Genomic DNA, 55,178 nt, shown 5'->3' with positions numbered 1-55,178 from the left:
TCACCCGCGGTTTTGGCGCCGACGTCGACCAGAGTGGTGCTCAGGGCGGCACCGTTGCTCACGTCGTTTGCGCCTTCGATGATCCCGTTCACACCGGTGACGAAGTTTCCGGCCAAACCCAGACGTTTGCCGAACCTCTCGACGGTCTCCAACGCAGTACCCATGGGGACGCCGCCCGGAATTGCGGCGCTCGGCGATCCGCCCGGGACGAACTTCCCAACGTTGGCGGGTACGTTCGCTCGTTCACCGGCCGCGGCCAGGCCGTCGCCGACGTTGCCCCATTTGCCGTTGATCTGGGTGGGTGGGGTGGGCGGCGGTAGTGACCCGGGGACCATCACGGGCGTGCCCGGTGGCACCCACGGCGGGGTGGCTCCGGCGCCGCCGTCGCCGGCCTTGCCGTCCGGCGTTCCGGGAGCTTGGCCGTTGGCGCCGCCAGTGCCACCGGCGCCGCCATCGGCTCCCGTCGGGGTACCGCCTGCCGGCGGTGTCTGCCCGGCACCGCCGTTGGGTGTGCCGTTGGTGGGGCTGGCGGCCCCCGGAGTGCCGTTGCCGGCAGTGGGCTCGCCCTCGGCGTCGAACTTGCGTACCACGACGTCTGGGTCGTAGCCGTCCTTGACCCGCAGGTTGGTCAGGGCCTGCTTCAGTGTCTTGGAGTAGTCGTTGCGGATAAACGTCTCGTTGTGCAGGGCCGTCTCGGTGTCGGCCTTGGCGGCCCGACGAACCTCCTCGATGTCGGCGTCGCGATCCAGGCCCTGGCTCTCCAGGTCGAGGTAGTGCCCGATCAGATAGTCGGCGGTCCCCAAGTTCTCATTGAGTGACTTGATGTTGCCCCGCGAGGTTCCGCGGGCCTGAGCCAGGGCGGCAGCGATGGTCTCCAGGTCGGCGGCGATCTGACCGAGCTGTTCATTGGTGGCGTGCAGGCTGTCTTTGACGCGCTGGACTTCGGCGCCGTTGTTGATGGGTTGCTCGCCGTTTTCACGGTTGAACTGCGTGAAGTGCTCTTGGGCGGTGCGGAAGGACTCTTCGGCGGCGGTGGCCGAGCCGGCGGCGGAGTGGAACGCCTGGGCCAGGAAGTTGATCTGGGTGGGGCTGCCGGCCTGCAGACTGTCATCGATCGCCCACGGATCACCGCCGGCCTGCGCGATGAGATCGTCGACGTGCAGGTGCTGCAGGGTGGGACGACTCACTGCCGGGGGCCGGCGACGTCTCGCAACAGTTTGGCGTTGTGGTCGTCCATCTGGGTGAAGCCCGCGGCCGCCGTGCGCACGTTCTCGGCGATGCCGGTGAGGTTCTGGTGGTGGCCCTGCAGGGCGTCGCGATGACTGTCCTTGGCGCTGCCCAGCGCGGCGTGAAAACCGTCTGCGTCGTCGAAGTCGCCGAACATCTTGGACGTCACGCCGGCCACGTCGAGGCGCTGAGCACCGTCATTGGCGTGCCCGCCGGCGTCGTCGGACACGTTTGCTCCGGTGCGCAACACATGGGGGTTGACGTGCATCGCCGGTCACCTTCCGTCCGCTTGTGTCGAGGTCAAAGCCTACCGACGGGCGCGCAACCGTCAATTCACCCGCGGCAGATTGGGCGCAGACGCAAGGGAAAACCCTGTTTCGTCACCGGGTCGGCGAATCCTAGATTCGGCCCAGAGCGGAAGGTCGGGAGGGGAAGGAGCGGCCGCCGTGGGCCCGAGAAGTCTTGTCGCTGCTGCGGCCCTGGTCGGCGCCGCGGTCGAGGTGGTCAGCCCGAGCGGGCCGGGACCGCTGTCGGGTGCCTACACCATGACCATCACCGATGGCGCCGGAATCGTCCGCGCCGGATCGGCCTACCCGTGGTTCTTGGCGCCGTGCGGCACGGGCTGTCTCAACGTTCGCGACACCGCCATCGGCTGGGACAAGGATGCCCACCTCGAGGGCAACAGATGGGTATGGACCGTCAACGATGGGAAATTGACCCATTCCTTCGATCAGAAGACCCTGGCCGGGAAGCTGGCCGGCTCGTCAGCCACCATCTGGTGGGTGTTGACCAAGAACGCCTGAAGGCGGCGGGGTCACACCAGCGGGCGACCCGTGCGGATACGACGGTCGAGGTCCCACAGGATCAAGTTGAACGGGAAGCCGCGCAAGAACTGCGGCAGCACGTTGTTGACTGCGCGGAGCACGCCCATCAGCCGGTCGAACCGACGTTGCTTGTCGGGGCCCCACGGCAGCTGCATCTCGTCGCGGAAGCGCTGCGGAAGGAAGCCGGTGGTGATCAGCGTCGCGATCCGCTCGTTCGTCCGCTGCAACGGGCCGGGCAGGGTCAGGCCCCGCAGCCGGCTCGCCGCGATCGGCTCCAGGTATTCGCGGACGGCGTCATCGATGTGGACCTTGTCCAGCTGGTCCTGCCAGTACCGGTCGAAAGCGGCCCGGTCGGCCGGCCACATGTCCTCGGGCACCTGCAGCATGGTGGCCATCGCCTTGCCCTCATTGTGGTAGTGCCGGTCGGCGTGCTCGTCGTCCATCTCCCCGAGGAAGATGCGGTGGATGTCGACGTTGCCCTTGTACAGGCAGGCTCCCACCCAGAGCTGCAGGTCACGGTCGAATGCGTTGTACTTCACCGGGCTGTCGGCCGTGGAACGAACCTGACGGTGGGCACTGTTGACCGCCTCGCGGAACGCGGCCTTCTGCTCGTCGCTGCCCTGGGTGGAGACCACCAGGTAGGTGAACGTGGTACGAGCCCGTTTGATCGGATGCCGGTCAACCCGGCCGCTTTCGACCTTGCTCTCCATCACGCCGTAGCCCACTCCGGGCCGCGCCAGTTGCATGATCACGTTGGCTGGTCCGGCCAACAAGGCGACGCCCATCATCATGTTGTCGTCGCAGGTGACCTGCGGCAGCCAGGAACGCTTGCGCGGCGCGGGGTGCGCGCTCAGCGAGTCGTTCACCGAACGCTCCACCAGGGGAACGGGCTCGCTGATTGTCATGACTGCACCTCGCTGATTGTGAGAACGTCGGTTTCCCGATATTGCCCAGCTGTGGGCCCGGTGTCAAGATGGTGAACGTGGTCTCCGCCGTGCCCGAGCGTCCTTACCGGGGTGTGCAAGCAGCCGATCGGCTGGCTGAGCGCCGGGAACGCCTGTTGACGGCCGGGCTCGACGTGCTGGGTGCCCGCGATTTGATCGAGCTGACGGTGCGAGGGATCTGCCACCGGGCCGGCGTGGCGTCGCGGTATTTCTACGAGAGCTTCGCCGACAAGGACGAGTTCGTGGTCGCGGTTTTCGACCGGGTGGTCGGCGACCTGGCGGCCAGCACCCAAGCCGCCGTTGCCGCGGTGCCCTCTGCCGAGCAGACCCGAGCCGGGATGGCCCACCTGGTGTCTGCCATCGCCGGGGACCTCCGCGTCGGCCGGATGCTGTTCAGCACCCAGCTGACCAACGCGCTGCTGGTGCGTAAGCGAGCCGAATCCAGTGCGCTGTTCGCGATGTTGTCCGGCCGCCACATGCAGAACGTCTTGCGGGTGCCGGGCAACGACCGGATCAAGGCGGTCGCGCATTTCGTGGTCGGCGGGGTGGCCCAGACCATCAGCGCCTGGCTGGCTGGTGACGTACACCTGGCGCCGGATCAGTTGGTGGACCAGTTGACCGCGCTGTTGGGCCAACTCGACGACCCGGCCCTGTTCCGCGGCTAGGTCGATGGCGATGGCCCGCTGCGCCCGGCTTCGCCGCGCTTGCGACCACCGCTAGGCCGCCTCACCCCGCGAGGCTCTGTGTGATCGCATCGAAGGCACGCAGGGTGTCGGCCAGCATCCGCGAGTCCGCCGCGTAGGACTGGGTGGACACCTTGGCGCCGACCACCTCCGCGGCGCGGTCGACGTAGATCATCTGACCGCACATGCCTTGGCACAGCACCACATTGCTGCCCGGGTACGGCAGCCAGACCTGATTGCGGTACATCCCGCCGGGCATTCCGGTTTCGTCGGGGCTGGCGGCGAACGCCTGGCGTGAATCGGGACCGCCGTCGAGTGTGTCGGCGATCCACGCCGGCGGGACTACCTGCCGGCCGGTCAACGAGACGCCGTCGCGTAAGAACAGTGACCCGAACCGGATCAGGTCGGTGAGGCAGGCGCTGATGCCCCCGTCGAAAAATCCAGTGCCGACCGGGTCCACGCCTATGGTGGCGTCACATTGGGCACCGATGCGGCGCCACAGCAGTTCCGACATCAGCTCGGGCATCCGCTGACCGCCGGCGACCTCGCAGATCCAGCCCAGTACATCGGTTTCGCACGACCGGTATCGGAACGGGCCGCCGTGCGCCGATATCTGCCGCAACGTCAGCAGGAAGTCGCGCAGCGTGGCCGGACCGTCCTCGCTGGCCCTGGGCGCCCACCCGACTGCCTCGTCGAGGGCGTGTATCTCCGCGGTCGGATGCAGGTAGTTGTCCGAGAAGGCGATACCCGACCTCATGTCCAGCAGGTGGCGCACCGTTGCGCCGGCGTAGCCGCAGTCCGCCAGGGCGGGCACGTACGTGGTGACCGGGGCGTCGAGGGCGATCGCCCCGGCCCCGTGCAGCGCGCCGACCACGGCGGCCACCATCGACTTGCTCACCGAGAACAGCAAGTGCCGGATGTGTGCTTCCAGAGCGCCGACGTACTCCTCGGCCACCAGCGTGCCGCGGTGCGCGACGGCCCACCCATCGGTCGCGGTGACGGCCATGATCGCGCCGACAGTGGTCGGGGCCCCGTCGGAGGCGGTCACCGGGACCGTGGCCAGCTCAGCGCGGGACGCGGGCAACGCCGCGACGGGCCCGGTCCCGCGCGCAATCACCGCGGTCGGCACGAAGTCTTCGACGTGCTGAAACGACCACTGCGAATAGGGCTCGGACAGCCAGTTGTCCAGGGAGATCCCGGCCGGGCGGCGACCGGGCGCGACGTCGCTCACGCTCGCGCGACGAGCCGGGAGACGATCGGTGTGGCCGGTGTCAGGGGTGTTGAGACGAATTTCGCTCTCATGCCGTTGACCCAGCGCTGGCAGCGTTCGGTTAGTCGGTAATCGGTGGTCTGCAGGTGTCCGCGGGTGACGAGTACGCCGAGTTGGGCGCCTTCGGAACGCAAGTCGCCGGGCGCGGCGACGCGCATGTAGAACGCTTCGGACCCGTCGAGCAAGGTGGCCCAGTCGTTGGCGGACCGCGCAAAGGACACCCGACCGTCGTCGTCGATGCGCCACACCCCGGTGCGTGGCGTCGCGGTGAAGAGCTCGACTTCCGGCGAGGTCTCGTTGATGATCACCTGGCCCCAGACCTCGTCCTCGCCATAGCCACGCTCCCAGCGCGCGTTGATCTCGTCGATGTCGAGCGCATACTCCACGTCCATGTACTCGAGCAGATGGAAGAGGAACAGGGGCATGTCTGCGTAAGCCTCGGTGGTCAGGTTCGTCATCGGGCTGGCGCCGGACAGTCGCGGGTTGACCTCGCCGAGGTAGAGCTCGTCGGAATCCAGGTCGTGCAGCAGGTCCACTTCGAAATAGCCGCGGTAGCCCTCCCGGCTCAGGATGTCGCCCAGCTTTCGCACCATTTCTCGGGCGGCGTGCGTCTGGTCCGGCGGGAGCACTTCGCGCCAGATGTCGTTGCCGCACCAGGCGCCGGGATTGGGGGTCAGCTCCGAATAACCGACCAGACTGGTCATCGCGGGGCCGATCACGGTTCCGTGGCGAGTCACCGCACCTTCGATGCACACCTCGACATTGCGGATCCGCTTCATGACTTTGAATTCCTGCTCCGCGGTCAGCGCACCGGCGTGCTGGTCCCAGTCGGCCTGACCGCGCACAAAGAACGTTCCGCTACCCGCGTTGCCGTAGGGGATGGAGATGACGAGGTCATCTCCCAATCCGGCATCCCGCGCGAGCGTCAGCAGTTCTTCGTAGGAGCCGGCTCGACCCATCACGTGCGGCACACTCGGCACGCCCGCCGCGTCGGCCAGGCGCGTCATGACGGTCTTGGAGCCCAGGCGATTGCGCACCGCCACCGCGGGGTGCATGACTTCCAGACCGGCCTGCCGCGCGAGCGTTTGCGTTTCCTCCTCCATCATCACGAAGCAGGCTTTGCCACCGGGGCCCCGGCCCGCGATGAACTCAAGTGTCTCGGGATCGGACAAGAGGTGGTTGCACACGTCTCCCATGGAGTCGAAGTCGATGCGGTCGCGCCGCCGCGGCACGAACACCCGTGAATGGGTGCCTTCGAAGGAGTCGAAGTAGGTCAGGTAGAAGAAGTTTCGAACCCAGCGGTCGATACCCAACAGGTTGAACGGGGTCGGCGAGATGAAGTACAGCGGCGCGGTATTGGTGTGGAAGAACGCGCGCACGTCGGAGATGCCGTTCAGACAGCGGCGGGGCGCTTCCATGCCCAAAAGTGTGCGCCTGCGCTAGCGAACCTGTCGAGGCCGACGTGCAGGGGTGTCAGCTGCGATGTTTGCGGCTCTTGCGCCGGATGCCGACGCCGCCCCACAGCGAGAAACCGCGCACCTTGACCGTCGGTGCACCGGGGGTGCCGGTGCCCTCGACACGCTGGTCGAAGCCGCCCATCACGCCGTAACCGTGGATGTCGACGTTGACCTCGGGCGGCAGCAGGATGGTCTGCCCGCCCATGATGGAGTAGGCGTTGATCTCCACGTCCGGTGAGGTGAAGTCGGCGTAGCGCAGATCGATGACGCCGCCGCCCCACAGGGAGAACGTGGTCAGCCGCTTGGGCACGTTCCATCGGCCGCGTCGCTCGAAAGAACTCATGATGGCCAGCAGCAACGTGGAGGGCGCGGGTTTGCAGTCACCACCGCGGTGCGGGCACACCGAGGAGCCTGGCAGGTCGGCACGCAGACCGTCGAGCTCGTCGTAGGTCTGTGCCGCGTAGGCCTTGGCGAGCCGGGCTTCGTACTCGCTCATCGGCAGTTGACCCTGCGCGACGGCGTCGCCGAGCACCTGCGCCAACTGGATCCGGTCGGTGTCAGCGGCGCGCGACGTGGTGGCGTTGCTGTCGTCGTGACTACGCCGGGTTGAGTTCCTCATCGGATACGTAGCCTACGACTAACCGCGTTCGCCGCAAGCGGGGTTACCCAAAGTAGTTACTCTGCCCAGCTCGGGGGACGTTTCTGCAGGAAGGCCAGCATCCCTTCGCGGGCCTCGTCGGAGACGAACATCCGCGCCGACGCCACGCTGAGCGGCTCGGCGTCCCGATCGAACCCGGCCAGCACCGCCGCGGTGGTCAGGGCCTTGGAGGCCGCCAACCCCTGCGGTGACCCGAGCCGCAGATTGGCGACCAGGTCCGCGACGGCCGCGCCGACGTCCTCGGCTGCCAGGGTGATCAGCCCGATCGCCGCGGCTTCGGCTGCGCCGAACTTCTCGCCGGTCAGGTAGTAGCGGGCCGCGGCCCTCGGCGACAGCTTGGGCAGCAGCGTCAGCGAGATGATCGACGGAGCCACCCCGATGCGGGCCTCGGTCAGGGCGAAGGTGCTGGCCGGCCCGGCGACCGCGAGGTCGCAGGCGCCGACCAGCCCCATGCCGCCGGCCCGTACGTGGCCGTTGACCGCCGCGATCACCGGCCGCGGTGACTCGACGATCGCGCGCAGCAGGGCCGCCATTTCGCGGGCCCGGTCCGCGGCGAGCTCGCCGGGATCACCCCCGGACGCTTCGCTGAGGTCCGCGCCGGCACAGAACGTGCCGCCGGTGTGCCCGAGCACCACCACCCGCACGTTCGGGTCGGCCGCCGCGTCGCGCAGCCCGGCGTGCAGCTGAGCGACCAGCTTCGACGACAGCGCGTTGCGGTTGTGCGGTGAGTCCAGGGTCAGCCGGGCCGAACCGTCGCCGGTGTCTTCCGGCCCGGTGTAGGAGACCAGCGTGTCCATCAGTACGGCCTCAGTAGCTTCGAGGCAGGCCCAGCGAGGTCTGCGCGACGAAGTTGAGGATCATCTCCCGGCTCACCGGTGCGATCCGCGCCAGCCGGGACGAGGTGACCGCCGCGGCGATGCCGTACTCCTTGGTCAGGCCGTTGCCGCCGAGCGACTGCACCGCCTGGTCGACCGCCCGCGTCGACGCCTCGCCGGCGGCGTACTTGGCCATGTTGGCCGCCTCGGCAGCACCGAAGTCGTCGCCGGCGTCATAGAGCGTCGCCGCCTTCTGCATCATCAGCTTGGCCAGCTGGATCTCGATGTGGTTGGCCGCCAGCGGATGCGACAGACCCTGGTGCGCGCCGATCGGGGTCTTCCACACCTGGCGGGTGGTGACGTAGTCGACGGCCTTGCCGATCGCGAAGCGGCCCATGCCGACCGCGCTGGCCGCGCCCATGATGCGCTCGGGGTTCAGGCCCGCGAACAGCTGCGCGATGGCGGCGTCCTCGGAGCCCACCAGCGCGTCCGCCGGCAGCCGCACGTCGTCGAGGAACACCTGGAACTGGCGCTCGGGGCTGACCAGCTCCATCTCGATCGGCGTCCAGCTCAGTCCGGGGGTGTCGGTGGGCACCACGAACAGCGCGGGCCGCAGGTTGCCGGTCTTGGCGTCTTCGCTGCGGCCGACCACCAGCACGGCCTGCGCCTGGTCGACGCCGGAGATGAAGGTCTTCTGGCCCTTGAGGATCCAGTCGGAGCCGTCGCGGCGCGCGGTGGTGGTGATCTTGTGCGAGTTCGATCCGGCATCGGGCTCGGTGATGGCGAACGCCATGGTCAGCGAGCCGTCGGCGATACCGGGGATCCACCGCTTCTTCTGCTCGTCGGTGCCGAACTTGGAGATGATGGTGCCGTTGATGGCCGGTGAGACGACCATCATCAGCAGCGCGCAGCCGTTCGCCGACATCTCCTCCATGACCAGCGACAGCTCGTACATGCCGGCGCCGCCGCCGCCGTACTCCTCGGGCAGGTTGACGCCGATGAAGCCGAGTTTGCCTGCCTCGTTCCACAATTCGTCGGTGTGCTCGCCGGCGCGGGCCTTCTCCAGGTAGTAGTCCTGGCCATAGTTGCGGGCCATCGCTGCGACCGACTCGCGCAGTGCGCGTCGTTCGTCGCTTTCGATGAAGCTGGTGTCGCTCTTGGAATCGGTCACAGTGGATCTCCTTCTGCTTCGGATGCTGTTTCGGATTGTTCGACACGGGCCAGCACGGCGCCGACCTCTACCTGGTCGCCCGGCTTGACGTCGAGTTCAGTGAGCACGCCGTCGGACGGCGCGCTGATGGTGTGTTCCATCTTCATGGCTTCCAGCCAGATCAGTGGCTGGCCGGCGCTCACCTGGTCACCGACCGCCGCGCCCAGCCGGATCACGTTGCCGGGCATGGGCGCCAGTAGCGATCCCTGCGCGACCGCCGACTCGGGATCTCCGAATCGAGGCAACGCCACCAGGTGGACACCGCCGGCGGGGGAGTCGATGTAGACATCCGAGCCGTAGCGGGCGACGGTGAACGTGCGGGCGACGCCGGCCGGATCGGCCAGCACCACTTCATCTGGAGCCGACGAAACCAGGGTGACTTCGGCGCCGTTGACGATCAACCCCGTTCGGGTGAAACGGTATTCGATCCGGTGTTCGGTGCCTGCGTCGTCGAGGTAGCCCTTGGACTGGAAACCCGAGGCCAAGTTGCGCCAACCGCCGGGGATGGAGCCGAACACCTCCGCGGTGGCCCGATTGTGTGCGGCGTCGGCCAGGGCGGCCGCGATCGCGCTGGCCTGCACTGTGGCGGCGTCGGCCAGCGGCGCCGACAGTTCCGCCAGACCGTGGGTGTCGAAGAACGCCGTGTCGGTGGCCCCGTCCAGGAAGGCCGGATGGCGCAGCACGTTGACCAGTAGGTCGCGGTTGGTGCGCAGGCCGTGCAGCCGGGTTCGCGCCAGCGCGCCGGCCAACACGGTCGCGGCCTGCCGGCGGGTCGGTGCGTAGCTGATCACCTTGGCCAGCATCGGGTCGTAGTGAATGGAGACCGTCGATCCGCCGACGATGCCGGAGTCCAGTCGGACGCCGGTGCGCCGGGACAGCGTCTCGAACTGTGCCGTCACGCCCGGGATGTCGAGGGCGTGCACGAGCCCGGCCTGCGGCTGCCAGCCGTGGGCGGGGTCTTCGGCGTAGAGGCGAACCTCGATCGAATGTCCCTGCGCGGCCGGCGGCTCGGCGTCCAGCCGGGCACCGTCCGCCACCGCGATCTGCAGTTCGACCAGGTCGACACCGGTGGTCTCCTCGGTGACCGGGTGCTCGACCTGCAGCCGGGTGTTCATCTCCAGGAAGTAGAACTCGCCGCGGGAGTCGGCCAAGAACTCCACGGTGCCCGCGCCGGTATAGCCGATCGCGCTGGCCGCCAGCCGGGCGGCCTCGAACAGCTTGGCTCGCATTCCGGGGGTGCGTTCCACCAACGGCGACGGCGCCTCTTCGATGACCTTCTGGTGGCGGCGCTGAATCGAGCATTCCCGCTCACCGACCGCCCACACCGTGCCGTGCTGATCGGCCATCACCTGCACTTCGATGTGGTGCCCGGTCGGCAGGTAGCGCTCGCAGAACACCGTCGGGTCGCCGAATGCCGAAGCGGCTTCGCGCTGGGCGGCCTCGACTTCGCCTGCCAGGGCCGACAATTCGTTGACCACCCGCATGCCGCGGCCACCGCCGCCCGCGGAGGCCTTCACCAGCACCGGCAGTTGAGCGGCGGTGACGGTCGCCGGGTCGAGTTCTTCGAGAACCGGCACGCCCGCCGCGGCCATCATCTTCTTGGACTCGATCTTGGAGCCCATCGAGGTCACCGCGGCCACCGGCGGCCCGATCCAGGTCAGACCGGCGGCCTGCACGGCGGCGGCGAAGTCGGCGTTCTCGGAAAGGAATCCGTAGCCGGGGTGGATGGCGTCGGCGTCGGCGGCCCGCGCCGCGGCGATGATCGCCTCGGCGGACAGGTAGCTGGTGGTCTCCGGCAGGCGGACCTTCGCGTCGGCTTCGGCGACGTGCGGCATGCCCGCGTCGGGGTCGGTGTAGACCGCGACCGTGCCCAGGCCCAGCCGACGGCAGGTGGCGAAGACCCGTCGGGCGATCTCGCCGCGGTTGGCCACCAGAACAGTGCTGATCATTGACTCTGCCTTCTGCTCTTCGTGCAAGCGCTCATCGCGCTCACATCCGGAAGACGCCGAAGTTCGACGTCCCCTCGACCGGGCCACTGGCAATGGCGGACAAACACATGCCCAATACCGTGCGGGTGTCGCGCGGGTCGATCACCCCGTCGTCGTAGAGCATCCCCGACAGGACGAGCGGCAGCGACTCGGCTTCGATCTGCCCTTCGACCATGGCGCGCATGGCGGCATCGGCCGCCTCGTCGACCTGCTGCCCGCGGGCCTCGGTGGCCGCCCGGTTCACGATCGACAGCACGCCTGCGAGCTGTGCTCCGCCCATCACCGAGGATTTGGCCGACGGCCAGGCGAACAGAAAGCGGGGATCGTAGGCGCGCCCACACATGCCGTAGTGCCCGGCGCCATAGGAGGCGCCGAGCAGCAGCGAGATGTGCGGCACCGTCGAATTGGACACGGCGTTGATCATCATCGAGCCGTGCTTGATCATCCCGCCCTCTTCGTAGTCCTTGCCCACCATGTAGCCGGTGGTGTTGTGCAGGAACAACAGTGGGGTGTTGGAGCGGTTGGCCAACTGGATGAACTGGGTGGCCTTCTGGGATTCTTCGCTGAACAGCACTCCCCGCGCATTGGCCAGGATGCCGATCGGATATCCGTGTAGCCGTGCCCAACCCGTCACCAAGGATGACCCGTAGAGCGGCTTGAACTCATCGAAGTCGGAGCCGTCGACGATCCGGGCGATCACCTCGCGCGGGTCGAACGGGACGCGCAGGTCCGCGGGCACGATGCCGATCAGCTCTTCGGAGTCGAACAGCGGCTCGGTCACCGTCTTGGGCCTCGGGCCCTGCTTGACCCAGTTCAGCCGTGCCACGATCCGTCGACCGATCCGCACCGCGTCAAGCTCATCGTTGGCGAGGTAATCGCCCAACCCCGAAGTGCGCGAGTGCATCTCGGCGCCGCCGAGTGACTCGTCGTCGGACTCCTCGCCGGTGGCCATCTTCACCAGCGGTGGCCCGGCCAAAAATACCTTGGAACGTTCTTTGATCATCACCACGTGATCGGACATGCCGGGCACATAGGCCCCGCCCGCGGTGGAGTTGCCGAAAACCAGCGCGATGGTCGGGATGCCGGCGGCCGACAGCCGAGTCAGATCGCGGAACATCTGGCCGCCGGGGATGAAGACTTCCTTCTGGGTGGGCAGGTCCGCTCCGCCGGATTCCACCAGGGAGATCACCGGAAGCCGGTTCTCCAGGGCGATCTTGTTGGCCCGCAGGATCTTGCGCAGCGTCCAGGGGTTGGACGTGCCGCCCTTAACCGTCGGGTCGTTGGCGACGATCATGCACTCCACGCCTTCGACCGCGCCGATCCCGGTGACCAGGCTGGCCCCGACCTGGAAAGCGCTGCCCCAGGCGGCCAGCGGGCACAGCTCCAGGAACGGTGAGTCGGCGTCGATCAGCGTCTCGATGCGCTCCCGGGCGGTGAGCTTGCCGCGGGAATGGTGGCGCTCGACGTACTTGGGTCCGCCGCCGGCGAGTGCTTTGGCGTGCTCGGCATCGATCTCGGCGAGCTTTTCGGTCAGCGCCGACGCCGCCTCGGTGTAGGCGGGGGAGTGGGGGTCCAGGGTGGACTTCAGGGCCGTCACGACTGGTATCCAAGCGTCTTGGCGGCCAGGGAGGTCAGGATTTCGGTGGTTCCACCGCCGATGCCGATGATGCGCATGTCCCGATACTGACGCTCCACCTCGGACTCGGCCATATAACCCATGCCGCCGAACAGCTGCACCGCTTGGTTGGCCACCCATTCACCGGCCTCCACCGCGGTGTTCTTGGCGAAACACACCTCCGGGATGAGGAAGGCTTCACCGGCCAGCTGCCGCTCGACGACGTGGCGGGTGTAGACCCGGGCCACATCGATGCGGCGGGCCATCTCGGCCAGGGTGTTTTGCACCGCCTGCCGCGAGATCAGTGGCCGGCCGAACGTCTCCCGGTCCCGGCACCAGGTCAGGGTCAGGTCCAGGCAACGCTGCGCGCTGGAATACGCCTGCGCTGCCAGCCCGACTCGCTCGGAGACGAAGGCCGACGCGATCTGGGCGAAGCCGGTGTTCTCGACACCGACCAGGTTGGCTACCGGCACCCGCGCGTCGGCGTAGGACAGCTCGGCGGTGTCCGAGGAGCGCCAGCCCATCTTCTCCAGCTTGCGACTCACCTCGAACCCCGGCGTGCCCTTCTCGACCACCAGCAGCGACACCCCGGCCGCTCCCGGCCCGCCGGTGCGCACCGCGGTGACGACATAGTCGCCGCGCACCGCGGAGGTGATGAAGGTCTTCGAGCCGTTGACCACGTAGTGGTCGCCGTCGAGGCGCGCTGTGGTGCGCAGGTGTCCGACATCGGAGCCGCCGCCGGGCTCGGTGATGGCCAGCGAACCGATCTTCTCGCCGGCCAGCGTGGGGCGAACGAACTCGTCGATCAGCCGAGCGTTGCCCGAGGCGATCATGTGCGGTACCGCGATGCCGCAGGTGAACAGGGAGGCGAACACCCCGCCCGGCGCCCCGGCCTGGTGCATCTCCTCGCAGACGATCACCGCGTCGGCGCCGTCGCCGCCACTGCCGCCGACCTCCTCGGGGAAGCCCGCACCCAACAAGCCGACCTCGGCGGCCTTGCGGTGCAGTTCGCGCGGCAGCTCGCCGGAGCGTTCCCACTCATCGACGTGCGGCAGGATCTCGCGCTCGACGAAGCCGCGCACGGTCTTGCGCAGCTCTTGGCGCTCGGCGGTGGTCCAGATACTCACAGTTCCCCTTCTGACAGCAGCTGCTCGGGTATCTCGAGGTGACGACTTCGCAGCCATTCGCCCAGCCCCTTGGCCTGCGGGTCGAACCGGGCCTGGTAGGCGACGCCCTGCCCGAGGATGCCCTCGATAACGAAGTTCACCGCGCGCAATTTCGGCAGCAGGTGACGGGTGACCGGCAACTCGGCGGTTTCGGGCAGCAGTTCGCGCAGCTTGTCCACGGTCAAGGTGTGGGCCAGCCAGCGCCACTGTTCGTCGGTGCGCACCCAGACTCCGACGTTGGCCGAGCCGCCCTTGTCGCCGCTGCGGGCGCCGGCGATCGTCCCCAGTGGCGCGCGGCGGCTTGGGCCGGCCGGCAGTGCCTCGGGCAGCTCCGGGTCGGCGGCCGCAGCGAGTTCCAGGGTCTGCGTGGCGGAGGGAATGTCCACCCGGGTGCCGTCGGCGTGCACGGCGACGTGCGGCACCTGGGCGGCATCGACATAGCCGGGGGTGAAGACCCCGTAGACCTGGCCGTCGCCGGGTGGGGCGGTGACACAGAACCCGGGGTAGCTGGCCAGTGCGAGTTCGATGCCGGCCGCGGAGAACTTGCGGCCGACGTTCGCCGGGTCCGGGTCGCGCACCACACAGTGCAGTAGGGCGCTGGCGGTTTCCTCGGTGTCGGCGTCGGGGTGGTCGGTGCGCGACAACGTCCAGTCCAGCTCGGCCGGCCGCACGGTCAGGGCCGCCTCGAGCTGCGTGCGCAGCAGCGCGGCTTTGGCCTCGATGTCCAGGCCGGTCAGCACGAAGGTGGTGGAGTTGCGGAACCCACCGATGCTGTTCAGCGACACCTTGTAGGTGGGTGGCGGCGCCTCACCGGTCACGCCCGAGATCCGCACCCGGTCCGGCCCGTCGGCGGCCAGCTCGATGCTGTCCATCCGCGCCGTGACGTCGGGGTTCGCGTAGCGCGCGCCGGTCACCTCGTAGAGCAGTTGCGCGGTCACGGTGTCCACGCTGACCAGCCCGCCCGTGCCGGCATGCTTGGTGATCACCGACGACCCGTCGGCGTGGATCTCGGCGAGCGGGAACCCGGGGTGCAGCAACTTCTCGGTGGGAATCTCGGTAAAGAAGGAGTAATTGCCGCCGCTGGCCTGGATTCCGCACTCGATGACGTGGCCGGCGACCACGGCCCCGGCGAGTTGGTCGTAGTCCGAGCGGCTCCAGCCGAAATGAGCGGCGGCGGGCCCGACGATCACCGATGCATCGGTGACGCGGCCGGTGATCACCACGTCGGCGCCGCCGGCCAGGCACTCGGCGATGCCCCAGGCGCCCAGGTAGGCGTTCGCCGTCAGCGGAGTGCCCAATCCCAGCTCGGCCACACGGGGGAGCAGGTCATCGCCTTCGACGTGGGCGACGCGGGCCGGAACGCCCAGGCGCTGCGCCAGCTCGCGCACCGCCTCGGCCAGGCCCGCCGGATTCAGCCCGCCGGCGTTGGCCACGATGCGAACGCCCTGGTCCAGGGCCAGTCCGAGGCATTGTTCGAGCTGGGTCAGGAAGGTCTTGGCGTAACCGCGTTCCGGGTGCTTCATCCGGTCGCGACCCAGGATCAGCATGGTCAGTTCGGCCAGGTAGTCGCCGGTGAGGTAGTCCAGCTCGCCGCCGGTGAGCATCTCGTGCATGGCGGCGTGGCGGTCGCCGTAGAACCCCGAGCAGTTGCCGATCCGAACGGCTGCTGTCATCCCCAAATCCCATCCCTCAACCAACCGGTAGGTTAGCCGGTACCGCCGGTGCCGCGTCAAGGCGTCGGTCCCAGCCTCGTCTCTCCTTCGTCGAGCCTCGCTGAACCGCCGTATTCGCTATTTTGGAGCCGACGCTGGTCACCGGCTATCCTTTCGGATAGTCCCGCCGCTGGTATCGAAGCGGCACTATGCCAACAACAGGAGAGGCTCGACCATGGCCGTGCCGAAACGCAGGATGTCGCGTGCGAACACTCGTAGTCGCCGCGCGCAGTGGAAGGCTGAGGCAACCGGCCTGGTCAACGTGACGGTCGCCGGCCGCGCGCACAAGGTGCCGCGTCGCCTCCTCAAAGCTGCACGCCTGGGCCTTATCGACCTCGACCGTCGCTAATTAGGCTCCGACACGACCTGCTCCTGACCCTCCAGATCGCCTTTCGGATGATTGGATAGCACCCATGGCTACCCGGGTACTGGTTGTTGATGACGATCGCGCTGTGCGCGAGTCGTTGCGCAGGTCTTTGTCGTTCAATGGTTACTCGGTCTCGCTGGCCACCGACGGCGTCGAGGCGCTCGAGGCAATCACCAGCGACCGTCCGGACGCGATGATCCTGGACGTCATGATGCCGCGGCTGGACGGACTGGAAGTCTGTCGTCAGCTGCGCAGCACCGGTGACGACCTGCCGATCTTGGTCTTGACGGCACGGGACTCGGTGTCCGAGCGGGTCGCCGGCCTGGATGCCGGCGCCGACGACTACCTGCCCAAGCCGTTCGCACTGGAGGAACTGCTGGCGCGGATGCGGGCGCTGCTGCGCCGCACCACCGCCGAGGACCTGTCCGAATCGGTGGCGATGTCGTTCGAAGACCTGACGTTGGACCCGGTGACCCGCGAGGTCACCCGGGGTGATCGCCAGATCAGCCTGACCCGCACCGAGTTCGCCCTGTTGGAGATGCTGATCGCCAACCCGCGTCGGGTGCTGACCCGCAGCCGGATCCTCGAGGAGGTGTGGGGCTTCGACTTCCCCACCTCGGGCAACGCGCTGGAGGTCTACATCGGGTACCTGCGTCGCAAGACTGAAGCCGAAGGTGAGCCGCGGCTGATCTACACCGTTCGCGGGGTGGGTTACGTGCTGCGCGAGACTCCTCCCTGATGCAATCGTTCCGCCGCCGACAGGGTGAAGAGGCGAAGAAGACATCCCTGTCACTGCGCTGGCGGGTGATGCTACTGGCGATGTCGATGGTGGCATTGGTGGTGGTGTTGATGGCGGTGGCCGTCTACGCCGTGATCTCGGCGGCGCTCTACAACGACATCGATAATCAGCTGCAGAGTCGTGCCGAGATGCTGATCGCCAGCGGCTCACTGGCCGCCGATCCGCGCAAAGCGATCGAGGGCACCGCCTACTCCGACGTCAACGCCATGCTGGTCAACCCGGGCCGGTCGATCTACACCGCCAACCAGCCCGGTCAGCGGTTGCCGGTCGGCCAGCAGGAGAAGGCCGTCATCCGCGGCGAGTTGTTCCTGTCGCGCCGCACCGCGTCCGGCCAGCGGGTCCTGGCCGTGCACCTGCCCAATGGCAGCACGCTGTTGATCTCCAAGAGCCTGGCGCCCACCCGGGCGGTGACGATGAAGCTGCGATGGGTGCTGCTGGTCGTCGGCGGGGTGGGTGTCGTGGTGGCCGCGGTGGCCGGCGGCATGGTCACCAGAACCGGGCTGAGACCGGTGGGCCGCCTGACCGAGGCGGCCGAACGGGTGGCGCGCACCGATGACCTGAGACCGATCCCGGTCTACGGCAGCGACGAGTTGGCCCGACTCACCGAGGCGTTCAACGCCATGTTGCGGGCCTTGGCCGAGTCGCGGGAGCGGCAGGCACGACTGGTCGCCGACGCCGGGCATGAGCTGAAGACCCCGTTGACGTCGCTGCGTACCAACGTCGAGCTGTTGATGGCGTCCGCGGCGCCGGGTGCCCCGCAGCTGCCGGAGGAGGAGATGGCCGAATTGCGTGCTGACGCAATCGGTCAGATCGAGGAATTGTCCACGCTGGTGGGCGATTTGGTGGACCTGACCCGCGACGATCAACGCGAGGTTGCCTACGAGCAGGTCGACATCACCGAGGTCGTCGACCGCAGTATGGAGCGGGTCCGGCGGCGCCGCAACGACATCGAGTTCGACATCCAGGTGGTGCCGTGGCACGTGTACGGCGATGCCGCGGGGCTGTCCCGCGCGGTGCTCAACCTGCTCGACAATGCCGCCAAGTGGAGTCCCGCGGGCGGCGTGGTGGGGCTGCGGATGCGGCAGCTCGACCCCACGCACGTGGAGATGATCGTGTCCGACGAGGGGCCCGGAATCCCGGAGAGCCAACGGGAATTGGTTTTCGAGCGTTTCTACCGATCGGACTCGGCGCGCGCGATGCCCGGATCCGGGCTGGGACTGGCGATCGTCAAACAGGTGGTGCTCAAACACGGTGGAAAGATCACCATCGGAGAGACCATGCCCGGGGGGACGCCGCCTGGGACTTCGTTCCGAATGGTGTTGCCCGGCGGTGCCACGTCGGCCGAGCAAATACCGGCCGGAGCAGTCACAGGCGCTTCTCAGTCCACGTAGGCATGGTGGTGAGGCAACGTCGCCGCAGTCGTGTCCCTAGGAGTAGGCAGCAAACATGACGAATTACCCCGGGTACCCCCCGCCGCCTCAGCAACCGGAACGGGCCAACCCGACCGGTGGGCCGGCGGCGGACCAACGCGGACAGTCCGGTTACCCGGGCCGGGCCGCGCAGGGTTCGTACCCGCCGCCCTACGACTGGCGTTACGCCCCTCAGCAGGGCCAGCAGCAGCACCAGCAGTCCGCGTACCGCTCCGCCTATGACGCCTCCTACGGCCGCCCCGGGATTCCGGTCGGTCCGGGCGGTCCCGGGGGGACACCGCCGAAGCGTTCTCGCACCGGAGGTTTGGTGCTCGGGGCGGTGGCGATCGCAGCGATGTCCGGTGTGATGGGCGGCGTGGTGGGCTCGGCGCTGCACTCCGATCACAAGCCGGTCGCCACCGGAAACCACTCGCCGAGCATCCAGGCGCCAGGTGTGCCGGCCGCGGTAAATCTGCCGGACGGCTCAGTGGAGAAGGTTGCGGCGAAAGTGGTGCCCAGCGTCGTCATGCTGGAGACCGATCTGGGCCGCCAGTCCGAGGAGGGCTCGGGCATCATCCTGTCGGCCGACGGCCTGATCCTGACCAACAACCATGTGGTGGCCGCCGCTGCCGCCAAGCCCGACCCGAGCACCAAGGTTGACCCGGGCAGCAAGCCCGATGGGGCTCCCAAGGGGGCCCCGAGGACCACGGTGACCTTCGCCGATGGCCGCACTGCGCCGTTCACTGTGGTGGGGACGGACCCGGCCAGCGATATCGCCGTGGTGCGCGTCCAGGGCGTTTCGGATCTGACCCCGATCACGATCGGCTCCTCTGCAGACCTGCGGGTGGGTCAGAACGTGGTGGCGGTCGGCTCGCCGCTCGGCCTGGAGGGCACGGTGACGACAGGGATCGTCAGCGCCCTCAACCGGCCCGTCTCGACCAGCGGGGAGGCGGGTAACCAGAACACGGTGCTCGATGCGATCCAGACCGACGCCGCCATCAACCCCGGAAACTCGGGCGGTGCGTTGGTCAACATGAACGGCGACCTGGTCGGGATCAACTCCGCGATCGCCACCATGGGCGGCGATTCCGCCGAAGCCCAGAGCGGCTCGATCGGCCTCGGCTTCGCGATACCGGTGGATCAGGCCAAACGGATCGCCGACGAACTGATCAACTCGCCGGATCACACGGCGTCGCACGCCTCCCTGGGGGTGCGCGTCACCAGCGAGCGCAGCCTGCACGGCGCCAAGGTGGTCGAGGTGGTGCCCGGTGAGGCGGCCGCGAAGGCCGGCTTACCCGAGGGCGCGACGGTGACGGCGTTCGACAAGCGTCCCATCGGCAGTGCCGACGCGCTGGTCGCCGCGGTGCGCTCCAAGGCGCCCGGCGACCAGGTAACGCTGACCTACTTGGATGCCGCTGGAGCGTCCAAGACCGCGCAGGTCACGCTGGGTAAAGCGCAGCAGTGACGGGTTGGTGACTCCGGTGTCGGAATCCGGATATACGGTTGCACCCATGGAGCAGTCCCGAGAACTCGCCGGCCGCGCACTCGTCGTCGTTGTTGACGACCGCACCGCCCACGGCGATGAGGACCACAGCGGCCCGTTGGTCGCTGAATTGTTGGCCGAGGGTGGATTCATGGTCGACGGCATAGTCGCCGTCGCCGCCGACGAGGTGGAGATCCGCAACGCGCTGAATACGGCGGTGATCGGCGGGGTCGACCTGGTCGTTTCGGTGGGCGGTACCGGGGTCACCCCGCGCGACGTCACACCCGAGGCCACCCTCGAGATCCTGGACCGCGAGATCCTCGGCATCGCCGAGGCACTGCGGGCGTCCGGATTGTCCGCCGGGATCGCCGACGGGGGGTTGTCGCGTGGTCTGGCCGGAGTCTCGGGCAGCACCCTGGTGGTCAACCTGGCCGGGTCCCGGGCGGCGGTCCGCGACGGGATGGCGACACTGAACCCGCTGGCCGCGGCGATTATCGGCCAACTGTCCAGCCTGGAGATCTAGGCGGCCATGCCCGGACTCGAAGAGCATCAGTCGTCCTCGGACGAACGCGACCCGGACGACGCCCGGGAAGCCGAGGAACGCGAGCGCTGGTTACGGGACAACATCCCGCCGCATCACGGTTGAGGTTCGACTTCTCGAAATCCCCCGTACGGACTCCGCAGCGGCTACTACGGTTCGCCGTAGGCGGCGTGGCGCCGCTTCGCAGTGCATCCGTACGGAAGGGGAATTGCGGTGCTCAAGGGGTTCAAGAATTTCCTGATGCGCGATGACGTCATCACCGTGGCCATCGGTCTGGTCGTGGCGCTGGCGTTTTCCAACCTGGTCGAAGCTTTCACCAAATCGGTGATCAACCCGCTGGTCTCGGCCACCCAGCCGAACACCGGCGGTCTCGGCCTGGGCTACCAGTTGGGGGAAGCCGGTAACGAGGCGACGTTCGTCGACCTGGGTGCATTCATCTCGGCGATCATCTACTTCATCGTGTTCATGGCGACTATCTACTTCTTCATCGTGTTGCCTTACAAGCACATTCAGAAGCGGCGCGGGAAGTCGGTGTTCGGCGACGACCCGCCGACCAAGGCCTGCCCGGAGTGCACGTCCGAGATCGCCGCTGAAGCGACCAAGTGCAAATTCTGCGCCAGCTCGCAGCCAGCCGCCTGAGGCCCGTTCAGCGCAGGGTGAGCGTGACGGCCTGACCCAGTGTGGCGCCGGCCACCGCCACCGCGGCGGTGGCCGGCAACGCCACCAGTACCACCCGATCGTCGTGATTGTGCTTGTCGGACACCAGCACCACGATCCCGCCACTGGCCAGCACCCGGGCGGTACCCGGCGGACCGGCGGCATCGTCGGGAGCGGCCGTCACGACGTCGACGACATCGCCGGGGCGCACCAGATCGATCAGGGCGGCGTCGGCCGGGTGCACTCCAACGATGCGCGCGTCGGTTCCGGCAGCGGCCTCGGTGAGCCGGCGACCCAACAGACGCACATCGGTGAGTATCTCGCCGCGGCGGGCCGGACCCGCCAGCGTGGACTGCACCACCGCCGCCGTATCTGTGGCGGCGCCGTCGGGAACTGTTTGGGCCGAACGGCTTTCGAGGGAAACATCGTTGATGGTCAGGGCGGTGCCGGGCGCGATATCGTGGCTTGCCACCACCACATCGAGCCGGTCGCCCTGCGGGTTGGAGCGGATCGTCGCGACGCCGGCCAGCACGACCAGTGCGGCTGCGGTCACTCGACGGGCGCGCACGGTGCGGGTCCAGTCCGGGCGCAGGGCCAGTGATATTCGGCTGATCAGTGTGGGATTGAGCGACTCGCCCATGGCCGCACGCTAACCGGTAGGTTCACCGGGCGTCGTCGGCTCAAGCGCCGGACTGTGGATAACGGACTAGCTGGCGGTTGTCGCCGGTGCCGACGAGGTGGTGCTGGCCTTGGCGCTGTCGCTGGACTTGGCGCCGCTGTCGGCCGATTTGGTGCCGCTGTCGCTCGAACCGCTGCCGGAGTCACCAGAGCTCGTAGAGCTGGCGGAGCTACTGCCGTTGCTGGAACCGTTGGACGTTGACTTCCCGGACTTGCCCGCTTCGCGGCTGTCGTTGCGGTAGAAGCCACTGCCCTTGAAGACCACGCCGACCTTGCCGAAGATCTTGCGCAGCCGGCCGTTGCATTCCTCGCAGTTGGTCAGTGCGTCGTCGGTGAAGGCCTGGACCACATCGAAGCGGTTGCTGCACTCGGTGCAGGCATAGCTGTAGGTGGGCACGTGAACCTCCGTGAATCGAACAATCGGCTTAGCACTCTACCGTGCTAAGTGCTAGAACCACTATGTGGCCTTCCTCATTCCTGGCCACTGTGGCTCAGCCCAGCGCCACCAGGCCGAGCCCGGGTGTCAGGGCATGGGTCATCGGCACGTCGTGGGCCTCGGCAGGCAGCTTGTCGAGAAGCTCGGCGTCGCGGACCACTGCGACCAGCGGAATCTGCGGCCTGCGCCACTGCAGCGAGCGGTCGTAAAAGCCCGCGCCGCGCCCCAGTCGGGCCCCCCGGCGGTCGACGGCCACTGCCGGCACCACGATCAGGTCCGCCTCGGCCAGCGCGTCGGCGGCCAGCCACGGTTGCGGTGGTTCGAGCAGGCCGAACCGGGCGGTGGCCAGGGACTCCGGCCGGTACTCCCCCCATAACAGCGCCAGCGGGGTGCCGTCGTCGGAGGTGCGCACCACCGGCAACAGCACCCGCACGCCGCGACGGGTCAGGCGAGCGAGCATCTCGGTCGAACCCGGCTCGCTGCCGATCGGGACATAGGCGCAGACCGTGGTGGCCTGGCCCGCCAGTTGTTGCAGGTGCTCGGCCAACGCCGCGGCCTCGGCGGCGTGCACATCGGGGGGTACCGCGCGTCGGTCGGCGAGCAGCCGCGCCCGCAACGCGGACTTGGCGGCCACCACCGCGTCGTCGGTCACGGCAACCAGACTGTCAGCAACGGCTCGCCTACCGCCAGCCGAAGAGATCAAGTGGATTGCGGTTATCGTGTGAGCAATGCCCACGCCGAAGGTCCCGATTCCGCGCACCGCCATTGTGCCCGCGGCAGGTTTGGGCACCCGCTTTCTGCCCGCGACCAAGACAGTGCCCAAAGAGCTGTTGCCGGTCGTCGACACCCCCGGAATCGAGCTGGTAGCTGCCGAGGCGGCCGAGGCCGGCGCCGAGCGGTTGGTGATCATCACCTCCGAGGGCAAGGACGGCGTGGTCGCGCACTTCGTCGAGGACCTGGTGCTGGAAGGCACGCTGGAGGCCCGCGGTAAGAAGGCGATGCTGGCCAAGGTGCGCCGGGCCCCGCAATTGATCAAGGTCGAGTCGGTGGTGCAGGCCGAGCCGTTGGGCCTGGGGCATGCCATCAGCTGCGTCGAGCCCACGTTGTCCCCCGACGAAGATGCCGTCGCGGTGTTGCTTCCCGACGACCTGGTGCTGCCCACCGGTGTGCTGGAGACCATGTCGAAGGTGCGTGCCCGCCGGGGCGGCACCGTGTTGTGCGCGATCGAGGTCAGTCCCGACGAGGTCAGCGCCTACGGCGTCTTCGATGTCGAGTCGCTGCCCGACAGCGACAACCCGGACGTGATGCGGGTCAAGGGGATGGTCGAGAAGCCCAAGGCGCAGGACGCACCGTCGACGTATGCGGCGGCGGGCCGCTATGTGCTGGACCGGGCCGTGTTCGACGCGTTGCGGCGCATCGATCGCGGGGCCGGCGGCGAGGTGCAGCTCACCGACGCCATCGCGCTGATGATCGCCGAGGGCCACCCCGTGCACGTCGTCGTGCACCGGGGGTCGCGACACGACCTGGGAAATCCGGGCGGCTACCTCAAAGCTGCGGTTGACTTTGCCTTGGACCGCGACGACTACGGTCCGGATCTGCGCCGGTGGTTGGTGGCGCGGCTGGGCTTGGCGGAGAACTGAGCTGACGTCTGCGGAGAATCGGACCGATGCAGCAACGGAGAAAGGCGCACCGTGCGTTCGGTTGAGGAGCAGCAGGCCCGGGTTTCGGCTGCCGCGGTGGCGCCCCGCCCGGTCCGGGTAGCGATCGCCGAGGCGCAGGGCTTGATGTGCGCCGAAGAGGTGGTCGCCGAGCGGCCGATGCCCGCATTCGACCAGGCCGCCATCGACGGCTACGCGGTGCGCAGCGTCGATGTGCTGGGTGCCGACGCGATCGGCGACAGCTCCGATGGGGCCGGGCGCGATGATGCCTCCAACACCGTGGTCACCCTGCCGGTGTTGGGTGTCATCGAAGCCGGTGCGCGCACCCCGACCCGGCTGCAACCCAAGCTGGCCACCCGGATCCAGACCGGGGCGCCGATGCCCACCCTGGCCGATGCGGTCCTTCCGCTGCGTTGGACGGACGGCGGGAACTCCCGGGTCCGGGTGCTGCGCGGCGTGCGCCCGGGCGACTATGTGCGCCGGGTCGGTGACGACGTGCAGCCCGGTGACGTCGCGGTGCGTGCCGGCACGGTGGTCGGCGCGGCCCAGGTGGGGCTGCTGGCCGCCGTGGGCCGCGACCGTGTGCTGGTCCACCCGCGCCCCCGACTGTCGGTGATGGCGGTGGGTGGCGAACTGGTCGACGTCAATCGCACCCCCGGCAACGGGCAGGTCTACGACGTCGACTCCTACGCGCTGGCCGCGGCCGGTCGTGACGCGGGCGCGGAGGTGAACCGGGTCGGCATCGTCAGCAACGACCCCAAGAAACTGCGCGAGACGGTCGAGGGACAACTCAATCGCGCCGAGGTGGTGGTGATCGCCGGTGGAGTCGGGGGCGCCGCGGCCGATGAGGTGCGCGCGGTGCTGGCCGACCTCGGCGACATGGAAGTCGCCCGGATCGCGATGCACCCCGGGTCGGTGCAGGGTTTCGGCCAGCTCGGCCCGGAAGGGGTGCCGACGTTCCTGTTGCCCACCAATCCGGTGAGTGCACTGGTGGTGTTCGAGGTGATGATCCGCCCGCTGATCCGGCTGTCGCTGGGCAAGCGCGAGCCGATGCGCCGGATGGTGCAGGCCCGCACCCTCGGTCCGATCGCTTCGATGCCCGGGCGCAAGGGATTCTTGCGCGGCCAGCTGATGCGTGACGAGGACACCGGCGAATACCTGGTGCAGGTGCTCGGGGTTTCCGGCGGCACGTCGTCGCACCTGCTGGCCACGTTGGCCGAGGCGAACTGTCTGGTGGTGGTTCCCGAGGAGGTCGAACAGGTCGCCGCCGGCGAGTTGGTGGACGTCGCCTTCCTGGCTCAGCGGGGTTGAACCCGAGTCCATGTTGGTCAATCTGTGGCCGTTCAAGGCCGTTGAGCACCCCGGTTGGCCGAGTGTGCTCGGGCCCCTGCGGGTGCCGGCGGGGGTGATCCGGCTGCGGCCGGTGCGTATGCGTGACGGCGTGGCATGGAGCCGGATCCGGCTGGCCGACCGCGCCTACCTGGAGCAGTGGGAACCCAGCGTGGAGGTGGACTGGGTGACCCGGCACGGCAGCGCGTCCTGGCCGCCGTTGTGTTCGAGCCTGCGCACCGAGGCCCGCTACGGGCGGATGCTGCCGTACGTGATCGAACTCGACGGCCGATTCTGCGGCCAGCTGACGGTGGGCAACATCGCGCACGGGGCGCTGCGCTCGGCCTGGATCGGCTATTGGGTGTCCAGTGCGGTGGCCGGCGGGGGAGTGGCGACCGGGGCGGTGGCGCTCGGGCTGGACCACTGCTTCGGGCCGGTACGGCTACACCGAGTGGAAGCCACCGTCCGGCCGGAGAACGCGGCCAGCCGAGCGGTGTTGGCGAAGGCCGGCTTCCGCCAGGAAGGGCTGTTGCAGCGCTACCTGGACGTCGACGGGGCGTGGCGCGACCACCTGCTGGTCGCGATGACGGCCGAGGAGGTCGCCGGCTCGGTGACCGCGGCGCTGATCCGGTCCGGCCGCGCCGCCCGGGTCTGACGCAATTTCGGGCGGGCTGTTACCCGTGTGGTAGTTGTGACTAACGAGGTCAGCGAGTAAATTACAACTGTGTAATTGGTTCGGCGCGTCGTCCGAGGTCGTGTGGGTCCCACACCTAGCCTTGGCTCGGAAAGGAGCAGGCCAACCATGCCCAGCATCCCGCAATCATTGCTCTGGATCTCACTGGTCGTTCTCTGGCTGTTCGTACTGGTGCCGATGCTGGTCAGCAAGCGCGACGCGGTGCGTCGTACCAGTGACGTCGCCCTGGCGACCAGGGTATTGACCAGTGGTTCCAGCGCCCGGCTGCTCAAGCGCGGCGGGCCGGCCACCGGCCACCGCAGCGACCCCGACTGGCAGCACAGCGCCGACGACATCGACGAGGACGCCGACATCGATGATGTCGACGAGGTCGAGGGCGAGCCGGCCCAGGACGGCTCGCGGGTGTTCGTCGCCGCGGCGGCCGTGTTCGTCGCCACCGCGGAAAAGCAGGTCGGTGAGCAGACCGAGCTCGACTACTTGGACGTCGACGTCGTCGCCGATGACTCCGACGTGCTCCCGCTGTCGGAAGCGGGGCTTGCCGCCGAGGTCGAAGCCGAGGCGCGCGCCCAGGCCGAAGCCCAGGCCGCCGCCGAGGCGGAAGCTCGCGCCGCGGAGGAGGCCGCCATGGCGGCCGAGGCCTTGGCGGCCAAGGTGGAAGCCGAGGCCGACGAGGACGCCTACGAGGAGCCGGCCGCCGAAGCCGAATCCGACGGTTACGAGTACGAGTACGTCGAGGACAGCTCCGGGCTCGAGCCCGAAGCGGAGTCCTCCGCGCGCGGGGCCGGACTGTCGGCCCGTGGTCGCCGGCCCCGTATCGACACCGCGGCGGCCGTCAGCGCGCGCAAGTACGAGTTCCGCAAGCGCGTGTTGATGTCGCTGGCGGTCGTCCTGGTGCTCTCGGCGCTCACCGCCTTCACCGTGGCACCCAGTGCGTGGTGGATCTGTGGTGGCGCGGCCGGCGCGACGGTGCTCTATCTGGCCTACCTGCGGCGCCAGACCCGGATCGAGCAGCAGGTGCGGGCCCGCCGGGCACGGCGTTCCGAGCGGCCGCGTATGCAGCGCGAGAGTGTCCACACCGACGCGTTCGAGGTGGTGCCGTCACGGCTGCGCCGTCCGGGCGTGGCGGTGCTGGAGATCGACGACGAGGACCCGGTGTTCGAGCACCTGGAGTACACGTCGAGTTCCGGCCGGTACAACTGGCGCGGCGACCTGGCGCGCGCCTCCGGTCAATAGGTCTCGGTTTCAGGGCACCCGCTAGGGGCTGGTAATCTCCTATCGGTCAGGGGCTATAGCGCAGTTGGTAGCGCGTCTCGTTCGCATCGAGAAGGTCAGGGGTTCGATTCCCCTTAGCTCCACAGAGGTTGGGTAGCTGGTCAGATCGGTCGATCGGCTTTGCGCACATGTTGATCCGCCAGCGTCGCCGCTATTTCGAACAGCCGTAGCCGGCTCTGCGGGCGAAGCTCGTACTGCGTGTCGATGATGCCGCCTTTGGCAAGGTGCGGATCGTGCGGCATGTATTCGGCGCGGATCTCGGCCTCGGTGAACAGATCGGTGAGGTAGCGCCGCGCATTCGGAGTGGCGTGGTTCCGGCTGTTGTTGAGGATGACCATCGAACGCGCCAGCAGGTCGTGGTAGTCCATTGAGCGCAGCAGATCGATGGAACGCGCGACCGGCAGTGCGGTATCGCCGGTAAGTCCGGACACAAAGACCAGGGCGTCGCAGGAGTTGAATACCGCCTTCATCACCGGATGGTCCAGATTGTCCGACGTGTCAATCAGGACGATCTGGTGTGTGCGGCGCAGGCGGGCCAGCGCCTCGTTCAGCATCGAAGGCACGAGCGGACGAGGCTGGTCGGAAGTCCGATTGCCCGACAGCACGTCCAAACCGATGCTGTTGTGGCCCAGATGTTCTCGGATATCGGTGTAGCCCCGAACATCGATCTTGGCGATGATCTCGGTGTAGCCGTCGGGTGAGGCGGTGTCGATCCGGTCGGCCAACGTCCCGAAGCCCGGTGCGGCGTCGATCGCTACGACGTTGTCTGATCGCGATTCCCGGAATATGCCGCCGATGCATGTGGTCATCGTGGTTTTGCCGACGCCGCCTTTACCGGAGACCACGCCGATGACCAAGTGTTTGTGCATGCGCTGACGGATCTGATCGCGGAGTGCACGGTAATGCTGTTCAAGCGGTGATTCCCCGGCATTGATACCGCGGAATGAGGCGGCATAAACGAGTTTGCGCCAGCCGGAGGCCGGTGCGGCTTTCCGTGGCGCCTGCAGATCCGGCATATGCAGGATCTCGGCGATCGGGTAATGCCGATGGGGACGTCGACCTGCTTCGCTGCGGATCCGGTGGGCACCTGCCTGATTCGGACGCCGATGCGAACCCCGTTCCGTGCCGGCAGTGCTCCACTCGTGCGGCATCGGTGACGGTCGGTGCAGGTCGGTCACGAGGCATTAGTAGCACGGGCGGTCAATTGCCAATAGACAATTTATGACAGCAAGACACAACTGTTTGCCGGTCGTTACGATCCGGTGCCGCGACGGTCCGGGAAGTCCCGGGATCGGCTGATCCATCGGCGAACAGGCGCCGCGCCCCAGGCGGTGGCCTCCACCTGGACAGTTGCTTCCACAGCGTATGACCATGATCGGCGATATCTGGGGCTAACTGGGCAAATATCCTCAATCGTTGACGGATCGGGGGTCATGGTCATACGCTTTTGGCAATTATGTCTCCTCAAGGCCGACGCCGGCCTAGCGGAAGGGCGTGAATGTCGATGGCTGTGAACCGCGCCGCCCCCAGCGTCTTTGACGCGGGACTTCCCGTCGTCGATTACGACCTGACGGCCACTCCGCGCGACATCCTCGAAGACCTCCGGCTGGCGCGATCACGCGCGCCCATCGCCATCGGACCGCTGGGCCCGGAAATCCTGTCTTACGAATTGACTCGCGACATATTGCGCGACAACAGATTCCGTCTGCCGCCCGGCATCACTCTGGCCGCGCAGGGCATCACGTCGGGCCCGCTGTTCGACAAGCTGGCGAGCAGCCTCCTGGGCCTGGACGGCCCACCCCATACTCGGTTGCGCAAACTGGTTTCCAAGGCGTTCACCCCCCGCGCCACATCGCGCCTCCACGACACGATCCACGAGGTGGTCAACGGACTGATTGATCGGGTGATGGACGCCGGGCGGTGTGACGTCGTGGCCGACATCGCCCGTCCCTACCCGACGCCGATCATGTGCGCGCTGCTCGGTGCGCCGCGCGCGGACTGGCAGTTGTTCGCGGACTGGACTGAGGAGGTGTTCAAGGCCTTCAACTTCCAGCCGGATGCCACCTTTGATGAAGCTGCGATCATGCGCGCCTGGAGCGAACTCGACGCCTACGTCGACGACATGGTCGCCGCCCGCCGAGGCAACCTGACCGATGACCTGCTCTCCGAGCTCATACGCGCCGAAAGCGAAGGCGAGCGTCTGAGTCTCGACGAACTCCGCATGCTGGTTGCCGGCTTCCTGATGGCGGGGACGGACACGACACGGAACCAACTGGCGGCGTCGGTCCAGGTGCTCTGCGAGCATCCGGATCAATGGGCGAGGCTGCGCGACCATCCAGAACTTGCGATGCAGGCGGTCGAGGAGAGCATGCGTCACTCACCGGCGGCCTGCATCGTGCCGCGAACCGCCGTCGACGATGTCGAGTTCGGTGGCTACCTGTTCCCGGCAGGAACTTTTGTGCTGGCGAATACTTTTGCCGCCAACCGAGATCCAGCGATCTATGACGATGCCGACCGCTTCGACATTGCGCGCAGGGACGTCCCCGCAATTCTGACGTTCGGTGGCGGCGCGCATTACTGCCTGGGGGCGAACCTCGCACGCCGGGAACTGGCCGAAGCGCTGACGGTGCTCACCCGCCGGCTCACCGCCGCCCATCGCGTGGGTGCGGCCCCATGGAAACCGGTGCTCGGAATGACGGGTCCGACAACTCTTTCGATCGAGTTCACCAGCGAACGGCTGGTGACCGTCGATGCGTAGTCGAGGCTGGGCGGGTTCGACGCCCACATCGGACGAGGAAGCCATCTCGCGCATCCTGAGTGCGGTGGACGAGGAGATCGCCGAGCGCGGAGCGGCGGTGCGCCTAGCCGACGTCGCCCGCAGGCTCGGGGTGACGCGCCAGACGGTGTACCGCTATTTTCCCAATGCCGACGCGCTGCTCATCGCCAGTGCAATGCGTTCGGTCAACGGATTCATCGACCAGATTGCAGACCACGTCAGCGGCCTCAACGACCCGGTCGCCGCGGTGGTTGAAAGCGTCTCCTTCGGAGTTGAGACCCTCTCCGGTGATCCGCAGCTGGAAAGCCTCTTGACCCGGCGAGATGAAGGCGAAGCCATCGTCTCGCTGACCTCCGACACGGCAATCACGTTCTGCCTATCTGTTTTTCACCGTTTCGATGTGGACTGGAAGCTTCACGGCTTCGATGCTGCTGCTCTACGTGAACTCGCCGAGATGACCCTACGCACGGTGCAGTCCCTGTTGACCGATCATGGACAAGTGCCGCGCACCGGACTCGCGTTACGCGGCTTCATCGCTCGATGGTTGGGGCCGGCCATTCTCTATCCACGATTGACGGCACTGCCGGCTCAGGGGTAGGGCGTGGGGAGGCTTCAGGGCTAGTCCAGCCATTCGGCGACACCGCCGTGGCGCGCGCAGGAGCCTGGACGATGGCTCGAAAAGGAATAAGTGCCGTCGCGACAGAGTGCGTTGGCTCCGGCCGGTGAATCCCCTGGCCGAGTGATGCAGTCGCCATCGACGTTTCGATAGCAGGTCGGGGCTGGGGCTGGGCGGGGTGCTCGTGGCGGAGGTGGGCTCGGCCGGTGAGCTGGCGGAGCTGAATGTGAAGGCGTGGCATTGCGGCTCGTCGGCACGGGTGGCGGCGCGCTGGTAGCTCCGTCGGCTTTGCAGTCGTTGAGGAGGAACGCCAAGGTCTCGTGCTCGTCGGCGGTGATCCATAGTCCGTATCTGGTTTTCACATCAACGATGCGTGCCGCGTAGGTGCAGCGGTAGGACTTGTTGTCTGGTAGCCAGGTGGCGGCGTCACCGGAACCCTTTTCCTGATTCACCGCCGCTGTGGTGGCTTGCAGGTTGATGGGATCGTTAGCGAAGTTCCGGCGGGTCAACTCGTCCCAGCCTTGGGCGCCCTTCTGCCAGGCATCCAAAAGCGGCACGATGTGGTCGATCTGGATGGGGCTCAACTCTTCGGGCTCGTGTTGGTACAGGACGGCTTCGCCGGTATAGGGGTCGTTCAGGACGCCCGAGAGGACGACGCAGGAATTGCCCGGTTGGTAGCCTGCGCCGCTAAGGTCGCGCCGCAGGATGTCGTCTCGGGTATCGCAACCGTTGTGGCCGCCCTCCACGGTGACATCGTCAGACCAGGGGGAGCCGAAGAGCGCGCGGTCGTAGTCGGTTTTTGGGGCACGGCCCTTGACAGGCAGGCTGCTGAGCTTCTTCTGCGGGGATTGCGATGAGCTGGGAAAGCTCGATGTGAGCGTGGACTTCTTGGACGATGTATCCCGGTTTGTTACGAGGGCAATGGCAACGAGGACGACCACGCAGACGATCGCACAGATCGAGATGATCAGAAGAATTCTTCGGCGGCTTGGGGGCGGCGCGGCGCCATTTGAGCTTGCAACCCCCGTAACTCGGGGGTTGCCGGACTCGTCGATGTCGATGCCCACCGAGCGGACGCTAGTTCACTTTCCGGTTTCTTCAGGTGTATCTGCGCAAAGTCGCTTGTCTCAGCCCTCAGCCCTGGGGGCCGGTAGGAGTGATGTGGTTGCTCAATACCGGTCCGGAGCCGCCCGGGAGCGCGGAGTTCTCGGGCGGAGGGGGCAGCGGCGCCGGGTCGGGCATGTGCCCGGGTTCGTCGGGGAGAACATTGTCGGCGCGGACCTGGTAGGTGTCTTGGCTTGATATCCGGGTGCTGACCCAGCCGCCGGGGTAGTACGTGCAGTTGCTGTAGTACCTGCGATTCGAACAGCGACTGGTCGCGTTCTCGTAGTGGGCGGGAATGCCGATGATCCGGTTGCGTGTCCAGTAGCCGTCTGGCCGGATCGGCGAATCGCAGATCACCCGCGTTTCTCTGCCCAGAAAGCCCCAGGGACGCGAATCGCAGTTGGCGGGGAGGTCGGCGCGGGCGACCGGGGGACTGTAGAAGCCGGCGAAGGCAACCGCGCCGAAGGTGACGATGCCGATGATCGAACCGGTGATCAGATGGGTGGACATGGGGGCGTAATCCTTAGATTTCGGCTTACAACAACACACGCTCTGACGGACCAGGCAAACATCAGTTCACCTTTTGTTAACCGTACCGTCACTTTCCGTACACGTCATTTCGAAGGCGGTCTGGCGGCGGAGGTAGCGATAGCGAGGTAGTGGTAAGACCGTGTTCATGTCAGTTCGCGCCGCCGCACAATCGGTTGGCGACGTGTCTAGCGCCCGGGACGCCTGGCGGCTGTTGGAGCCCCTGCACGCGGTCGTCTACTTCGCACCGGAACCCCTGGCCGCACTCGACGCCGCCGGCTATCGCGGATTCTGGATGGGCTACTTCGCGGGCCGTGCCGCGCCACTGGGTGCGGTCGGCGCCGAAGTCGTGCATGCGGCGTTCTACAACTTCTCTTTCGAACGGGTCGCCAAGGCGCTGCCGGCCGCGTGGCGCTTCGCCCCGCCCGAAGCTGCCCTCCAGGCACGCCAAGTGGGTGCCGTCGCCGCCTTGCGGCGCCAGCTCGCGGATCTGGCGGAGGGTCCCGAGGTGGCCCGCGCCGCCGAGCTCGCCTCGCGAGCGGCGGCGGAGGTGCCTCTCGCCGGCCGGGTGCTGGGTGCTGCGAATCATGCACTTCCGCTGCCCGAACAGCCCTTGGCGCGGTTGTGGCACGCGGCCACGGTGCTGCGTGAGCACCGGGGCGACGGCCATGTCGCGGCTCTTCTGGCTGCCGGCGTCGAGGGCCGCGAATCCCATGTGTTCCACGCCCTGGCCTCGGGAACCCCGCGCCATACCTACACCGTCGCCCGCGACTTCACCGATGACGAATGGAACCGGCTGGCGAACGCACTGCGCGACAAGGGCCTTGCCGGAACCGACGGGCTCACCGCGGAAGGCGTCCGGCTCAAGGCGCAGATCGAAGAACAAACCGATCGGCTCGCCGCTGCGGGCTATGACGCGCTGACCGATACCGAACGGCACGACTTGATCCGTGCGCTGCACCCGCTGACCCGGGCCGTGGTGGCGGCCGGTGAGATCCCTCTTGATTCGCCGATGGGCCTTGATCTTCGCCCTCTCCTCGAACGGCAGTGAGCGGTAGGATTTCCCACGTGGCTCAGTCTGGCCGGCCGGACATGTCCGCCTACGAGCGCAAGCAATGGGACGCGCTGCTGGACGCGGCCACCGGCGCGGAATCGCCCCGGTGGTTTGAAGGCCTGAGTCAGGGCATCGCGGATCGCGCCAAAGACGTGGTTTCCCAAGTCCGCTCCGGGGTTGAACAGGTCCCGGGCGCCACGGCGGCCATGGGCAAGGTGGACCAGCTCACCACCAAGGCCCTGGAAACTCTGCACACCGTGCTGGTCGAGCGTGGACTCAATTCGGTCAAGCCGGCCAACGTCTTCGCGATGTTCGCCGACGAAGGCATCAGCGTGCAGTCCTATGCGCAGGTCAAGAACCTCGACCTGAAGCATTGCGATAGCTCGGTCCCGCGCCGCAAGGAGCGCTACGTCGTCTTGGCGGTGGCCGAAGGTGCGGCGTCGTCGCTGGCGGTGACGGGTTCGGCGGTGTCGAGCGCGGTGACCGGCGGCACCACATTGCCGGTCGCTGCGTCGGCCGTTGTGGCCGACGTGACCGCGGTGCTGGTGGGTATGGGCCGGATCGTGGCATTGGTTGCGGCGCATTACGGTTACGACGTTCGCGAGCCAGACGAGCAGGCGTTCGCCTCGGGGGTCATCGCTTATTCCACCGCCGGCAACTCCGCGGAGAAGGCCGCAGCCTTGGCCTCGCTGTCGCGATTGACCCAGCAGATGATGCGTCAGGAGTCGTGGCACCAACTGCAGCCGCAGCAGGCCGACAACGTGATCAGTCAGGTCTGGATGGCGCTGGGATTCCGGCTGGCCAAACGCAAGCTGGCGCAGGCGGTTCCGATCCTGGGCGCGGTGGTCAATGGTGGGCTCAACGCCCGTATCGCGCAGCAGACATTCGAACGCTCACAACAGGCCTATCGGCTGCGGTTCCTCACCGAGAAGTACGACCTGGACGCCGGCCTGTGGGCGCCGGCGGTGATTGCCGGCGGCGATGTCGACATCCCGCTGGTCGACGAGATACTCGACCGGTCAGCTGGTCGACTCCAACCCGGCGATGAAGATCTGCAGCAGCCGTAGGACGGTCGACTCGAAGTCGGTGACCATTGGCCGGGTGGCATCCGGGTCCATCCAGGCCCACGCGGTGCCGGTGAAGGCGTGCACCGCCGCGGTCAGGGTTCCGAGCTGGTCGTCGGAGAGCGGCAGCCAGGGTTGTAGCGCCGAACCGAGACGCCGTTGCGCGTCGCTGGCCTGGGCGAGCAGGACCCGCATCTCGTCGGGGCCGAGCTTGACGATCAGTGCCGGTGACGCCGCGATGAGGTCGCACAGGACGGGGCGAGCGGCGAGCGTGTGAGCCAGGGCTGTGGCCGGCGCGGTGTGCGGCAGTTCGACGGTCAGCGCGTCGATCCAGGCCAGGTGCTCCTCATGCATCACCCGCAGCAGCAGCGCCTCCCGTGACCCGGCGTAGCGCAGGATGCCCGACTTCGCCAGCCCGGCCGCCGCGGCCACGTCGCCCAGCGTCAGTGCGGTGGCCCGGGTCTGCGTCAGCAGCGCGCGGGTGGCGGCGGTGAGCTGCGTCAACCGGTCCTGGCGCTGCGCCTCGTTGCGGGCGCGCGCGAAGGGCAGGGGAGGGGGTGCTGGCACCACCTCATAATAGAACAAGGTTCTGTTATCGTGTCGGCCATGGTTCACCGCTACGAATGCGTCATCTCCAGCCGCACCAGGGCCACGCCGCAGACCCTGTTCGCCCTCGTCTCCGACGGCGCCGGGTGGTCCAAGTGGGCTGCGCCGTTGATCCCGTACTCGACATGGGAGTCGCTGAGCCCGGCCGGCGATAGTGGCGTCGGGGCGATCCGCGCTGTCGGGAGGCGGAAACGGCCGACCCGCGAGATGGTCACCATCCACGAGCCACCCGGCCGCCACGGCTACACCATGCTCACCGATGGCCCGATCCGCGACTATCAGGCCGAGGTGACCTTCGTCGAGGACTCCGAGGGCACCCAGGTGACGTGGCGCGGGCGGTACGAGACGCGTTGGCGCGTCGTGGGTATGGCCTACTGGCTGGTCCTGCGGGTGGTGCTCGGGACGCTGACGCGCAAACTCATCGCGGCCGCCGAGCGCAAGGCCGGCTAGGCCGACGAATCAGTGCAGGGTGTCAGGGCACAGTTCGTGCTGCGCGATGTCGATCACCGGGCGCAGGTTGACGGTCAGATCGTCGACCATCGACGGACCGCCGAACGACGGTCGGCGCACGTAATCGTTGACGACCTGGTCGGGGGTGGAGCCGCCGCGCAGTTGGCTGCAGAACCGGTGTCCCGCCGACAGGCGCGCGTTGGGGGGACCGGACTTGAAGACGCCGTTGGCGTCGAGTGCCGCGAGATAGCTGGCGTCGTCGGCGTAGGCCGGAGCGCTGCAGAGCAGGGCGATGGCGGCGCTCCCGACGAACACGGCGGCACCCAGAATCCGATTCATATCGGCGATGCTAAGCGATAAGGGGTCAAAAGCACGTTGACTCTGCGTCCATGGCGGAGAAGTGCGAGTGCACCCCGCCATGGACGCAGAGTCAACAGAGGCTAGATCAGGCCCAGCGCGGTCATCGCGTCGGCGACCTGGATGAAGCCGGCGATGTTGGCGCCCAGCACGTAGTTGCCGGGGGCGCCGTACTCGTCGGCGGTGACCAGGCAGCGATGGTGGATGCTCTGCATGATCGCCGCCAGCCGCTGCTCGGTGTACTCGAAGCTCCACGAGTCCCGCGACGCGTTCTGCTGCATCTCCAGCGCGCTGGTGGCCACACCACCGGCGTTGGCCGCCTTGCCCGGGGCCACCGTCACACCGGCCTCGCCGAACAGCTTGACCGCCTCCGGGGTGCACGGCATGTTGGCACCCTCGGCGACGATCTTGCAGCCGTTGCGGGCCAGCGTGGCGGCGTGGTTGCCGTCCAGCTCGTTCTGGGTGGCCGAGGGGATCGCGATCTGGCAGGCCACGTCCCAGATGGAGCCGTCGCTGACGAACTGGGTCGCCCCGCCGCGGGCCTTGGCGTAGGCCTCGATCCGCTCGCGCTTGACCTCTTTGATCTCCTTGAGCAGCTCCAGGTCGATGCCCTTCTCGTCGACGATGTAGCCGCTGGAGTCCGAAGCGGCCACCACGGTGCCGCCCAGCTGGTGGATCTTCTCGATGGCGTAGATCGCCACGTTGCCCGAACCGGAGACCACGGCCCGCTTGCCCTCGAAGGAGTCCTTGGAGGTCTTGAGGATCTCGTCGGCGAAGAACACCGCCCCGTAACCGGTCGCCTCGGTGCGGACCTGCGACCCGCCCCAGCTCAGGCCCTTGCCGGTCAGCACACCCGACTCGTAGCGGTTGGTGATGCGCTTGTACTGGCCGAACAGGTAACCGATCTCACGACCGCCCACGCCGATGTCACCGGCCGGGACGTCGGTGTACTCGCCCAGGTGGCGGTAGAGCTCGGTCATGAAGGACTGGCAGAACCGCATGATCTCGTTGTCGGAGCGGCCCTTGGGGTCGAAGTCCGACCCGCCCTTACCGCCGCCGATGGGCAGACCGGTCAGGGAGTTCTTGAAGATCTGCTCGAAGCCCAGGAACTTGATGATCCCCAGGTACACCGACGGGTGGAAGCGCAGGCCGCCCTTGAAGGGGCCCAGGGCCGAGTTGAACTCCACCCGGAAACCCCGGTTGATCTGCACGTCGCCGTTGTCGTCGAGCCACGGCACCCGGAAGATGATCTGGCGCTCGGGCTCGCACATCCGTCGGATGACGGCGCGATCCACGTACTCGGGGTGCTTGGTCACCACCGGGCCGAGGCTGCTGAGCACCTCGAAAACGGCCTGATGGAACTCGGCCTCACCGGGGTTGCGCCGGAGCACCTCGTCGTAGATGTCGTGCAGCTTCGGATTCAGTTCGGTCATATTGGATGATCTCTTCCTCGCGTGTCGCAGTCAGCGGCCACAGGCTAGCGGCCGGAATCGCTAACGCCGAATCCTGGCCGTTACATCATTGTTAAATCATTAACATTCGCGGGGCACCGGTTAACCTTGGTTGGCGAACAAGGGGCGGAGCACTTCCATGGTGATGTCGCGGCGGGACCCGGATTCCGCAGCACCCGATGGAGCTCTACCCGCCGCCGACCTCGCCGAGATGGAGATCTTCGCCGGGTGCTCCGCGGCTGATCTGGCGCCGCTGGCCGCCGGGTTGCGGCCCCTGCAGGCCCCCGCCGGTGCCGAACTGATGCGGCAAGGCGAGCAGGCGCTGTCGTTCCTCCTGATCTCGTCGGGATCAGCCCAGGTCAAGCATATCGGCGACGACGGCACCGTGGTAGTCAACGAAGTGACGTCCGGCATGGTGGTCGGTGAGATCGCGCTGCTGCGCAAGGGTCTGCGAACGGCGACCGTCACCACCTCGACGCCGCTGACCGGCTGGATCGGTGACGAGCAGGCCTTCCACGCGATGGTGCATGTGCCCGAGGTCATGGGTCGGCTGGTGCGTATCGCGCGCCAGCGGCTGGCGGCCTATCTTTCCGCCGTCCCGATCCGGGCCCGCGACGGCACCGAGCTGCTGTTGCGGCCGGTGTTGCCCGGCGACAGCGCGCGAACCGTCTCGGGCCATGTCGAATTCTCCGGCGAGACGCTCTACCGGCGGTTCCAGACCACCCGGACCCCGAGTCCGGCCCTGATGCACTACCTGTTCGAGGTCGACTACGTCGACCACTTCGTGTGGGTCATCACTGAGCCCGACGGCTCGTTCGTCGCCGACGGGCGATTCGTCCGCGATCCCGACAACCCGACCTTCGCCGAGGTCGCGTTCATCGTCGGCGACAGCTACCAGGGCCGCGGCATCGGCACCTACCTGATGGGGGCGGTGGCGGTGATCGCGCGGCTCGAGGGCATCGAGAAGTTCACCGCGCGGGTGCTCTCGGAGAATGCGCCCATGCGCGCCATCCTTGATCATCTGGGCGCCTTCTGGGAGCGCGACGACCCGGGCGTTGTCACCACCGTCCTCGATGTTCCCGGCGAGGACCAGCTGCCGTTCGACCGTGCGACCGCCGATCAGATTAAAGAGGTTGGCCGCCAAGCGATCCAAGCCGTGGGGTAACCGCTGCCAACGGCCCAGGTCGCGTTGGGTAAATTGGCTGCGATGTTGACCCTTCGCGCGGTGCTGGCTATCGGCTGTGTCTGCCTGCTCGCCGCCTGCAGCTCCAGCCCCGCCGAGGTTTCCGCCGACATCAGCAAGGTGGTTGATCTCAAGTCTTCGTTCGGCCCGGATTTCGAGGCCAAGGCCATCTCGCGCACCGGGATCGATCCCAAGCTGCTGGCGGGCACCGCGCTGCCCCCGGGCCTGACCTTCGACCCGGCTGACTGCTCGAAGTTCGCCATCAGTCAGCAACTGCCGCAGGGCGTGCAGGGCAACATGGCCGCCGTCGCCGCCGAAGGCCAGGGCAACCGGTTCATCACCATCGCCTTGGAGACCTCCGAGCCGGTTCCGGTCAGCGAACCGGGACGTACCTGCCGACGGATCGGCTTCTCAGGTGGCCAGATGCGCGGATTGATCGAGACGGTGGAGGCGCCGCACATCGACGGGGTGAAGACGCTGGGCGTGCACCGGGTGATCGAGGCCGTCGCCGCCGGCAAGTCCCGCGTCGGTGAGCTCTACAACTACTCGGCCTACTTCGGCCCCTACCAGGTGCTTGTCACCGCCAACCCCCTGGTGCAGCCGGGCAAGCCCGTCGCACCGGTCGACACCGCCCGGGCCCGTGAGCTGTTGGTGGCCGCGGTGGACGCGATACGCAACTAGCGGATCCGTCCGTTGAGCTATCGCACGCCGCGCGGGCGGAACTGAATGCTGATCCGCGGGCCGGTGGGCATGGCCGTCTTGGGGATCGAGTGCTCCCACGTCCGCTGACACGAGCCCCCCATCACCACCAGGTCGCCGTGGTGTTGCGCCAATCGCAGGCCGGGGCCGCCGCCGCGCGGCCGAAGGGCCAGGGTGCGGGTGGCGCCGACGCTGACGATCGCGACCATGGTGTCCTGACTGGCGCCGCGGCCGATGGTGTCGCCGTGCCAGGCCACGCTGTCGCCTCCGTGGCGGTATAGGCAGAGCCCCACCGTGGTGAACGGCTCGCCGAGTTCCCCGGCGTAGATGTCATTGAGCCGGCGACGCAGCTTGGCGATCGCCGGGTGCGGCGCATCACTGGTCGCCAGGTCGTGGAAGCTCACCAGCCTGGGGACGTCGAGCACCCGGTCATACATTCGGCGGCGTTCGGACCGCCAGGGGATGGCCGATTGCAGCTCGCTGACCAGTTCGCTGCTTTCCTCGGACAGCCAGCCCGGACGAACGTCGAGCCAGGCACCGTCACCGAGCTGTCGGCGTTCGCTGAGGTCGAACAGCGACTCCTGTACCGGTATCGCCACGAACGCAGCGTATCGCACATCAGTTCGATTCGTCGAGATGCCCTAAGACCAGCTGGGCAGCCAGATCTCCATGTTCCAGGTGACGGGGGAGATCGGCACCCCGGTCAGAATCGGATACAGCCAGGCGAAGTTGGTCAGCACCAGCGCCAGGTAGCCGGACACCGCCAGCAGCCCGAGCGCCCAGCGCTCCTCGGTACGGGTTCTCCCGTCGTTGACGATGTCGACGCAGATCAGGGCCAGCAGCATCGCCAGGAACGGGGCCATCGGCACCGCGTAGAAGAAGTACATCTGCCGCCCGATGTCGGCGAACCAGGGCAGCCAGCCCGCGCAGTAGCCCACCAGCGCCGCGGCGTAGCGCCAGTCGTGGCGCACCAGGGAGCGCCACAGCGCGTAGCCCAGCACCGGCACGGCCAGCCACCACATCGCCGGGGTGCCGACCAGCATCACCGCTTTGACGCAGGACTGCGCTCCGCAGCCGGGCACGTCGTGCTGGTCGATCGCATAGAGCACCGGGCGCAGCGACATCGGCCACGTCCACGGCTTGGACTCCCAGGGGTGGTGATTGCCCGCGGCGTTCGTCAGTCCGGCGTGGAAGTGATACGCCTGGTAGGTGTAGTGCCACAGCGAGCGCAGCGCATCGGGAATCGGAAACCGACTCTCGAACCCGATTGACTGGCCGACTTCGTGGCGGTCCACGCCGGTCTCCGAGGCGAACCACGGCGCATAGGACGCCAGGTACACCGCGAACGGGATGAGCACCATGGCGTAGGCGGTGGGGCCGACGTCGCGGCGCAGCGTGCCCAGCCACGGCCGCCGCACCCGGTACTGCCGTCGCGCGGCCACGTCGAACGCGAGCGACATCGCGCCGAAGAACACCACGAAGTACAGGCCGGACCATTTGGTGGCGCAGGCCAACCCGAGCAACACCCCGGCGCCGAAACGCCACCAGCGCACTCCCAGCCGAGGGCCCCAGGGTGTCGCGCCGCACCGACCGTCGGTCAGCACGGTGTGCATCCGCATGCGCACCTGGTCGCGGTCGACGATCAGCGCCCCGAACGCGGCCACCACGAAGAACGTCAGGAAACCGTCCAGCAGCGCGGTGCGCGCCGCGACGAAACTGACCCCGTCGCCCACCAGCAGCAGTCCGGCGATCCCGCCGGCCAGCGTCGAGCGGGTCATGCGCCGCACGATCCGCACCAACAGCGCTATCGCCAGCACCCCGAGCAGCGCGCTTGTGAACCGCCAGCCCAGCCCGTTGTAGCCGAACAGCGCCTCGCCGATCGCGATCAGCTGTTTGCCCACCGGCGGATGCACCACCAGGCCGTAGCCGGGATTGTCCTCGACGCCATGGTTGTGCAGCATCTGCCAGGCCTGCGGCGCGTAGTGCTTCTCGTCGAAGATCGGGGTGCCGGCGTCGGTCGGTGTGTACAGGTTCGAGAACCGCGTCACCGCGGCCAGCAGCGTCACCGCCGCGGTCACCGCCCAGCCCCGGGCCCGGTCGGTCGGCCCGAAATCGGCGACCGGCACCAGCAGCCCCGGGCTGATCACCGGAGCGGTGCGCTCCGGCGCGGCCGCGAGCCTGGTAGCGGTCGGAGCGCTCATTCCGACGATCGTAGGCTGTGCGCCATGCCCGATGGTCGATTGCTGCTGGGTGCCACCCCGCTGGGCCAGCCCGCCGACGCCTCCCCGCGGCTGGTCGAAGCGCTGAGCACCGCCGACGTCGTGGCCGCCGAGGACACCCGGCGGGTGCGCACGCTGGCCAAGGCCCTCGACGTGCAGATCGGCGGCCGGGTGGTCAGTCTGTTCGACGCCAACGAGGCGTCGCGGGTGCCCACGCTGCTTGCCGATCTCGAGGCCGGGGCCACCGTGCTGGTGGTCAGCGACGCCGGGATGCCGCTGATCAGCGACCCGGGTTACCGCCTGGTGTCCGCATGCGCCGAGGCCGGGCTGCCGGTGACCTGCCTGCCCGGCCCGTCGGCGGTGACGACCGCGCTGGCGGTGTCCGGGTTGGCCTCGGAGCGGTTCTGCTTCGAGGGTTTCGCGCCCCGCAAGCAGGCGGCCCGCCGGGCGTGGCTGGCCGCGCTGGCCGACGAACGGCGCACCTGTGTGTTCTTCGAGTCGCCGCGGCGGTTGGCCGACTGCCTGCGTGACGCCGTCGACGAGCTCGGCGGCGAAAGGCGCGCGGTGGTGTGCCGGGAACTGACCAAGACCCACGAAGAGGTGCTGCGCGGGACGCTGGCCGAGCTGGCCGACTGGGCGGTCGACGGCGTGCTGGGGGAGATCACCGTGGTGTTGGCCGGGGCGACCCCGCGCGCGGACCTGGCGACATTGGTGGACGAGGTCAACAGGCTGGCGGCTGAGGGGATGCGGGTCAAGGACGCCTGCGCGCAGGTGATCGCCGACGTGTCGGCCGCGGTGTCGCGACGCGAGCTTTACGACGCGGTGCTGCGTTCCCGGGACTGACCGTCGGCGACGATCGGGGCGGCCTTGTGCAGGCACTCCTGCCACTCGGCGTCGACGTCGGAGTCCGCGGTGATTCCGCCGCCGACCCCCAGCACCGCACCGCCGGCGGCGTCGAACTCCACGGTGCGGATCGCGACGTTGAGTTCGCAACCGGCCACCGGTGACGCCAGCCCCACCGTGCCGCAGTAGGTGCCGCGCCGCGACGATTCCCACTCCGAAAGCAGCTGGCGGGCACGGTGTTTGGGAGTGCCGGTTACCGACGCGGGCGGGAATGTCGCGTCCAGCAACTCGGCCATCGCCAGCTGCTCGGGCACCCGGGCCGAGACGGTCGACACCAGATGCCACACACCCGGGGCGGGCCGCACCGCCAACAGTTCGGGCACGGTGACGGTGCCGGTGATCGCTACGCGGCCCAGGTCGTTGCGGACCAGATCGACGATCATGATGTTCTCCGCGACATCCTTGGTCGACGCGCGCAGCGCCGACGGGCGGGCGTACAGCGGCAGGGTGCCCTTGATCGGGCTGGAGTCCACGACCTGACCGCGGCGGCGCAGGAACAGCTCCGGTGACAGCGAGGCCACCGCGCCCCAGTCACCCGCGACATAGGCGGCACGCGCCGGCGAGGTGCGCGCCACGGCGTCGGCGAAGAAGTCCAGCGGGGCACCCGTGACGGTTCCGGTGAAGCGGGTGCACACGCAGGCCTGATACACCTCGCCGGAGCGGATGGCCTCCAGGCAGGCCAGCACGCCGGCGCGGTGCGCCTGCCGGTCCGGGGTCTCCCAGTAGATCCGGCATCCCCGGGCCGGGGCGGGAGTCGTCAGCGCCTCGGCCAGCCAGCTCGGCATCGCCGCGCCGGACAGGCTTTCGAACCACCACTGCTCGTCGTGGTCTTGGCGCAGCACACAGTCGGTCCAGCCGCCGGCAGCCTCGGGGATGCGGGGGCCCAGGCCGTCGGCGCCGGCATCGGGGTAGGACAGATAGCCGATCCAGCCGCCACCCACCACGCCGGACTGCGCACCAAGGGCGGGGCTATTCGGCACGTCAAAGACCTCGCCGGGGCCGACCGGCTCGACGGCCACGCTGGGCGCGATCACCGCCCGTGCGCCGAACCACTCGCCGGTCAGCGCGGCCGGCGACGGCAGCCCATGTCGGTCGGTGGCATCGCCGACCGCGCGCAGCACCTCCGGTGCCGCACCCAAGTCGCCGAGACGCTCGATCCGCACGGCACTAGCTTGTCAGACGTCAGCGCCGCGGGTGATCTCGCGGGCGGCCGCCACCGCCGCCAGCTTGTCCGGGTTGCGCATCGCGTAGAAGTTCGTGATCAGCCCGTCGACGATCTCGACGGTGAACACGCCCTCCAGGCGGTCGGCGCTGTAGAGCAGCACCGCGGGCGCGGAGTTGCAGACGCCCATGTCCACCCGCACGTCGGGCATCTGTGCCCCCTGCCGCAGCAGCCCGATGACGGTGCGGGCGACCTTGTCGGCTCCGACGACGGGCCGTCGGGCCGCGCTGGCCTTGCCGCCGCTGTCAGCGGTCCACACCACGTCGGGGGCCAGCATCGACAGCACCGTGGTGAGGTCGCCGCCCGCCGCCGCGGTCATGAACTCCGCGGTGACCCGTGCGCTCTCCTCCGGGTCCACCGGGGCGTAGCGCGGCCGGCGGGCCTGGACGTGGCTGCGGGCCCGGTGCGCGACCTGACGGGCCGCGGCCGCAGATTTGCCGACCGCGGCCGCGATCTCGTCATAGTCGAAGCCGAACACTTCGCGCAGCACGAACACCGCCCGCTCCTCGGGACGCAGCGTCTCCAGCACCACCAGCATCGCCATCGAGACCGACTCGGCCAGTACGACATCGGCCGAGGGATCGTGCTCGGTGAGCAGCAGCGGCTCGGGCAGCCACGGCCCCACGTACTCCTCGCGGCGTCGGGCCCCGGCCCGCAGCGCGTTGAGCGCCTGACGGGTGACCAGGCTGGCCAGGTAGGCCTTGACGTCGCGGACCTCGGCCAGATCGACCTCGGCCCAGCGCAGGTAGCTGTCCTGCAAGACGTCGTCGGATTCGGTTGCCGAGCCCAGGATCTCGTAGGCGATGGTGAACAGCAGCGGCCGGAGCTCGGTGAACCGTTGGGCGTGTTCGCTTCTCACACCGCAGCCCCCCGTTCCGATTGGCCCTGTGCGGCCTGGGCCGCCCGGGCGCCGCCCTTCATCCAACGGTACGAGCCCGGCTTGGCGGCCTCGCCCCGAATCCACTTCACCGTGTACTTGCAGATCGACTCCTTGACCACGGCGCCAAGGCGGCCGCCGATGAACGCCTTGATCGGGGTGTCGTCGCGGCGCGACAACTGCACGGTCGCCGCATCGCGCCCCACACTGATGCACTGCGACACGAACGCCTGGTCCAGCGCGACCGGTGAGGTGCCGGCGATGCGGGCCAACACCGTGTTGGCGGCTTGGGCGCCCAGCGGCAGGGCGGCCTGGCAGCTCATCCGCAGCGGCTGGCCCGAGGGGGCGACGGCATCCCCGGCCGCCATGATCCACGGGTTGTCGACACTGGTCAGGGTGTCGTCGGTGAGCAGTCGGCCCAACGCGTCGGTGGCCAGGCCACTGGCTGCGGCCAGGTCCGGCACGCCGAAGCCCGCCGTCCAGACCGTCACCGCGCTGGGCAGCACGGTGCCGTCACGCAGCACCAGAGCGTCGGCGCGTACTTCGGCGACGACCGCGCCCTCGCGCAGGTCGACACCCAGTTTGCGCAGTGCCTTGGCCACCGAGCGCCGGCCCGCCGCGTGCAGTGACGGTCCCAGCATCTCGCCGCAGACCAGGGTCACCGGCCGACCTTGACCGGCCAGTTCGGAGGCCGCTTCGATTCCGGTCAGTCCACCGCCCACCACGGTCACCGGGGCATCCGGCGCCACCGCGGTCAGGCGCGCCAGCAGCCGGGTCGCGTGCTCCAATTCGCTGATCGAGTAGGCGAATTCGGCGGCACCGGGAACCGCCGGGGTGATCGCCCCGGTGCTGCCCACCGCATAGATGAGGAAGTCGTAGCGCAGGACGGTGCCCGATGCCAGCTGGATGCGCCGGTCGGCGGCGTCGATCCGGGTGGCCGAGTCGACCAGCAGCCGGACTCCGTCGCCGAGCAGTTCGGGGTAGTCGATGGTGGCCGTCCCGGTGCCGGCGACGTACTGGTGCAACCGGATCCGCTCGACGAATGCCGGGCGCGGGTTGACCAGGGTGATGTCGACGTCGGGGTGCTGGCGCAGCCGGTTGGCGGCCAGGGTGCCGGCGTAGCCGCCGCCGATGATGACAACTTGGATGCGGGTCATGAGGTGCTCCTGTCTCTCAAGGGTTATGCCCTCAAGACACCGCACGGCTGCCAGATGTGACAGCTTGTGGCCCAGATCACGGGACCGCCGTCACGTTCAGGGTTGGTAGCGCGGAAACACCCCGGACGGCGCCGGGAGCGAAAGCCCGGGCACCAGGCGCTCGGGCACGGCGGTGAACATCCGCTGCTCATCGGTCTGGCCCAGCAGGTCCAGCAGCTTGCCCGCCGATTCGGGCATCACCGGCTGCAGCAGCAGCGCCGCGATTCGCACCGACTCCAGCGTGGTGTACAAAACCGTGCCGAAGCGGGCCTGATCGGCCGCTGACTCGCTCTTGGCGAGCTTCCACGGCTCGTTGGCCGAGAAGTACCGGTTGGCTGCGCCCAGCATCTGCCAGATCGCTTCCAGTCCCACGTGCATGGACTGCGTGCCGAACGCCGCCCGCATCTTCTCCAGCAGCGCGTCGGCCAGTGCCAGCAGTTCCTCGCCGTCGGCGGCCTGGGCGGTCGGCTCGGGCACCACCCCGTCGAGGTTCTTGGCCACCATCGACAGCGAGCGCTGCGCCAGATTGCCCAGTTCGTTGGCCAAATCGGCATTGACCCGGCCGATCATCGCCTCGTCGGAGATGCTGCCGTCCTGGCCGAACGGGATCTCGCGCAGCAGGAAGAAGCGCACCTGATCCACGCCGTACTTGTCGACGAACTCGACCGGGTCGATCACGTTGCCCACCGACTTGCTCATCTTCTCGCCGCTGTTGAGCAGGAAGCCGTGCGCAAAAACCCTGCGCGGCAACTCGATTCCTGCCGACATCAGAAAGGCGGGCCAGTACACGGTGTGGAACCGGATGATGTCCTTGCCGATCATGTGCAGATCGGCGGGCCAGTACCGCTTGAAGATTGGCGAGTCGGTGTCGGGGTAGCCGACGCCGGTCAGGTAGTTGGTCAGCGCATCCACCCAGACGTACATGACGTGGTCCGGGTGCCCGGGAACCGGCACGCCCCAGTCGAACGAGGTGCGCGAGATGGACAGGTCCCGCAGCCCGCCGGAGACGAAGCTGACCACCTCGTTGCGGCGCACCTCGGGGGCGATGAAGTCCGGATTCGCCTGGTAGTGCGCCAGCAACCGGTCGGCATAGGCCGAGAGCCGGAAGAAGTAGGTCTGCTCCTCGGTCCAGGTGACCGGCGCCCCGGTTTCGTTGGCCACCCGCGAGCCGTCCTGCGTCAGCCGGGTCTCGCCCTCGGTGAAGAACCGCTCGTCGCGCACGGAGTACCAGCCGGAGTAGGCGTCCAGATAGATGTCACCGGCGTCGACCATGCGCTGCCAGATCGCCTTGGAGGCCTCCAGGTGATCGGCGTCGGTGGTGCGGATGAACCGGTCGAAGGAGATGTTGAGTTTGCGCTGCAGCGCCTCGAACACATCGGAGTTGCGCCGCGCCAGCTCTGCGGTCGGAATGCCCTCGGCGGCGGCGGTCTCGGCCATCTTCAGCCCGTGCTCGTCGGTGCCGGTCAGATACCGCACGTCGAATCCGTCGAGCCGATGGAATCGGGCGATCGCGTCGGTGGCGATGTACTCGTAGGCGTGGCCGATATGCGGGTCACCGTTGGGGTAGGTGATCGCGGTGGTGAGGTAGAAAGGCTTCATCACCGTTCACCCTATTGTGTGCGGGTGAGCTCGAAACGATCAGGCAAAACTCCGCCGCCCGCACCGCAGGAGCTCAGTCCGCTGGTCGACGCCCACACCCACCTCGATGCCTGCGGCGCCTCCGACGCCTCGTCGGTGCGCGCGATCATGGATCGGGCCGCCGCGGTCGGGGTGCAGGCGGCGGTGACCGTGGCCGACGACCTGGCGTCGGCTCGCTGGGCGACCGAGGCCGCCGACGCCGACGATCGGGTCTATGCGGCGGTCGCGCTGCATCCGACCCGGGCCGGCACCCTGAGCGAGGCGGCCCGCACCGAGATCGAGGCGCTGGCCGCCCACCCGCGGGTGGTGGCGGTCGGGGAGACCGGCATGGACCTGTATTGGCCCGGGCGCTTGGAGGGCTGCGCGGACCCGCAGACCCAGCGCGAGGCCTTCGCCTGGCATATCGACCTGGCCAAACGCACGGGCAAACCGCTGATGATCCACAACCGCGACGCCGACGCCGCCGTGCTCGATGTGCTGCGCGCCGAAGGCGCTCCCGAGACGGTGATCTTCCACTGTTTCTCGTCGGGCCCCGCGATGGCTCACACCTGCGTCGACGCCGGCTGGATACTGAGCCTGTCCGGCACGGTCAGCTTCAAAAATGCGCGTGACCTGCGGGAAGCGGCGGCATTGATACCGGAGGCGCAGCTGTTGGTGGAGACCGACGCGCCGTTCTTGACTCCCCATCCGTACCGCGGTGCACCGAACGAGCCCTACTGTCTGCCATACACTGTCAGGGCGCTGGCTGAGCTGTTGGGAACATCGGCGGAGGAGCTGGCGCAGGTGACGAACCGCAACGCCCGGCGTGTGTACGGGCTGGACTGAAGGTCGAGCAGGTCACATTCGGTTGCCGACCGCCGGTAGGTTCGTTACCGTTCCGTTATCGAACCTGGGGGGCAGAGCCACTGCCCCTTTGCTGTGTATTCAACGTCGTGAGGTTTTCTGACTTGAACGCTTTGACCAGGCTGCACCAGGCGCCATCGCCGATGCTGCGGCTTCTGGTCGGCGCTTTACTACTGGTGCTGACCTTTGCCGGCGGCTTCGCGGTCGCCAGCGTCAAGACCGTGACGTTGGACGTTGACGGAACGCCGATCACCGTCACCACCATGCGGTCGCGGGTCATCGACGTCGTCGCCGAGAACGGCTTCAACCTCGGCGAGCGCGATGATGTGAGCCCCGCGCGCACCGCCCGGGTGAACGACTCCGACACGATCATGGTCCGTCGCGGCCGGCCACTGCAGGTGTCCCTGGACGGGCGCGAGCCCCAGCAGGTGTGGACGACGGCGCTGTCGGTGGACGAAGCGCTGGCGCAGCTGTCGATGACCGACACCGCCCCCGCCGCGGCATCGCGCGGCAGCCGGGTCCCGCTGGCCGGGATGGCGCTGCCGGTCGTCAGTGCCAAGACCGTCACGCTCGACGACGGAGGTGTGGTGCGCACGGTGCACCTGGCCGCGCCAAATGTCGGCGAACTGCTGGCCGCCGACGGCGCCCCGCTGGAGCAGGCCGACAAGGTCATCCCGGCCGCGTCGACTCCGATCACCGAGGGCATGGCGATCCAGGTGACGCGAATCCGGGTCAAGCAGGTCACCGAGCGGGTGCCGCTTCCCCCGCCCGCCCGTCGCATCGAAGACCCGGCGCTGAACATCAGCCGGCAGGTCGTCGAGGACCCGGGGACTCCGGGCACCCAAGACGTGACCTACTCGGTGGCCACCGTCAACGGCGCCGAGACCGGCCGCCTGCCGGTCGCCAACGCGGTAGTGGCCCCGGCCCGCGACTCGGTGCTGCGGGTCGGCGCCAAGCCCGGCACCGAGGTGCCGCCGTCGGTGTACGGCGCAGCCTGGGACCGCATCGCCAACTGCGAGTCGCACGGAAACTGGGCGATCAACACCGGCAACGGCTTCTATGGCGGCGTGCAGTTCGACTACGGCACCTGGGTGGCCAACGGCGGTCTGAAATACGCACCGCGCGCGGATATGGCGACCCGCGAAGAGCAGATCGCGATCGCAGAGGTCACCCAGGCCCGGCAGGGCTGGGGCGCCTGGCCGGTGTGCAGCGGGAGACGCTGACCATCGGGCTACTCGGGGCCGGTGACATCAGGGCCCTGGCGAATGAACTCGACCTGCGGCCCCGGAAATCGCTGGGACAGAACTTCGTTCACGACGCGAACACCGTGCGCCGGATTGTGGACGGCGCCGGTATCACCGCCGACGACCATGTCCTGGAAGTCGGGCCTGGGCTCGGCTCGCTGACCCTGGCGCTGCTCGAACACGGCCCGACGGTGATCGCCGTCGAAAAGGATCCGGTGCTGGCCACCCGGTTGCCGCAGACCATCGCCGAACACGCGCCCGCCGACGCGCCCCGGTTGGAGGTGCTCGGCGCCGACGTCTTGACCCTGCGCCGCGACGGGGTGGCGACCGCGCCGACGGCGGTGGTGGCGAATTTGCCCTACAACGTGGCGGTCCCGGCGCTGCTGCACCTGCTGTCGGAGTTCGACTCCATTCGCACCGTCACGGTCATGGTGCAGTTGGAGGTGGCCGAGCGGCTGGCGGCCGAGCCGGGTGGCAAGGACTACGGGGTGCCCAGCGCCAAGGCACGGTTCTTCGGCGCGGTGCGCCGCTGCGGCACGGTGCCGCCCAGCGTGTTCTGGCCGGTGCCGCGAGTGAATTCCGGGCTGGTGCGCATCGACCGCCACGAGGCCGCCCCGTGGCCGGTCGACGACGCGTTTCGCCGGCAGGTCTTCAGGCTGATCGACGTCGCATTCGCCCAGCGCCGCAAGACCGCCCGCAACGCGATCGCCGACTGGGCCGGCTCGGGCGCGCGGGCTGCCGAGCTGTTGGAGGCGGCGGGCATCGATCCGATGAGTCGCGGCGAGACGCTGGCGATCGCGGACTTCGTGCGGCTGCTTCAGGTCTCGGCGGCTTTGGCGGGCCCGGCGTGCGAGACCAGCGCGCGGGACAACTCTTCGACGAAATCGGCGCAGGACTCGTAGCGGCGCGCCGGAAACTTCGCCAGCGCACGTTGCACCACCACATCGGCGGCCCGCGCCGCCGGACCGAGCGTGTCGGACAGCGGCGGCGGTAGCAGCCGCAGGTGCGCATCGGCCAGATCGGCTGCGCACTGAGCGGGGAAGGGCGGCGCTCCGGTAAACAGCTCGACCGCCGTGCAGGCCAAGGCGTATTCGTCGGTGGCTGCCGACGGCGCCTTGCCCTGCAGGATCTCCGGTGCGGTGTAGGGCAATGAGACTTCGGGGTTTTCGGAATGTCGGGCCCGGTGCCACACGTCTTCGACGACGGCGTGGGCCGCTCCGAAATCGGTCAGCACCGCCCCGGCCCGGCCGAAGTCGGCGTGGATCAGGATGTTGGCGGGTTTGACGTCACAGTGCACGATGCCGCGACGGTGTGCGTAGTCGAGCGCGCCGGCGATCTGGGTCAGCGCCGCCAGGCGATCGTCGAGCGAGCGCAGACCGGTCACTTTGCCGCCGTCGACGTACTGCATGGCCAGCCAGAACGGGCCGTGCCGGTACACCGCGACGATGTTGGGGTGCTTGAGGGCGCCCGCGAACGCGAACTCGCGATCCAGCCGGGCCTGCTCGGCGGGGGAGCGGTGCGCCTCGTCGAGGACCTTCAGTGCCACGGGCACGTCAGGGGCGCCGTGGTGGTGGGCCAAATAGACCCCGGCGTGCCCGCCGCGGCCGATCTCGCGCTCGATCAGGTAGCCGCCGTAGTCGCCGGCTGCGTTCATGACCTCAGATTAGGGCGCGCACAGCTACCTCGCAGAAAACTGAGAGTAGCATGATCGAATTACAAAAAAGCGATGACATTTCGCTGGTGCGAGATGAATAATCGACCTATTGCAGCAGCATCCAGGGAGGCCGTCATGACAACTCTGTCCCATCGCAACCTGAGTTCCATCGGTGCCGTGCCTCTGACCCTGGCCGCCATTGCCGCCCTCGGTGTCGCACCCGTGGTGGCGCCCACCCTGGCCGCGACCGCCAAGACGGTGGTCGCCCAGACGACCCTGCTGGACACCGAGTCGTGGATCATGGGCGGCAGCGGACTGCCGATCCCGCCGCCGCAGTACCTGGCCGCCCTGACCGATCGGTTCATCTCGCCTGCGACCCCGAAGTTCGACGGTCAGCCCACTTTCCACGTGGACGCCACCAACCCGTTGTTCACCCCGGAGGGTCTCTACCCGCTGACCGGTGTGAAGACGCTGCCGCTGGACACCTCGCTGGCCCAGGGCTCCACCATCTTGTACCAGAAGATCATGGAAGAGGTTGGCAAGGGCAATGACCTTGTCGTACTAGGGTATTCGCAGAGTGGTGTGATCAACGGGCTGGTCATGGACCAGCTGCTGGCGCTGCCCGAGGACGAGCGCCCGACCTCCGACGAGCTGTCCTTCGTGACGCTGGGCAGCCCGGCCAACCCCAACGGCGGCCTGCTGGCCCGCTTCGACGTCCCCGGGGTTCCGCTCAGCCTGCCCGCCCTCGGCGTCACGTTCAGCGGGGGTGCCCCGTCTGAGACGCCATGGGAGACAGTCAATTACATCCAGGAATACGACGGCTTCGCGGACTTCCCGAAGTACCCGCTGAACTTCCTGGCCGACATCAACGCCTTCCTGGGCATCATGTTCATCCACGGCACCTACCCGACACTGACCGACGCCCAGCTGGCGACGGCCATCGAGCTGGACACCTCCGGCGACTACACCGGCAACAACCAGTACTTCATGATCCCCACCGAGAATCTGCCGCTGCTGGAGCTGTTGCGCGGCAACGCATTCGGCAACGCGTTTGCCGACCTGTTGCAGCCGGCCCTGCGGGTGCTGATCAACCTCGGCTACGGCAACATCGAGCACGGCTGGGACCAGGGCCCGGCGGACATCTCCACGCCGTTCGGGGTGTTCCCCGACGTCAACCCGATGGACGTGCTGACCGCACTGGTCAACGGTGCCGAGCAGGGTTGGAACGACTTCATCGCCGACCTGCAGAACATCGGGTCCGGCGGCGCGTCTGACCTGTTCGACTTCAGTGGCGGCCCCGCGGACTTCTCGCTGCCGAGTCTGACGGAGATCGTCAACACCTTCAGCAGCGCCGCGGCGACCTTGTACGCGACGCTGTTGCCGACCGCCGACATCATCAATTCGCTGATCACCACGCTGCCGGCCTACTCCGCGAGCCTGTTCTTCAACGAACTGATGTCGGGAGATCTGCTGAACGCGATCGGCATGCCGCTGGCCGCCACCACCGGGTTGGTCACCATGGCCGGCGGGTTCGAGGTGGAGGTCCTGATGAACGCCTTCAGCTCGATCAGCGCCGACTTCTCCGACCTGTTCTCCTGATCGGGTAGGCACTCCTGGCCCGAGCCCGGGGTACTACGGCCCCTCGGAGCCGCTGTAGCCCGATAGTCTCATCGGCGTGACCGCATCCGACGGCAATACCGCCACCGAGTGGTCCCCGACCGGTTCGGTGACGGTGCGGGTACCGGGCAAGCTCAACCTCTACCTGGCCGTCGGTGACCGTCGAGATGACGGTTACCACGAGCTGACCACCGTGTTCCACGCGGTTTCGTTGGTCGACGAGGTGACTGTCCGCGACGCCGACGTGCTGTCGCTGCGGGTCAGCGGCGAGGGCGCCGATGTGCTGCCCACCGATGAGCGCAACCTGGCGTGGCAGGCCGCCGAGCTGATGGCCGAGTACGTGGGCCGGGCTCCGGACGTGGCGATCAGCATCGACAAGTCCATTCCGGTGGCCGGCGGCATGGCCGGCGGCAGCGCCGACGCCGCGGCGGTGCTGGTCGGCATGAACGTGCTGTGGGAGCTCGGCGTGCCGCGCCGCGACCTGCACTCGCTGGCCGCCAAGCTGGGCAGCGACGTGCCGTTCGCGCTGCACGGCGGCACCGCGTTGGGTACCGGACGCGGCGAGGAGCTGGCGACGGTGCTCACCCGTGAGACCTTCCACTGGGTGCTGGCGTTCGCCGACCGTGGGCTGTCGACGCCGGCGGTCTTCGGTGAACTGGACCGGTTGCGCGAAACCGGGCGCAAGCTGCCGGAGTCGGGTGAGCCCGAGCCGGTGCTGGCGGCGTTGGCCGCCGGTGATCCAGAGCGGCTGGCCGGATTGCTCGGCAATGACCTGCAGGCCGCAGCCGTCAGTCTCAACTCGGGCTTGCGCCGCACCTTGCGCGCCGGGGTAGAGGCGGGTGCCCTGGCCGGTGTGGTGTCCGGCTCCGGCCCGACGTGTGCGTTCTTGTGTTCCTCGGCGCAGTCGGCGGCCGACGTCGCCGTCGAACTGTCGGCGCTCGGCGCGGGGCGGGCGGTGCGGGTGGCCAGCGGCCCGGTCTATGGCGCTCGCGTGGTGCCGTCGTCGGTGAGCGGGGCCTGATCGAGCAGCCGATCCGCGGGATAGATTTGCCCGTGGATTAAGAGGAGTTTAAGATGGCCCGCGGTGACTATTCGCGGCCAGGACAACCCTGCCAGCCAGACGCTCTCCGTTCTGGTGGGCCGCGCATTACGGTATCGAGATCTAACCGCCACCGAATTGTGTGCGTGTGCCTCTCGCGATGTGGTCTAAAGCAGGTGGAACATGAAATCTGAGCCCGTATGGAATGTACTGGTGCCGGCTAGGAGGCCGTCGTGAGCAGGTTTACCGACAACATGTTCCGCAGTGCCCGGGAGTCGTCGAAGGGCATGGTGACGGGTGAGCCGCACACGCCCGTCCGGCACACCTGGGCCGAGGTCCATGAACGCGCCCGGCGTATCGCCGGCGGGCTGGCCGCGGCCGGCGTAGGCCCGGGCGACGCGGTCGGGGTGCTGGCCGGTGCCCCGGTGGAAATCGCCCCCACCGCCCAGGGCGTGTGGATGCGCGCGGCGAGCCTGACCATGCTGCACCAGCCGACCCCGCGCACCGACCTGGCGGTGTGGGCCGAGGACACCATGACCGTCGTCGACATGATCGACGCCAAGGCCGTCATCATCTCCGACCCGTTCATGCCGGCAGCCCCGGTGCTGGAAGAGAAGGGCCTGAAGGTCGTCACGGTCGCTGACCTGCTGGCCGCCGAGCCGATCGACCCGGAGGAAGCCGGTGAGGACGATCTGGCGCTGATGCAGCTGACGTCGGGATCGACCGGTTCGCCGAAGGCCGTGCAGATCACCCACCGCAACATCTACTCGAACGCCGAGGCGATGTTCATCAGCGCCGAGTACGACGTCGAAAAGGACGTCATGGTCAGCTGGCTGCCGTGCTTCCACGACATGGGCATGATCGGGTTCCTCACCGTGCCGATGTACTTCGGCGCCGAGCTGGTCAAGATCACCCCGATGGACTTCCTGCGCGACACCCTGCTGTGGGCCAAGCTGATCGACAAGTACAAGGGCACCATGACCGCGGCCCCGAACTTCGCCTACGCGCTGTTCGCCAAGCGGCTGCGCAAGCAGGCCACGCCGGGGCAGTTCGACCTGTCCACGCTGCGGTTCGCGCTCTCGGGTGCCGAGCCGGTGGAGCCGGCCGACGTCGAGGACCTGATCGACGCCGGTAGGCCGTTCGGGCTGAACCCGACCGCCATCCTGCCGGCCTACGGCATGGCCGAGACGGTGCTGGCGGTGTCCTTCTCCAAGTGCAATGCGGGCCTGGTGGTCGACGAGATCGACGCCGACCTGCTGGCCGCGCTGCGCCAGGCGGTGCCGGCCACCAAGGGCAACACCCGCCGACTGGCCTCGCTGGGGCCGCTGTTGGAGGGCATCGAGATCCGGATCGTCGACGAGCACGGCAATTCGTTGCCGCCGCGCGGGGTCGGAGTGATCCAGCTGCGCGGTGAGCCGGTGACGCCGGGCTACCTGACCATGGCGGGCTTCCTGCCGGCGCAGGACGAGCACGGTTGGTATGACACCGGCGACCTGGGCTACCAGATGGAAGACGGCCACGTCGTGGTCTGCGGCCGCGTCAAGGACGTCATCATCATGGCGGGCCGCAACATCTACCCGACCGACATCGAGCGGGCCGCGGGCCGCGTCGAGGGCGTGCGCCCGGGTTGTGCGGTCGCGGTGCGCCTGGACGCCGGGCACTCCCGGGAGACGTTCGCGGTGGCGGTGGAGTCCAATGCCTGGCAGGACCCGGTCGAGGTGCGCCGTATCGAGCACCAGGTCGCCCACGAGGTGGTGACCGAGGTCGACATGCGGCCCCGCAACGTCGTGGTGCTTGGGCCGGGCAGCATCCCCAAGACTCCGTCGGGCAAGCTGCGCCGGGCCAACTCTGTCGCGCTGGTCACCTAGCTGTACTGCCCAGGCAGGTTGGTTGAGAAAGTGTGACGACACGCTGTAAGAGTCGTTGATGGGTGAAGGTCTCCTGCC

General features: G+C 68.0%; 54 protein-coding genes and 1 tRNA gene (1 of these 55 running past the window's edge). 27 read left to right on the top strand and 28 right to left on the bottom strand.

The window, feature by feature from the left end; all coding sequences use genetic code 11:
- On the bottom strand, window positions 1-1,187 hold the 5' portion of the coding sequence (locus ACJH71_RS00275) for a hypothetical protein (protein WP_406756056.1). 205 nt of this gene lie to the left of the window's left edge; 1,187 of the gene's 1,392 nt are visible here — the first part of the coding sequence; its start codon is at window positions 1,185-1,187; the stop codon falls past the left edge of the window.
- A complete protein-coding gene (locus ACJH71_RS00270; protein ID WP_406756055.1) occupies window positions 1,184-1,495 on the bottom strand; it encodes a DUF2563 family protein in 312 nt (103 codons plus the stop codon). The genes ACJH71_RS00275 and ACJH71_RS00270 overlap by 4 nt, the downstream gene beginning before the upstream one ends.
- A 178-nt stretch (window positions 1,496-1,673) precedes the next feature.
- Between ACJH71_RS00270 and ACJH71_RS00265 the strand changes: the two genes are divergently transcribed.
- Window positions 1,674-2,030, top strand: coding sequence for a hypothetical protein (locus ACJH71_RS00265; protein ID WP_406756054.1), 357 nt, complete (start codon window positions 1,674-1,676; stop codon window positions 2,028-2,030).
- 11 nt (window positions 2,031-2,041) lie between these two features.
- Here the strand turns inward: ACJH71_RS00265 and ACJH71_RS00260 are convergent, their stop codons facing one another.
- Window positions 2,042-2,956 (bottom strand): oxygenase MpaB family protein, encoded by a 915-nt coding sequence (locus ACJH71_RS00260; RefSeq protein ID WP_406756053.1) that lies wholly within the window; start codon window positions 2,954-2,956, stop codon window positions 2,042-2,044.
- A 68-nt stretch (window positions 2,957-3,024) separates the two neighbouring features.
- Between ACJH71_RS00260 and ACJH71_RS00255 the strand changes: the two genes are divergently transcribed.
- A complete protein-coding gene (locus ACJH71_RS00255; protein ID WP_406756052.1) occupies window positions 3,025-3,660 on the top strand; it encodes a TetR/AcrR family transcriptional regulator in 636 nt (211 codons plus the stop codon).
- Window positions 3,661-3,721: 61 nt separating this feature from the next.
- On the opposite strand, the gene ACJH71_RS00250 is transcribed toward ACJH71_RS00255, so the two are convergent.
- From ACJH71_RS00250 to ACJH71_RS00210, 9 genes are read right to left on the bottom strand one after another with little or no spacing between them, the layout of a single operon-like run.
- On the bottom strand, window positions 3,722-4,909 hold the full coding sequence (locus ACJH71_RS00250; RefSeq protein ID WP_406756051.1) for a serine hydrolase domain-containing protein: 1,188 nt from the start codon (window positions 4,907-4,909) through the stop codon (window positions 3,722-3,724).
- Window positions 4,906-6,366 carry a biotin carboxylase gene (locus tag ACJH71_RS00245; RefSeq protein WP_406756050.1) on the bottom strand — a complete coding sequence of 487 codons (1,461 nt, stop codon included), beginning with the start codon at window positions 6,364-6,366 and terminating at the stop codon, window positions 4,906-4,908. Before ACJH71_RS00245 ends, ACJH71_RS00250 begins: the two co-directional genes overlap by 4 nt.
- A gap of 55 nt (window positions 6,367-6,421) precedes the next feature.
- Window positions 6,422-7,024, bottom strand: coding sequence for a DUF1707 domain-containing protein (locus ACJH71_RS00240; protein ID WP_406756049.1), 603 nt, complete (start codon window positions 7,022-7,024; stop codon window positions 6,422-6,424).
- A 56-nt stretch (window positions 7,025-7,080) separates the two neighbouring features.
- Window positions 7,081-7,860 (bottom strand): enoyl-CoA hydratase family protein, encoded by a 780-nt coding sequence (locus tag ACJH71_RS00235; RefSeq protein WP_406756048.1) that lies wholly within the window; start codon window positions 7,858-7,860, stop codon window positions 7,081-7,083.
- A gap of 10 nt (window positions 7,861-7,870) precedes the next feature.
- Complete coding sequence (locus tag ACJH71_RS00230) at window positions 7,871-9,049, bottom strand: acyl-CoA dehydrogenase family protein (RefSeq protein WP_406756047.1); 1,179 nt, start codon at window positions 9,047-9,049, stop codon at window positions 7,871-7,873.
- Window positions 9,046-11,037 carry an acetyl/propionyl/methylcrotonyl-CoA carboxylase subunit alpha gene (locus tag ACJH71_RS00225; protein ID WP_406756046.1) on the bottom strand — a complete coding sequence of 664 codons (1,992 nt, stop codon included), beginning with the start codon at window positions 11,035-11,037 and terminating at the stop codon, window positions 9,046-9,048. Before ACJH71_RS00225 ends, ACJH71_RS00230 begins: the two co-directional genes overlap by 4 nt.
- 40 nt (window positions 11,038-11,077) lie before the next feature.
- Window positions 11,078-12,673 (bottom strand): acyl-CoA carboxylase subunit beta, encoded by a 1,596-nt coding sequence (locus tag ACJH71_RS00220; protein WP_406756045.1) that lies wholly within the window; start codon window positions 12,671-12,673, stop codon window positions 11,078-11,080.
- Window positions 12,670-13,818, bottom strand: a complete 1,149-nt coding sequence (locus ACJH71_RS00215; RefSeq protein WP_406756044.1) for an acyl-CoA dehydrogenase family protein — start codon at window positions 13,816-13,818, stop codon at window positions 12,670-12,672. Before ACJH71_RS00215 ends, ACJH71_RS00220 begins: the two co-directional genes overlap by 4 nt.
- The gene (locus tag ACJH71_RS00210) at window positions 13,815-15,530 is read right to left on the bottom strand and encodes an acyclic terpene utilization AtuA family protein (RefSeq protein WP_406756043.1); all 1,716 of its coding nucleotides are present in this window, start codon (window positions 15,528-15,530) and stop codon (window positions 13,815-13,817) included. Before ACJH71_RS00210 ends, ACJH71_RS00215 begins: the two co-directional genes overlap by 4 nt.
- 214 nt (window positions 15,531-15,744) lie before the next feature.
- Between ACJH71_RS00210 and rpmF the strand changes: the two genes are divergently transcribed.
- The 6 genes from rpmF (at window position 15,745) to ACJH71_RS00180 (ending at window position 20,807) form a co-directional block, all read left to right on the top strand.
- A complete protein-coding gene (gene rpmF / locus ACJH71_RS00205; protein ID WP_024442852.1) occupies window positions 15,745-15,918 on the top strand; it encodes a 50S ribosomal protein L32 in 174 nt (57 codons plus the stop codon).
- Window positions 15,919-15,982: 64 nt separating this feature from the next.
- On the top strand, window positions 15,983-16,675 hold the full coding sequence (locus tag ACJH71_RS00200; RefSeq protein WP_024442851.1) for a response regulator transcription factor: 693 nt from the start codon (window positions 15,983-15,985) through the stop codon (window positions 16,673-16,675).
- On the top strand, window positions 16,675-18,126 hold the full coding sequence (locus ACJH71_RS00195; protein WP_406756042.1) for an ATP-binding protein: 1,452 nt from the start codon (window positions 16,675-16,677) through the stop codon (window positions 18,124-18,126). Before ACJH71_RS00200 ends, ACJH71_RS00195 begins: the two co-directional genes overlap by 1 nt.
- Before the next feature lie 55 nt (window positions 18,127-18,181).
- Complete coding sequence (locus ACJH71_RS00190) at window positions 18,182-19,609, top strand: S1C family serine protease (protein ID WP_406756041.1); 1,428 nt, start codon at window positions 18,182-18,184, stop codon at window positions 19,607-19,609.
- Window positions 19,610-19,655: 46 nt separating this feature from the next.
- Window positions 19,656-20,150, top strand: a complete 495-nt coding sequence (locus ACJH71_RS00185) for a molybdenum cofactor biosynthesis protein B (protein WP_406756040.1) — start codon at window positions 19,656-19,658, stop codon at window positions 20,148-20,150.
- A gap of 231 nt (window positions 20,151-20,381) precedes the next feature.
- Window positions 20,382-20,807 (top strand): MscL family protein, encoded by a 426-nt coding sequence (locus tag ACJH71_RS00180; RefSeq protein ID WP_406756039.1) that lies wholly within the window; start codon window positions 20,382-20,384, stop codon window positions 20,805-20,807.
- Between the two features lie 7 nt (window positions 20,808-20,814).
- Here ACJH71_RS00180 and ACJH71_RS00175 read toward each other — a convergent pair whose 3' ends face one another.
- From ACJH71_RS00175 to ACJH71_RS00165, 3 genes are all read right to left on the bottom strand, one after another.
- Window positions 20,815-21,465: an SAF domain-containing protein gene (locus tag ACJH71_RS00175; RefSeq protein WP_406756038.1), complete on the bottom strand. Its 651-nt coding sequence runs from the start codon at window positions 21,463-21,465 to the stop codon at window positions 20,815-20,817.
- A 66-nt stretch (window positions 21,466-21,531) separates the two neighbouring features.
- Complete coding sequence (locus ACJH71_RS00170) at window positions 21,532-21,900, bottom strand: FmdB family zinc ribbon protein (protein WP_406756037.1); 369 nt, start codon at window positions 21,898-21,900, stop codon at window positions 21,532-21,534.
- A 94-nt stretch (window positions 21,901-21,994) separates the two neighbouring features.
- Complete coding sequence (locus ACJH71_RS00165) at window positions 21,995-22,591, bottom strand: 5-formyltetrahydrofolate cyclo-ligase (protein WP_406756036.1); 597 nt, start codon at window positions 22,589-22,591, stop codon at window positions 21,995-21,997.
- A 76-nt stretch (window positions 22,592-22,667) separates the two neighbouring features.
- On the opposite strand from ACJH71_RS00165, the gene ACJH71_RS00160 reads away from it, so the two are divergent.
- The 5 genes from ACJH71_RS00160 (at window position 22,668) to ACJH71_RS00140 (ending at window position 26,975) form a co-directional block, all read left to right on the top strand.
- Window positions 22,668-23,579 (top strand): UTP--glucose-1-phosphate uridylyltransferase, encoded by a 912-nt coding sequence (locus ACJH71_RS00160; protein WP_406756035.1) that lies wholly within the window; start codon window positions 22,668-22,670, stop codon window positions 23,577-23,579.
- Between the two features lie 51 nt (window positions 23,580-23,630).
- Window positions 23,631-24,908 (top strand): gephyrin-like molybdotransferase Glp, encoded by a 1,278-nt coding sequence (gene glp / locus ACJH71_RS00155; RefSeq protein ID WP_406756034.1) that lies wholly within the window; start codon window positions 23,631-23,633, stop codon window positions 24,906-24,908.
- A gap of 10 nt (window positions 24,909-24,918) precedes the next feature.
- Complete coding sequence (locus ACJH71_RS00150; RefSeq protein WP_406756033.1) at window positions 24,919-25,581, top strand: GNAT family N-acetyltransferase; 663 nt, start codon at window positions 24,919-24,921, stop codon at window positions 25,579-25,581.
- Between the two features lie 147 nt (window positions 25,582-25,728).
- Window positions 25,729-26,853 (top strand): gephyrin-like molybdotransferase receptor GlpR, encoded by a 1,125-nt coding sequence (gene glpR / locus ACJH71_RS00145; RefSeq protein WP_406756032.1) that lies wholly within the window; start codon window positions 25,729-25,731, stop codon window positions 26,851-26,853.
- Window positions 26,854-26,902: 49 nt separating this feature from the next.
- Window positions 26,903-26,975 (top strand) — tRNA-Ala (locus ACJH71_RS00140).
- A gap of 18 nt (window positions 26,976-26,993) precedes the next feature.
- Here ACJH71_RS00140 and ACJH71_RS00135 read toward each other — a convergent pair.
- A complete protein-coding gene (locus tag ACJH71_RS00135; RefSeq protein WP_406756552.1) occupies window positions 26,994-28,043 on the bottom strand; it encodes a MinD/ParA family protein in 1,050 nt (349 codons plus the stop codon).
- Window positions 28,044-28,396: 353 nt separating this feature from the next.
- Between ACJH71_RS00135 and ACJH71_RS00130 the strand changes: the two genes are divergently transcribed.
- Window positions 28,397-29,650, top strand: a complete 1,254-nt coding sequence (locus ACJH71_RS00130; protein ID WP_406756551.1) for a cytochrome P450 — start codon at window positions 28,397-28,399, stop codon at window positions 29,648-29,650.
- The gene (locus ACJH71_RS00125) at window positions 29,643-30,266 is read left to right on the top strand and encodes a TetR/AcrR family transcriptional regulator (protein ID WP_406756031.1); all 624 of its coding nucleotides are present in this window, start codon (window positions 29,643-29,645) and stop codon (window positions 30,264-30,266) included. Before ACJH71_RS00130 ends, ACJH71_RS00125 begins: the two co-directional genes overlap by 8 nt.
- Before the next feature lie 20 nt (window positions 30,267-30,286).
- Here the strand turns inward: ACJH71_RS00125 and ACJH71_RS00120 are convergent, their stop codons facing one another.
- Together ACJH71_RS00120 and ACJH71_RS00115 are read right to left on the bottom strand one after the other, a co-directional pair.
- Window positions 30,287-31,351, bottom strand: a complete 1,065-nt coding sequence (locus ACJH71_RS00120; protein WP_406756030.1) for a DUF1524 domain-containing protein — start codon at window positions 31,349-31,351, stop codon at window positions 30,287-30,289.
- Between the two features lie 67 nt (window positions 31,352-31,418).
- Window positions 31,419-31,898, bottom strand: a complete 480-nt coding sequence (locus tag ACJH71_RS00115) for a hypothetical protein (RefSeq protein WP_406756029.1) — start codon at window positions 31,896-31,898, stop codon at window positions 31,419-31,421.
- A gap of 166 nt (window positions 31,899-32,064) precedes the next feature.
- Here ACJH71_RS00115 and ACJH71_RS00110 point away from each other — a divergent pair, with 166 nt between their 5' ends.
- Together ACJH71_RS00110 and ACJH71_RS00105 are read left to right on the top strand one after the other, a co-directional pair.
- Complete coding sequence (locus ACJH71_RS00110) at window positions 32,065-32,967, top strand: SCO6745 family protein (protein ID WP_406756028.1); 903 nt, start codon at window positions 32,065-32,067, stop codon at window positions 32,965-32,967.
- 17 nt (window positions 32,968-32,984) lie between these two features.
- On the top strand, window positions 32,985-34,037 hold the full coding sequence (locus ACJH71_RS00105) for an EcsC family protein (RefSeq protein WP_406756027.1): 1,053 nt from the start codon (window positions 32,985-32,987) through the stop codon (window positions 34,035-34,037).
- Here the strand turns inward: ACJH71_RS00105 and ACJH71_RS00100 are convergent.
- Window positions 33,990-34,601, bottom strand: coding sequence for a TetR/AcrR family transcriptional regulator (locus ACJH71_RS00100; RefSeq protein ID WP_406756026.1), 612 nt, complete (start codon window positions 34,599-34,601; stop codon window positions 33,990-33,992). The genes ACJH71_RS00105 and ACJH71_RS00100 overlap by 48 nt on opposite strands.
- Before the next feature lie 39 nt (window positions 34,602-34,640).
- Here ACJH71_RS00100 and ACJH71_RS00095 point away from each other — a divergent pair, with 39 nt between their 5' ends.
- Window positions 34,641-35,090: an SRPBCC family protein gene (locus ACJH71_RS00095; protein ID WP_406756550.1), complete on the top strand. Its 450-nt coding sequence runs from the start codon at window positions 34,641-34,643 to the stop codon at window positions 35,088-35,090.
- 9 nt (window positions 35,091-35,099) lie between these two features.
- Here ACJH71_RS00095 and ACJH71_RS00090 read toward each other — a convergent pair whose 3' ends face one another.
- The gene (locus ACJH71_RS00090; protein ID WP_406756025.1) at window positions 35,100-35,429 is read right to left on the bottom strand and encodes a DUF732 domain-containing protein; all 330 of its coding nucleotides are present in this window, start codon (window positions 35,427-35,429) and stop codon (window positions 35,100-35,102) included.
- A 101-nt stretch (window positions 35,430-35,530) separates the two neighbouring features.
- Window positions 35,531-36,880, bottom strand: coding sequence for an NADP-specific glutamate dehydrogenase (gdhA, locus tag ACJH71_RS00085; protein ID WP_406756024.1), 1,350 nt, complete (start codon window positions 36,878-36,880; stop codon window positions 35,531-35,533).
- 157 nt (window positions 36,881-37,037) lie between these two features.
- On the opposite strand from gdhA, the gene ACJH71_RS00080 reads away from it, so the two are divergent.
- The gene (locus ACJH71_RS00080; RefSeq protein ID WP_406756023.1) at window positions 37,038-38,063 is read left to right on the top strand and encodes a GNAT family N-acetyltransferase; all 1,026 of its coding nucleotides are present in this window, start codon (window positions 37,038-37,040) and stop codon (window positions 38,061-38,063) included.
- A gap of 42 nt (window positions 38,064-38,105) precedes the next feature.
- Window positions 38,106-38,762 (top strand): DUF5642 family protein, encoded by a 657-nt coding sequence (locus ACJH71_RS00075; protein WP_406756022.1) that lies wholly within the window; start codon window positions 38,106-38,108, stop codon window positions 38,760-38,762.
- A gap of 17 nt (window positions 38,763-38,779) precedes the next feature.
- On the opposite strand, the gene ACJH71_RS00070 is transcribed toward ACJH71_RS00075, so the two are convergent.
- A complete protein-coding gene (locus tag ACJH71_RS00070) occupies window positions 38,780-39,379 on the bottom strand; it encodes an alpha-ketoglutarate-dependent dioxygenase AlkB (RefSeq protein WP_406756021.1) in 600 nt (199 codons plus the stop codon).
- 42 nt (window positions 39,380-39,421) lie between these two features.
- Window positions 39,422-40,981 carry a dolichyl-phosphate-mannose--protein mannosyltransferase gene (locus ACJH71_RS00065; RefSeq protein ID WP_406756020.1) on the bottom strand — a complete coding sequence of 520 codons (1,560 nt, stop codon included), beginning with the start codon at window positions 40,979-40,981 and terminating at the stop codon, window positions 39,422-39,424.
- 24 nt (window positions 40,982-41,005) lie between these two features.
- Between ACJH71_RS00065 and rsmI the strand changes: the two genes are divergently transcribed.
- The gene (rsmI, locus tag ACJH71_RS00060; RefSeq protein ID WP_406756019.1) at window positions 41,006-41,842 is read left to right on the top strand and encodes a 16S rRNA (cytidine(1402)-2'-O)-methyltransferase; all 837 of its coding nucleotides are present in this window, start codon (window positions 41,006-41,008) and stop codon (window positions 41,840-41,842) included.
- On the opposite strand, the gene ACJH71_RS00055 is transcribed toward rsmI, so the two are convergent.
- The 4 genes from ACJH71_RS00055 to metG form a co-directional block, all read right to left on the bottom strand.
- A complete protein-coding gene (locus ACJH71_RS00055) occupies window positions 41,812-43,065 on the bottom strand; it encodes an aminodeoxychorismate synthase component I (protein ID WP_406756018.1) in 1,254 nt (417 codons plus the stop codon). The genes rsmI and ACJH71_RS00055 overlap by 31 nt on opposite strands.
- A 12-nt stretch (window positions 43,066-43,077) precedes the next feature.
- Window positions 43,078-43,983, bottom strand: a complete 906-nt coding sequence (locus ACJH71_RS00050) for an RNA polymerase sigma-70 factor (protein WP_406756017.1) — start codon at window positions 43,981-43,983, stop codon at window positions 43,078-43,080.
- On the bottom strand, window positions 43,980-45,158 hold the full coding sequence (locus tag ACJH71_RS00045) for an NAD(P)/FAD-dependent oxidoreductase (protein ID WP_406756016.1): 1,179 nt from the start codon (window positions 45,156-45,158) through the stop codon (window positions 43,980-43,982). Before ACJH71_RS00045 ends, ACJH71_RS00050 begins: the two co-directional genes overlap by 4 nt.
- A gap of 96 nt (window positions 45,159-45,254) precedes the next feature.
- The gene (metG, locus tag ACJH71_RS00040; RefSeq protein WP_406756015.1) at window positions 45,255-46,796 is read right to left on the bottom strand and encodes a methionine--tRNA ligase; all 1,542 of its coding nucleotides are present in this window, start codon (window positions 46,794-46,796) and stop codon (window positions 45,255-45,257) included.
- 18 nt (window positions 46,797-46,814) lie between these two features.
- Here metG and ACJH71_RS00035 point away from each other — a divergent pair, with 18 nt between their 5' ends.
- The 3 genes from ACJH71_RS00035 to rsmA all read left to right on the top strand — a co-directional run bounded on the left by ACJH71_RS00035 (window position 46,815) and on the right by rsmA (window position 49,824).
- Window positions 46,815-47,660: a TatD family hydrolase gene (locus ACJH71_RS00035; protein WP_406756014.1), complete on the top strand. Its 846-nt coding sequence runs from the start codon at window positions 46,815-46,817 to the stop codon at window positions 47,658-47,660.
- Between the two features lie 122 nt (window positions 47,661-47,782).
- Complete coding sequence (locus ACJH71_RS00030; protein WP_406756013.1) at window positions 47,783-48,901, top strand: transglycosylase family protein; 1,119 nt, start codon at window positions 47,783-47,785, stop codon at window positions 48,899-48,901.
- Window positions 48,874-49,824, top strand: coding sequence for a 16S rRNA (adenine(1518)-N(6)/adenine(1519)-N(6))-dimethyltransferase RsmA (rsmA, locus tag ACJH71_RS00025; RefSeq protein WP_406756549.1), 951 nt, complete (start codon window positions 48,874-48,876; stop codon window positions 49,822-49,824). The genes ACJH71_RS00030 and rsmA overlap by 28 nt, the downstream gene beginning before the upstream one ends.
- Here rsmA and ACJH71_RS00020 read toward each other — a convergent pair.
- Window positions 49,740-50,576: a serine/threonine-protein kinase gene (locus ACJH71_RS00020; RefSeq protein WP_406756012.1), complete on the bottom strand. Its 837-nt coding sequence runs from the start codon at window positions 50,574-50,576 to the stop codon at window positions 49,740-49,742. The genes rsmA and ACJH71_RS00020 overlap by 85 nt on opposite strands.
- A 135-nt stretch (window positions 50,577-50,711) precedes the next feature.
- On the opposite strand from ACJH71_RS00020, the gene ACJH71_RS00015 reads away from it, so the two are divergent.
- The 3 genes from ACJH71_RS00015 to ACJH71_RS00005 all read left to right on the top strand — a co-directional run bounded on the left by ACJH71_RS00015 (window position 50,712) and on the right by ACJH71_RS00005 (window position 55,100).
- On the top strand, window positions 50,712-52,175 hold the full coding sequence (locus ACJH71_RS00015) for a PE-PPE domain-containing protein (RefSeq protein WP_406756011.1): 1,464 nt from the start codon (window positions 50,712-50,714) through the stop codon (window positions 52,173-52,175).
- Between the two features lie 76 nt (window positions 52,176-52,251).
- Window positions 52,252-53,214, top strand: a complete 963-nt coding sequence (locus ACJH71_RS00010) for a 4-(cytidine 5'-diphospho)-2-C-methyl-D-erythritol kinase (protein ID WP_406756010.1) — start codon at window positions 52,252-52,254, stop codon at window positions 53,212-53,214.
- Window positions 53,215-53,465: 251 nt separating this feature from the next.
- Entirely contained in the window at window positions 53,466-55,100 is a 1,635-nt protein-coding gene (locus ACJH71_RS00005; protein WP_406756009.1) for a fatty acyl-AMP ligase, read from the top strand.
- Window positions 55,101-55,178: the final 78 nt, after the last annotated feature.

Origin of the sequence: Mycobacterium sp. SMC-15 (genome assembly GCF_045310925.1) — a bacterium.
Taxonomy (GTDB): domain Bacteria; phylum Actinomycetota; class Actinomycetes; order Mycobacteriales; family Mycobacteriaceae; genus Mycobacterium.
Note: the sequence above shows the minus strand (reverse complement) of the source record. Positions and strands in the feature narration are given on the sequence as shown.

Excerpts from the sequence above, each read along its gene's own strand:
- ACJH71_RS00270 (WP_406756055.1), bottom strand. The coding sequence starts at position 1,495 with ATGCACGTCAACCCCCATGTGTTGCGCACCGGAGCAAACGTGTCCGAC.
- ACJH71_RS00260 (WP_406756053.1), bottom strand. The coding sequence starts at position 2,956 with ATGACAATCAGCGAGCCCGTTCCCCTGGTGGAGCGTTCGGTGAACGAC.
- ACJH71_RS00255 (WP_406756052.1), top strand. The coding sequence starts at position 3,025 with ATGGTGAACGTGGTCTCCGCCGTGCCCGAGCGTCCTTACCGGGGTGTG.
- ACJH71_RS00245 (WP_406756050.1), bottom strand. The coding sequence starts at position 6,366 with ATGGAAGCGCCCCGCCGCTGTCTGAACGGCATCTCCGACGTGCGCGCG.
- ACJH71_RS00240 (WP_406756049.1), bottom strand. The coding sequence starts at position 7,024 with ATGAGGAACTCAACCCGGCGTAGTCACGACGACAGCAACGCCACCACG.
- ACJH71_RS00235 (WP_406756048.1), bottom strand. The coding sequence starts at position 7,860 with ATGGACACGCTGGTCTCCTACACCGGGCCGGAAGACACCGGCGACGGT.
- ACJH71_RS00225 (WP_406756046.1), bottom strand. The coding sequence starts at position 11,037 with ATGATCAGCACTGTTCTGGTGGCCAACCGCGGCGAGATCGCCCGACGG.
- ACJH71_RS00210 (WP_406756043.1), bottom strand. The coding sequence starts at position 15,530 with ATGACAGCAGCCGTTCGGATCGGCAACTGCTCGGGGTTCTACGGCGAC.
- rpmF (WP_024442852.1), top strand. The coding sequence starts at position 15,745 with ATGGCCGTGCCGAAACGCAGGATGTCGCGTGCGAACACTCGTAGTCGC.
- ACJH71_RS00200 (WP_024442851.1), top strand. The coding sequence starts at position 15,983 with ATGGCTACCCGGGTACTGGTTGTTGATGACGATCGCGCTGTGCGCGAG.
- ACJH71_RS00195 (WP_406756042.1), top strand. The coding sequence starts at position 16,675 with ATGCAATCGTTCCGCCGCCGACAGGGTGAAGAGGCGAAGAAGACATCC.
- ACJH71_RS00190 (WP_406756041.1), top strand. The coding sequence starts at position 18,182 with ATGACGAATTACCCCGGGTACCCCCCGCCGCCTCAGCAACCGGAACGG.
- ACJH71_RS00185 (WP_406756040.1), top strand. The coding sequence starts at position 19,656 with ATGGAGCAGTCCCGAGAACTCGCCGGCCGCGCACTCGTCGTCGTTGTT.
- ACJH71_RS00175 (WP_406756038.1), bottom strand. The coding sequence starts at position 21,465 with ATGGGCGAGTCGCTCAATCCCACACTGATCAGCCGAATATCACTGGCC.
- ACJH71_RS00160 (WP_406756035.1), top strand. The coding sequence starts at position 22,668 with ATGCCCACGCCGAAGGTCCCGATTCCGCGCACCGCCATTGTGCCCGCG.
- ACJH71_RS00150 (WP_406756033.1), top strand. The coding sequence starts at position 24,919 with ATGTTGGTCAATCTGTGGCCGTTCAAGGCCGTTGAGCACCCCGGTTGG.
- glpR (WP_406756032.1), top strand. The coding sequence starts at position 25,729 with ATGCCCAGCATCCCGCAATCATTGCTCTGGATCTCACTGGTCGTTCTC.
- ACJH71_RS00135 (WP_406756552.1), bottom strand. The coding sequence starts at position 28,043 with ATGCCGCACGAGTGGAGCACTGCCGGCACGGAACGGGGTTCGCATCGG.
- ACJH71_RS00130 (WP_406756551.1), top strand. The coding sequence starts at position 28,397 with ATGGCTGTGAACCGCGCCGCCCCCAGCGTCTTTGACGCGGGACTTCCC.
- ACJH71_RS00125 (WP_406756031.1), top strand. The coding sequence starts at position 29,643 with ATGCGTAGTCGAGGCTGGGCGGGTTCGACGCCCACATCGGACGAGGAA.
- ACJH71_RS00115 (WP_406756029.1), bottom strand. The coding sequence starts at position 31,898 with ATGTCCACCCATCTGATCACCGGTTCGATCATCGGCATCGTCACCTTC.
- ACJH71_RS00110 (WP_406756028.1), top strand. The coding sequence starts at position 32,065 with ATGTCAGTTCGCGCCGCCGCACAATCGGTTGGCGACGTGTCTAGCGCC.
- ACJH71_RS00095 (WP_406756550.1), top strand. The coding sequence starts at position 34,641 with ATGGTTCACCGCTACGAATGCGTCATCTCCAGCCGCACCAGGGCCACG.
- ACJH71_RS00090 (WP_406756025.1), bottom strand. The coding sequence starts at position 35,429 with ATGAATCGGATTCTGGGTGCCGCCGTGTTCGTCGGGAGCGCCGCCATC.
- gdhA (WP_406756024.1), bottom strand. The coding sequence starts at position 36,880 with ATGACCGAACTGAATCCGAAGCTGCACGACATCTACGACGAGGTGCTC.
- ACJH71_RS00080 (WP_406756023.1), top strand. The coding sequence starts at position 37,038 with ATGGTGATGTCGCGGCGGGACCCGGATTCCGCAGCACCCGATGGAGCT.
- ACJH71_RS00075 (WP_406756022.1), top strand. The coding sequence starts at position 38,106 with ATGTTGACCCTTCGCGCGGTGCTGGCTATCGGCTGTGTCTGCCTGCTC.
- ACJH71_RS00065 (WP_406756020.1), bottom strand. The coding sequence starts at position 40,981 with ATGAGCGCTCCGACCGCTACCAGGCTCGCGGCCGCGCCGGAGCGCACC.
- rsmI (WP_406756019.1), top strand. The coding sequence starts at position 41,006 with ATGCCCGATGGTCGATTGCTGCTGGGTGCCACCCCGCTGGGCCAGCCC.
- ACJH71_RS00045 (WP_406756016.1), bottom strand. The coding sequence starts at position 45,158 with ATGACCCGCATCCAAGTTGTCATCATCGGCGGCGGCTACGCCGGCACC.
- metG (WP_406756015.1), bottom strand. The coding sequence starts at position 46,796 with ATGAAGCCTTTCTACCTCACCACCGCGATCACCTACCCCAACGGTGAC.
- ACJH71_RS00020 (WP_406756012.1), bottom strand. The coding sequence starts at position 50,576 with ATGAACGCAGCCGGCGACTACGGCGGCTACCTGATCGAGCGCGAGATC.
- ACJH71_RS00015 (WP_406756011.1), top strand. The coding sequence starts at position 50,712 with ATGACAACTCTGTCCCATCGCAACCTGAGTTCCATCGGTGCCGTGCCT.